The sequence below is a fragment of the Halomonas sp. TP35 genome, from assembly GCF_052375975.1.
In the GTDB taxonomy this organism is placed as follows: Bacteria; Pseudomonadota; Gammaproteobacteria; order Pseudomonadales; family Halomonadaceae; genus Vreelandella; species Vreelandella citrativorans.
Map to the genome: position 1 here is coordinate 1 of NZ_JBQSUZ010000009.1, position 57,553 is coordinate 57,553.

General features: G+C 53.9%; 49 protein-coding genes and 5 tRNA genes (1 of these 54 cut by a window edge). 26 read left to right on the plus strand and 28 right to left on the minus strand.

The window, feature by feature from the left end:
* Positions 1-5 precede the first annotated feature (5 nt).
* Together ACT3RU_RS11590 and ACT3RU_RS11595 are read right to left on the minus strand one after the other, a co-directional pair.
* The gene (locus ACT3RU_RS11590) at positions 6-1,454 is read right to left on the minus strand and encodes an SLC13 family permease (protein WP_225733806.1); all 1,449 of its coding nucleotides are present in this window, start codon (positions 1,452-1,454) and stop codon (positions 6-8) included.
* A 618-nt stretch (positions 1,455-2,072) separates the two neighbouring features.
* A complete protein-coding gene (locus ACT3RU_RS11595) occupies positions 2,073-3,326 on the minus strand; it encodes a M20/M25/M40 family metallo-hydrolase (protein WP_192527555.1) in 1,254 nt (417 codons plus the stop codon).
* Between the two features lie 152 nt (positions 3,327-3,478).
* Between ACT3RU_RS11595 and ACT3RU_RS11600 the strand changes: the two genes are divergently transcribed.
* Positions 3,479-4,705, plus strand: a complete 1,227-nt coding sequence (locus tag ACT3RU_RS11600) for a YbfB/YjiJ family MFS transporter (RefSeq protein WP_192527554.1) — start codon at positions 3,479-3,481, stop codon at positions 4,703-4,705.
* 147 nt (positions 4,706-4,852) lie between these two features.
* A complete protein-coding gene (locus ACT3RU_RS11605) occupies positions 4,853-6,316 on the plus strand; it encodes a sodium-dependent transporter (RefSeq protein WP_192527553.1) in 1,464 nt (487 codons plus the stop codon).
* A 179-nt stretch (positions 6,317-6,495) separates the two neighbouring features.
* Here the strand turns inward: ACT3RU_RS11605 and ACT3RU_RS11610 are convergent, their stop codons facing one another.
* Both ACT3RU_RS11610 and ACT3RU_RS11615 read right to left on the minus strand, forming a co-directional pair.
* A complete protein-coding gene (locus ACT3RU_RS11610; protein WP_192527552.1) occupies positions 6,496-7,797 on the minus strand; it encodes a Y-family DNA polymerase in 1,302 nt (433 codons plus the stop codon).
* Positions 7,794-8,237 (minus strand): LexA family protein, encoded by a 444-nt coding sequence (locus tag ACT3RU_RS11615; RefSeq protein ID WP_087106828.1) that lies wholly within the window; start codon positions 8,235-8,237, stop codon positions 7,794-7,796. The genes ACT3RU_RS11610 and ACT3RU_RS11615 overlap by 4 nt, the downstream gene beginning before the upstream one ends.
* A 356-nt stretch (positions 8,238-8,593) precedes the next feature.
* Between ACT3RU_RS11615 and ACT3RU_RS11620 the strand changes: the two genes are divergently transcribed.
* Both ACT3RU_RS11620 and ACT3RU_RS11625 read left to right on the plus strand, forming a co-directional pair.
* Positions 8,594-9,493, plus strand: a complete 900-nt coding sequence (locus ACT3RU_RS11620) for an alpha/beta fold hydrolase (protein WP_192527551.1) — start codon at positions 8,594-8,596, stop codon at positions 9,491-9,493.
* A 41-nt stretch (positions 9,494-9,534) separates the two neighbouring features.
* A complete protein-coding gene (locus ACT3RU_RS11625) occupies positions 9,535-10,557 on the plus strand; it encodes a patatin-like phospholipase family protein (RefSeq protein WP_192527550.1) in 1,023 nt (340 codons plus the stop codon).
* Between the two features lie 57 nt (positions 10,558-10,614).
* On the opposite strand, the gene ACT3RU_RS11630 is transcribed toward ACT3RU_RS11625, so the two are convergent.
* Entirely contained in the window at positions 10,615-11,181 is a 567-nt protein-coding gene (locus ACT3RU_RS11630; protein ID WP_087106822.1) for a Smr/MutS family protein, read from the minus strand.
* 194 nt (positions 11,182-11,375) lie between these two features.
* Here ACT3RU_RS11630 and prmB point away from each other — a divergent pair, with 194 nt between their 5' ends.
* The 8 genes from prmB to ACT3RU_RS11670 all read left to right on the plus strand — a co-directional run bounded on the left by prmB (position 11,376) and on the right by ACT3RU_RS11670 (position 19,561).
* Complete coding sequence (prmB, locus tag ACT3RU_RS11635; RefSeq protein WP_192527549.1) at positions 11,376-12,335, plus strand: 50S ribosomal protein L3 N(5)-glutamine methyltransferase; 960 nt, start codon at positions 11,376-11,378, stop codon at positions 12,333-12,335.
* Between the two features lie 13 nt (positions 12,336-12,348).
* Positions 12,349-13,440, plus strand: a complete 1,092-nt coding sequence (aroC, locus tag ACT3RU_RS11640; protein WP_192527548.1) for a chorismate synthase — start codon at positions 12,349-12,351, stop codon at positions 13,438-13,440.
* A gap of 60 nt (positions 13,441-13,500) precedes the next feature.
* Positions 13,501-13,881, plus strand: a complete 381-nt coding sequence (locus ACT3RU_RS11645; protein ID WP_192527547.1) for a hypothetical protein — start codon at positions 13,501-13,503, stop codon at positions 13,879-13,881.
* 201 nt (positions 13,882-14,082) lie between these two features.
* Complete coding sequence (locus tag ACT3RU_RS11650; protein ID WP_087106813.1) at positions 14,083-14,502, plus strand: phasin family protein; 420 nt, start codon at positions 14,083-14,085, stop codon at positions 14,500-14,502.
* A gap of 139 nt (positions 14,503-14,641) precedes the next feature.
* Positions 14,642-16,468, plus strand: a complete 1,827-nt coding sequence (phaC, locus tag ACT3RU_RS11655; RefSeq protein ID WP_192527546.1) for a class I poly(R)-hydroxyalkanoic acid synthase — start codon at positions 14,642-14,644, stop codon at positions 16,466-16,468.
* 69 nt (positions 16,469-16,537) lie between these two features.
* Entirely contained in the window at positions 16,538-18,025 is a 1,488-nt protein-coding gene (locus ACT3RU_RS11660) for a metal-dependent hydrolase family protein (RefSeq protein WP_192527545.1), read from the plus strand.
* A gap of 467 nt (positions 18,026-18,492) precedes the next feature.
* Positions 18,493-18,960 (plus strand): copper chaperone PCu(A)C, encoded by a 468-nt coding sequence (locus tag ACT3RU_RS11665; RefSeq protein ID WP_192527544.1) that lies wholly within the window; start codon positions 18,493-18,495, stop codon positions 18,958-18,960.
* Positions 18,961-18,982: 22 nt separating this feature from the next.
* Positions 18,983-19,561, plus strand: a complete 579-nt coding sequence (locus ACT3RU_RS11670) for an SCO family protein (RefSeq protein ID WP_087106807.1) — start codon at positions 18,983-18,985, stop codon at positions 19,559-19,561.
* Between the two features lie 142 nt (positions 19,562-19,703).
* Here the strand turns inward: ACT3RU_RS11670 and ACT3RU_RS11675 are convergent, their stop codons facing one another.
* From ACT3RU_RS11675 to miaB, 6 genes are all read right to left on the minus strand, one after another.
* Complete coding sequence (locus tag ACT3RU_RS11675) at positions 19,704-20,042, minus strand: hypothetical protein (RefSeq protein WP_087106805.1); 339 nt, start codon at positions 20,040-20,042, stop codon at positions 19,704-19,706.
* Between the two features lie 66 nt (positions 20,043-20,108).
* The gene (gene lnt / locus ACT3RU_RS11680) at positions 20,109-21,581 is read right to left on the minus strand and encodes an apolipoprotein N-acyltransferase (protein WP_192527543.1); all 1,473 of its coding nucleotides are present in this window, start codon (positions 21,579-21,581) and stop codon (positions 20,109-20,111) included.
* A gap of 37 nt (positions 21,582-21,618) precedes the next feature.
* Entirely contained in the window at positions 21,619-22,506 is an 888-nt protein-coding gene (locus tag ACT3RU_RS11685) for a CorC family transporter (protein WP_087106801.1), read from the minus strand.
* Between the two features lie 170 nt (positions 22,507-22,676).
* Positions 22,677-23,141: an rRNA maturation RNase YbeY gene (gene ybeY / locus ACT3RU_RS11690; RefSeq protein WP_192527542.1), complete on the minus strand. Its 465-nt coding sequence runs from the start codon at positions 23,139-23,141 to the stop codon at positions 22,677-22,679.
* The gene (locus ACT3RU_RS11695) at positions 23,138-24,229 is read right to left on the minus strand and encodes a PhoH family protein (protein ID WP_192527541.1); all 1,092 of its coding nucleotides are present in this window, start codon (positions 24,227-24,229) and stop codon (positions 23,138-23,140) included. The genes ybeY and ACT3RU_RS11695 overlap by 4 nt, the downstream gene beginning before the upstream one ends.
* Before the next feature lie 87 nt (positions 24,230-24,316).
* A complete protein-coding gene (miaB, locus tag ACT3RU_RS11700; RefSeq protein WP_192527540.1) occupies positions 24,317-25,660 on the minus strand; it encodes a tRNA (N6-isopentenyl adenosine(37)-C2)-methylthiotransferase MiaB in 1,344 nt (447 codons plus the stop codon).
* Positions 25,661-25,844: 184 nt separating this feature from the next.
* On the opposite strand from miaB, the gene ACT3RU_RS11705 reads away from it, so the two are divergent.
* The 3 genes from ACT3RU_RS11705 to ACT3RU_RS11715 all read left to right on the plus strand — a co-directional run bounded on the left by ACT3RU_RS11705 (position 25,845) and on the right by ACT3RU_RS11715 (position 26,172).
* A tRNA-Asn gene (locus ACT3RU_RS11705) sits at positions 25,845-25,920 on the plus strand.
* Positions 25,921-25,966: 46 nt separating this feature from the next.
* Positions 25,967-26,042: transfer RNA gene (locus tag ACT3RU_RS11710), tRNA-Asn, on the plus strand.
* Positions 26,043-26,096: 54 nt separating this feature from the next.
* Positions 26,097-26,172 (plus strand) — tRNA-Asn (locus ACT3RU_RS11715).
* Between the two features lie 271 nt (positions 26,173-26,443).
* Here ACT3RU_RS11715 and ACT3RU_RS11720 read toward each other — a convergent pair.
* The gene (locus tag ACT3RU_RS11720) at positions 26,444-28,531 is read right to left on the minus strand and encodes a carboxy terminal-processing peptidase (protein WP_192527539.1); all 2,088 of its coding nucleotides are present in this window, start codon (positions 28,529-28,531) and stop codon (positions 26,444-26,446) included.
* Between the two features lie 137 nt (positions 28,532-28,668).
* Between ACT3RU_RS11720 and ACT3RU_RS11725 the strand changes: the two genes are divergently transcribed.
* On the plus strand, positions 28,669-29,973 hold the full coding sequence (locus ACT3RU_RS11725; RefSeq protein WP_192527538.1) for a M18 family aminopeptidase: 1,305 nt from the start codon (positions 28,669-28,671) through the stop codon (positions 29,971-29,973).
* 72 nt (positions 29,974-30,045) lie between these two features.
* Here ACT3RU_RS11725 and ACT3RU_RS11730 read toward each other — a convergent pair.
* From ACT3RU_RS11730 to ACT3RU_RS11775, 10 genes are all read right to left on the minus strand, one after another.
* Positions 30,046-30,122, minus strand: a tRNA-Met gene (locus ACT3RU_RS11730).
* A 75-nt stretch (positions 30,123-30,197) separates the two neighbouring features.
* Positions 30,198-32,387 (minus strand): cation:proton antiporter, encoded by a 2,190-nt coding sequence (locus tag ACT3RU_RS11735; RefSeq protein ID WP_192527537.1) that lies wholly within the window; start codon positions 32,385-32,387, stop codon positions 30,198-30,200.
* Between the two features lie 185 nt (positions 32,388-32,572).
* The gene (gene ychF / locus ACT3RU_RS11740; RefSeq protein ID WP_192527536.1) at positions 32,573-33,664 is read right to left on the minus strand and encodes a redox-regulated ATPase YchF; all 1,092 of its coding nucleotides are present in this window, start codon (positions 33,662-33,664) and stop codon (positions 32,573-32,575) included.
* A gap of 82 nt (positions 33,665-33,746) precedes the next feature.
* Positions 33,747-34,328 carry an aminoacyl-tRNA hydrolase gene (gene pth, locus ACT3RU_RS11745; protein ID WP_087106784.1) on the minus strand — a complete coding sequence of 194 codons (582 nt, stop codon included), beginning with the start codon at positions 34,326-34,328 and terminating at the stop codon, positions 33,747-33,749.
* A gap of 196 nt (positions 34,329-34,524) precedes the next feature.
* On the minus strand, positions 34,525-35,163 hold the full coding sequence (locus ACT3RU_RS11750) for a 50S ribosomal protein L25/general stress protein Ctc (RefSeq protein WP_192527535.1): 639 nt from the start codon (positions 35,161-35,163) through the stop codon (positions 34,525-34,527).
* Between the two features lie 96 nt (positions 35,164-35,259).
* The gene (locus tag ACT3RU_RS11755; protein WP_018916716.1) at positions 35,260-36,201 is read right to left on the minus strand and encodes a ribose-phosphate pyrophosphokinase; all 942 of its coding nucleotides are present in this window, start codon (positions 36,199-36,201) and stop codon (positions 35,260-35,262) included.
* A gap of 57 nt (positions 36,202-36,258) precedes the next feature.
* Positions 36,259-36,333: transfer RNA gene (locus tag ACT3RU_RS11760), tRNA-Gln, on the minus strand.
* Between the two features lie 30 nt (positions 36,334-36,363).
* Positions 36,364-37,239 (minus strand): 4-(cytidine 5'-diphospho)-2-C-methyl-D-erythritol kinase, encoded by an 876-nt coding sequence (gene ispE / locus ACT3RU_RS11765; protein WP_192527534.1) that lies wholly within the window; start codon positions 37,237-37,239, stop codon positions 36,364-36,366.
* A gap of 55 nt (positions 37,240-37,294) precedes the next feature.
* Entirely contained in the window at positions 37,295-37,936 is a 642-nt protein-coding gene (gene lolB, locus ACT3RU_RS11770) for a lipoprotein insertase outer membrane protein LolB (RefSeq protein WP_087106778.1), read from the minus strand.
* Positions 37,937-38,018: 82 nt separating this feature from the next.
* A complete protein-coding gene (locus tag ACT3RU_RS11775) occupies positions 38,019-39,797 on the minus strand; it encodes a tetratricopeptide repeat protein (protein WP_192527533.1) in 1,779 nt (592 codons plus the stop codon).
* A gap of 246 nt (positions 39,798-40,043) precedes the next feature.
* On the opposite strand from ACT3RU_RS11775, the gene hemA reads away from it, so the two are divergent.
* From hemA to ACT3RU_RS11800, 5 genes are read left to right on the plus strand one after another with little or no spacing between them, the layout of a single operon-like run.
* A complete protein-coding gene (gene hemA / locus ACT3RU_RS11780) occupies positions 40,044-41,354 on the plus strand; it encodes a glutamyl-tRNA reductase (protein WP_192527532.1) in 1,311 nt (436 codons plus the stop codon).
* Positions 41,351-42,439, plus strand: coding sequence for a peptide chain release factor 1 (gene prfA / locus ACT3RU_RS11785; RefSeq protein ID WP_192527531.1), 1,089 nt, complete (start codon positions 41,351-41,353; stop codon positions 42,437-42,439). The genes hemA and prfA overlap by 4 nt, the downstream gene beginning before the upstream one ends.
* Positions 42,439-43,287 (plus strand): peptide chain release factor N(5)-glutamine methyltransferase, encoded by an 849-nt coding sequence (gene prmC, locus ACT3RU_RS11790; RefSeq protein ID WP_192527530.1) that lies wholly within the window; start codon positions 42,439-42,441, stop codon positions 43,285-43,287. The genes prfA and prmC overlap by 1 nt, the downstream gene beginning before the upstream one ends.
* 31 nt (positions 43,288-43,318) lie before the next feature.
* Positions 43,319-43,819, plus strand: a complete 501-nt coding sequence (locus ACT3RU_RS11795) for an Lrp/AsnC ligand binding domain-containing protein (RefSeq protein ID WP_087106768.1) — start codon at positions 43,319-43,321, stop codon at positions 43,817-43,819.
* Positions 43,820-43,823: 4 nt separating this feature from the next.
* Entirely contained in the window at positions 43,824-44,582 is a 759-nt protein-coding gene (locus tag ACT3RU_RS11800; protein WP_192527529.1) for a HesA/MoeB/ThiF family protein, read from the plus strand.
* Positions 44,583-44,631: 49 nt separating this feature from the next.
* Here ACT3RU_RS11800 and ACT3RU_RS11805 read toward each other — a convergent pair whose 3' ends face one another.
* The 3 genes from ACT3RU_RS11805 to ahpC all read right to left on the minus strand — a co-directional run bounded on the left by ACT3RU_RS11805 (position 44,632) and on the right by ahpC (position 48,393).
* Positions 44,632-45,726 carry an FUSC family protein gene (locus tag ACT3RU_RS11805; RefSeq protein WP_192527528.1) on the minus strand — a complete coding sequence of 365 codons (1,095 nt, stop codon included), beginning with the start codon at positions 45,724-45,726 and terminating at the stop codon, positions 44,632-44,634.
* A 314-nt stretch (positions 45,727-46,040) separates the two neighbouring features.
* Positions 46,041-47,597 (minus strand): alkyl hydroperoxide reductase subunit F, encoded by a 1,557-nt coding sequence (gene ahpF, locus ACT3RU_RS11810; protein WP_192527527.1) that lies wholly within the window; start codon positions 47,595-47,597, stop codon positions 46,041-46,043.
* Between the two features lie 232 nt (positions 47,598-47,829).
* Positions 47,830-48,393, minus strand: coding sequence for an alkyl hydroperoxide reductase subunit C (ahpC, locus tag ACT3RU_RS11815; protein WP_087106762.1), 564 nt, complete (start codon positions 48,391-48,393; stop codon positions 47,830-47,832).
* A 372-nt stretch (positions 48,394-48,765) separates the two neighbouring features.
* On the opposite strand from ahpC, the gene ACT3RU_RS11820 reads away from it, so the two are divergent.
* The 4 genes from ACT3RU_RS11820 (at position 48,766) to ACT3RU_RS11835 (ending at position 52,946) form a co-directional block, all read left to right on the plus strand.
* Positions 48,766-49,869, plus strand: coding sequence for a polyamine ABC transporter substrate-binding protein (locus tag ACT3RU_RS11820; RefSeq protein ID WP_192527526.1), 1,104 nt, complete (start codon positions 48,766-48,768; stop codon positions 49,867-49,869).
* A gap of 95 nt (positions 49,870-49,964) precedes the next feature.
* Complete coding sequence (gene potA / locus ACT3RU_RS11825) at positions 49,965-51,182, plus strand: polyamine ABC transporter ATP-binding protein (RefSeq protein WP_087106758.1); 1,218 nt, start codon at positions 49,965-49,967, stop codon at positions 51,180-51,182.
* A gap of 34 nt (positions 51,183-51,216) precedes the next feature.
* Positions 51,217-52,128: an ABC transporter permease subunit gene (locus ACT3RU_RS11830; protein ID WP_192527525.1), complete on the plus strand. Its 912-nt coding sequence runs from the start codon at positions 51,217-51,219 to the stop codon at positions 52,126-52,128.
* Complete coding sequence (locus ACT3RU_RS11835) at positions 52,125-52,946, plus strand: ABC transporter permease subunit (protein ID WP_192527524.1); 822 nt, start codon at positions 52,125-52,127, stop codon at positions 52,944-52,946. The genes ACT3RU_RS11830 and ACT3RU_RS11835 overlap by 4 nt, the downstream gene beginning before the upstream one ends.
* Positions 52,947-52,964: 18 nt before the next feature.
* On the opposite strand, the gene ACT3RU_RS11840 is transcribed toward ACT3RU_RS11835, so the two are convergent.
* Positions 52,965-53,174: a zinc ribbon domain-containing protein gene (locus ACT3RU_RS11840; RefSeq protein WP_087106752.1), complete on the minus strand. Its 210-nt coding sequence runs from the start codon at positions 53,172-53,174 to the stop codon at positions 52,965-52,967.
* 137 nt (positions 53,175-53,311) lie between these two features.
* Between ACT3RU_RS11840 and ACT3RU_RS11845 the strand changes: the two genes are divergently transcribed.
* Complete coding sequence (locus ACT3RU_RS11845; protein ID WP_087106750.1) at positions 53,312-53,740, plus strand: DUF3617 domain-containing protein; 429 nt, start codon at positions 53,312-53,314, stop codon at positions 53,738-53,740.
* Between the two features lie 102 nt (positions 53,741-53,842).
* On the opposite strand, the gene ACT3RU_RS11850 is transcribed toward ACT3RU_RS11845, so the two are convergent.
* On the minus strand, positions 53,843-56,950 hold the full coding sequence (locus tag ACT3RU_RS11850; RefSeq protein ID WP_192527523.1) for an efflux RND transporter permease subunit: 3,108 nt from the start codon (positions 56,948-56,950) through the stop codon (positions 53,843-53,845).
* Positions 56,950-57,553, minus strand: the 3' portion of a protein-coding gene (locus ACT3RU_RS11855) for an efflux RND transporter periplasmic adaptor subunit (protein ID WP_192527522.1). Its footprint extends 476 nt past the window's final position; 604 of the gene's 1,080 nt are visible here — the last part of the coding sequence; the start codon falls outside the window, past its right edge; it ends in the stop codon at positions 56,950-56,952. The genes ACT3RU_RS11850 and ACT3RU_RS11855 overlap by 1 nt, the downstream gene beginning before the upstream one ends.

The window sequence follows — 57,553 nt, forward strand, 5'->3', positions numbered from 1 at the left end:
GCTAATTAAGGTGTGGGTAACAGCAGCGGCATAATAAAATAAACAAACAGCGTAATCGCAATAGCGCTTACGAGGTTCATGGCAAATCCCGCTTTGGCCATTTGTTTAATAGAAATACGCCCTGTGGAAAATACAGCGGCGTTAGGCGGGGTGGATATCGGCAACATAAAGGCACACGTAGTGGCGAGAGCAACCGCCACCATTAATCCGAGCGGGTTGCCGGTCGTGATGGCTGCAGCCATGCCTGCGGTAATGGGCAGCGCCATATTTGCCGTTGCGGTATTGGAAATGATTTCCGTCAAGAACAACATTAACAGCACCATAATTAACAGTAGCCAGAAGTAATTGACGCCATCCAGTAACTGCAGTTGCTCGCTGATCCAACCGGTCAAATCGCTGGCGATGAACGCAGCAGCGAGCGTCATACCCCCGCCCCAAAGTATAAACAAGCCCCACGGCAAGCCCTTCATATCGTCCCAAACCAGCAGGGCGCGTTTTTCGTTGTGGGCAGGAATGACAAACAACGCAATGGCGGCGGTTACCGCAATAATCGTATCGTTAATGGGTAGATCAAAAAACGGTGCCAGCCAGCCGCGTAACGCCCAGGCCAGTGCCGTTGCCACAAATACGCCCAAAACACGCTTCTCTTCCTGGCTCATAGGGCCAAGAGCCGCAAGTTCCTGGGCCACAAAATCAATCTCAAGCGGCGTATTGGGTATTTTGGTGTATATCCGAGTGAGATAGACGTACAAAATCGCCAGTAAGATCAGCGTGAGTGGCAGCGCGAAAATCATCCACTGCAAGAAGCTGATTTCTACCCCTTCAAAAAACTGCGGGATCATGGCCACTACGATGGCATTGGGCACTGAGCCGATAATGGTTGCCAGCCCGCCAATCGAGGCTGAATAAGCAACGGTTAGCAGCAAAATACGTGCAAAGCTATCGCGATGATGGCGTTCAAACTGGTCGCGCTCGTCTAATTCATTGGTTAGCGCGACGGCAATAGGGAGCATCATAAGCGCTGTGGCCGCGTTGGATATCCACATGGACAGAAACGCCGAGGCAATCAATACGCCTAATACAATGCTGCGCAGGCTGTTGCCAATGCGGTTGACGATCGACAGGGCGATGCGTCGGTGCAGGTTCCAGCGCTCAATGGCAATGGCCAGAATAAACCCACCCATATACATGTAAATAACCGGGTTGGCGTAGCCCACAACGGCTTCGTCCAACACCATCACACCGCTTAGCGGCAGTACCAGCATGGGCAGAAAAGAAGTAACAGGGATAGGAACTGGCTCTGTCACCCACCAGGCGCCCATCCATACGGTTAATGCCAGCACCGTGCGGGGGGCTGGATCAATCAGCGTGTCTGGCATCAGTACCTGTATCAGTACAAAAAGAAGTGGTCCCGCTAACAGTGGTACCCAGTGGCGCCAATTTGACAATGACATTCCCATACTCGTCTCCTGACGCTATTGCATGAATTTATTGATAATTTTCTAACAATAAGAAACGGGCATGCTACCACTTTCGTTTATACGCCGTTGGTTGTAGGTTTTAGACTTTGGTATAAGGTTGTGGAGTGTCTGCCAGCGCTGCTTTCACTCAGCGTGGTAATCAATAGCAAATTGGGAGGATGCAAGGATTGGCGCGTTATTTGGCGGGAAGCATAAAAAGTAACATGTCGTATTGTCAGAGTTATTGGCGTTTAACTTTTATTTGGCTCTTATTGTGCATGAAGGTTAATTATTTTTAAGTATAAGCAGCGCATAATGCCGGTGCCTACGTTGGCTATTGGCAACCATCTTTTAGAGATTAAGGGCTTTTAAAGTTTTCCTATCTCAGGTTAATGTGTTTGACACATTTAAGGTTCAGGGTAGGCAGTACCACAAACGGAAACGTGGTTAGGAAGAACAAGCAAGGAGTGCTTGTGGTCGCCAGGGATGCACGAACAGGACGTTCGCGAGGAAAGATTACGGAGGAACCGATAAAGCCCCAGGCAGTGATGCCTGGGGCTTTCTTATTGCAACGTGCTAATAAAAACGTACTAATGAAAATGAACAGCGCGGTTATTTGTCCTCGTTGTTCTCAGGTTTTGCATGCCCTTGGTGGCTAAGTGCGCTTGCTTGGTCAAGGCGCGGATGGTTATCCAAAAATTCACGCTCAAGGTTGGGCAGTTTGTCCAGCGCTTGCAAGGTATGCGTGAGTGCATGGATAGCGGCCAGCACATCTTGGGTATTTCCGGTTTCCGAAATGGTGTGCATATTGCGGATTGGAAAACCGATGGAGGTCGCGGCGCTGTCGATAGAGGCCAGCACGCCTGCCATGCCGTCGGTGCCTGTATCGACGCCCACCATATCGCGCTGCATCGGAATATCCTGCTCTTTGGCGGCGCCGGCGATGATGCGGTTTAGCTGCTCACTGGCAATCGAACCTACCGACATCGTAAAGCCTTTGCCCATTTCCAGCGGCTGCATGCGCTTATCGCCAATACCCGGGGCGGCTACGTAGTCGTGGTTAACGTCAACGCCAATCAAGGCATCCGGTTTTAGCTCGCCAGCCATCACTCGGCTACCAAAGCGGCCAATCTCTTCGTAGCTTGCAATCGCAAACATAATGCGCACGTTGTCAGTGCCGCCTGCTTCGGCGATTAACCGCGCTACTTCAGCCGTTACAAAGCAGCCCAGACCGTTGTCCAGGTAGGCGCCGTAGAAGGTATCGGGGCTGAAACCGGGACGAATAGGGCGGTCAAAAATAATCGAGTCGCCTGGGCGAACGCCTAAATTAAGCACTTGCTGCTTTTTGTTCTCGCCGTGAATTTGCAGGTCCAGGTAGATCTGCTCTTTCTTAATGCCTTTGTCACCGGTGCGCGCTGCTGGGTCGGAGAAGTGAATGGCGCCGAGTGCTTCAACGGTGCCACCCTCAATCGAGCGATAGCTGCCCGGTTTTTCGGGGTCTTCGCTGAACAGCTTCACTTCATGGCCGATAAGCACGGAAGGTAAAAATGAGTCGGTGTTGATCCAGATTTTACCGTCTTCACCGATAGAGCGTACCTGCATACGGATCTTGTCCGCATGGCCGATAATCATGACCTTGAACATATCATCGCGGTTAGGGTGCGTATCCAGCACCACGCCAGCGTTGCCCTTGAACTGGTGAAGGTGCCAGTTTTTTGGGGCAAATGTCTCAAAGTAGGGCTTTAAGACGCCGTAGGTCATGGCCCCTTCAAGGCCAACCGGGCTAGGCGCGGCTAGAATGTCGCGCATTAGCTTGAACTGCGCTTCGGGCATCGGTTGTGTCCAGGGTTTGGCGTTATCGCTCATTCAAACTCTCCATGTGGTTATCTGTGTGACTAGTCTGCCAGATTCATCAGGCTCTTCCACCATTAGACGATGTGGGCCACGCCGTGTACACGTAATATGCAGGCTAATTAACTAGAAACAACGGTTAAGCCAAAACAGCGACAGGAGAGAGCATGAGTACGGCATCGCTACGCGTTCAGCGCTACAGGGTATTGTTGGCGGGCGTTTGCAGTCAGCTTTTGTGTGTTGGCATTGCCCGCTTTGCCTATACGCCATTGCTGCCGATCATGCAGCAGCACACCTGGATGGGCGACGCGGATGGTGGCTGGCTAGCGGCGCTTAATTACGCGGGCTATATGCTGGGCGCGGTGCTGGCCGCCTCGATTCGCAGTATTTACATCAAAGACACGCTTTACCGTATTGGCCTGGTGCTGGCGGTGCTGACAACCGTGGGCATGGCACTTACTGAGCACTTTTGGCTATGGGCGGCGCTGCGTTTTTTTGCGGGGCTTTCCAGCAGTGCGGCCATGCTTTTGGCGTCTGGGCTGATCCTGCACTGGTTGATGAACCATCACCAGCGGGGAGAGCTGGGGATTCATTTTGCGGGGCTGGGGTTAGGCATTGTACTGGCTGCTGTGGCGGTAGAGTTAATGCTGGCGTTCTCGCTTGACTGGCAAAGCCAGTGGTGGCTTTTTGGCGTATTGGGCGCGGTGCTGTTGGTGCCTGCTTGGCGATGTCTGCCACGCCCGGTAAAGCCGGTTGCAGGTGCGCATCAAAAAGAGTTGCCGGCTGCCAAGCCGCCTTCGCGTACCTTTATGTGCTTAATGTTGCCCGCCTATTTTTGTGCTGGGTACGGCTATGTGATTAATGCCACGTTTATTGTCGCCATCGTGGAGCGAGAACCGCTGCTTGCGGGCGCGGGTAACTGGACGTTTGCTGTGGTCGGTTTAGCGGCCGCACCTGCCGTTATGCTGTGGGATTTGGTGGCGCGGAGGATTGGCTATTTGGGGGCGCTGGTGGTGGCCATGTCGATCCAAGCGGTGGGAATTGTATTGCCTGCTATCTCCTCAAACCTGGTGGTTGTGTTGCTCAGCGCGGTGCTATACGGCGGCACTTTTCTAGGCTGCGTGAGTTTGGTGCTGACCATGGCTGGCAGGCTTTACCCGGCAAGCCCGGCGCGCTTAATGGGCCAAATGACGCTGGCGTATGGCGCCGCGCAGATCTTTGCACCCGCCTTAACCGGTGTGCTGGCTGAGGCTTCGGGCCGCTATACCGTGGGCCTTTGGCTGGCCGGTGGCTTTGTCATGTTGGGGGCGGTGCTATTGGTGTGGCTGCGATGCGTGGACCAAACTGCCCAGCGGCTGGATGCCGAGGCGAAAGCGCTGTCCGTAATGCGCTAGTTGAAGAGCTAAGTGATGAGCGAATGGGGCAGGCCGGGGAGAAGGCAGGGGCGCCGGGCGGTTGTTTTAAAAAAGAGTTAACGAGTTTTGTGCTTTTGAGCCGAAATCCTCTAGGATAAACGCTTTTTTTACACCAGAAGGATAGTCATGGCGTCTTCCGAGCAACCTCGCATCCAGTGGCTGGGCCGCTGGGGGTTCATGCTCGCCGCTACCGGTTCGGCGGTAGGGCTGGGCAACATATGGAAATTCCCGTATATCACCGGCGAGTATGGCGGTGGCGCGTTTGTTCTTGTCTATCTGGCGTGCATTTTTGCGGTGGGCGTGCCGGTAATGATGAGCGAAATCGCTTTCGGGCGCCGCGGGCGCGGCAGCCCCATTGATGCGATTCGTCGAGTGGTTAACGAGTCCGGTCGCTCATCGGCGTGGTCGCTGCTTGGCTGGATGGCCATGCTGTGCGGTTTTTTGATTCTGTCGTTCTACGTGGTCGTGGCAGGCTGGTCGTTTTCTTATCTGTGGAAGATGTTAACCGGTGGCCTGGTGGGCACCAGCGTTGACGACATGGCCGCCGTTTTTGGGGAAAACAACGCCAACCCGCTCAATCTTGGCTTCTGGAGCACGCTTGTTACGCTGGTTACCATGATTATTGTGGGCAAAGGCGTTCAGGAGGGGATCGAGAAAAACGTCAGTTGGATGATGCCTGGCCTGGTCATCATGCTGATACTGCTGATTGTGTACGGCGTGTTTTCCGGTGGCTTTGGTGATGCGGTACGTTTTTTGTTTTCCTTCAAGGCGGGGAGCCTCTCCAGTGAAGGGATGCTGGCCGCGCTTGGCCATGCGTTCTTTACCTTATCGCTTGCCTCGGGTGCCATTCTTACTTACGGAAGCTACCTGCCCAAAGGTGCCTCCATTGGGCGTACCACCATTAGCGTTGCCATTGCAGATACGGCCGTTGCCTTGATGGCGGGGCTGGCGATCTTCCCGGTAATTTTTGCCAATGGCATGGACCCAGGTGAAGGCCCGGGGCTTATCTTTATGAGCTTGCCGCTGGCGTTCCAGGCGATGCCGCTGGGCACGCTGTTTGGGATTCTATTTTTCGCCATGCTCTCCATGGCCGCGCTGACATCGTCCATTTCGATGATTGAGGCGACCGTTTCCTGGCTCTGCGACAACAAGGGGTTCTCACGCCGCAGTGCTGCGTGGAGCACGGGGATTGTTCTTTGGCTGATTAGTACTGCTGCCATGCTCTCCTTTAACCTAGGGGCTGATTGGACGTTGGCAGGCAAGACCTTCTTTGACTGGCTGGACTACATCACTTCACGCTGGATGATGCCGTTGGGTGGGTTAGGCACCGTCATACTGGCAGGCTTTGTCCTGAAGAGTGAAACGTTCCGCGACGAGCTGGGACTCTCGCCTCTGCCCTATACGCTATGGCTTGCCATGGTGCGTTATGTCAGCCCGCTGGGTATTTTGGTTATTTTCGCTGATGCATTAGGGCTGTTTACCGTTACCTTTTCAGTTCATTGGCCGTGGTTGTTGGCTATCCTGCTGATCATGATGGCGTTGGGCGAGTGGTTGAGCCCTCGCCTGCGTCAGGCGTTAACGACACGCTAACGGTTTCTCCCGACAACCAACGCTGCTGCTGAGCAATGAGTGACGGCTCATCCAGCGGCGTTTGGCAATGTGCATAGACTTCCCTTGAATCGTTCCCGCCTGTGGTAAGCCCCGCCAGTAAGGGTGGTTTGAGTTTCTTCCTGAGATCGTAGTTGAGACAGGAGTTGAGATAGCAGTGGTTACTTGCGTAAAGCAGATTGCTTGATAGCACCAGGATGAGTGCCTGCCTTCATCAACTCATCCCAGCGTGTGGTGTAGCGGCCTGAGCGGTGCCCGCAGCGTAGCTGCCAGGCGGCATCGGCATCCGTCATGCCAAAGCTGATGGTGCCTTGCCCCATGCGCTGATTGATATTATCCAGCGTGGCCATTAAGTAAGGGTATCGGTTCCGCGGCGGTTGATGTAGCAACGAGAGCTGGTGCTGCTCGGCATCAACCAGATCCAGCAGCATCACACCTGCCTTCATAAACCGGTAGCCTGGTCGGTAAACCTGTTCAACCCCTTGGTGAACGGCCTCAAGAATTGTGCGCGTATCGTCGCTGGGTGAGGGCAGGGGCACCATGGCATGGGGGAAATACTGGGGTTGGTCTCGGCGGTGACGGTTGGTGTTTAAAAAAATCATCACGGCTCGCGTTAGGTTGCGCTGCTGACGGAGTTTTTCGGCGCTGCGCTGGGCATGTTGGCGTAACGCGTTATGTACTTCTGTTTTACTGCCGGTTGATTGGCCGAATGAGCGCGACGTCATAATGCGGTGGCGCGGTTGATCCAGCGCATTCATCTGCAGGCAGGGCGTACCGCGCAGTTCCAGTGCTGTGCGGGCCAGCACTACCGAAAAATGTTTGCGCAGTAGCCGAAGGTCAGCCTCACGCAAGTCCCAGGCGGTATTAATATTGCTGATCGCTAACCGCTCAGCAATCCGGCGCCCAACGCCCCATACGCTGCTCACCGGTGTCTGTTTAAGCAGGGCGGTCGTTGCCGCATCTTTTCCCGTCAGCAGGCACACGCCTTGATAGTGAGTCGCCTGCTTGGCCAGGTGATTGGCAAGCTTAGCCAGCGTATGCGTAGGGGCCAGCCCAACGCATACCGGCAGGCCTAAATGGCGCCGGATCCGCCGACGCAGCCATTCGCCCAGGGTTTGGCACTGCTGGTTGCTGAACGTCTCCAGGTAAATAAACATTTCATCGATGGAGTACGGCGACACGGCTGGGCAGGTATCGCGCAGCAGTTGGCACAGCCTGGCCGACATATCGCCATACAGCTCATAGTTGGATGACTTGAGGTAGATGTCACCACGCTTACGCAGGCTTTCGAGCTTAAACGATGGCATGCCCATGGGGATATCCATGGTTTTCATCTCGGCAGAGCGGGCGATGATGCAGCCGTCGTTGTTCGACATAACGCCAACCGGTTTGCCTTCCAGTGCAGGATCAAACACACGCTCACAGCTGACGTAAAAGTTGTTGGCATCGACCAGGCCGATCATCGGACATACTCATGAATAACGGCACGCACTACTCCCCATAGCTGGCACTCGGTGCCTTCCAAAGGAAGCGGCGGGTAGTGAGGATGCGCGGAGCAGAGATGCGGCGTATTTTGATAGAGGGCGTAGCGCTTGATCAGCACTTCCTCTTCAAACATGGCAACCAGGATATGCCCTAGCCGAGGTTTAATGCTGCGGTCAACGACCAGCAGGTCGCCATCAAAAATCCCCCAGCCTTCCATGCTGTCACCAGCCGCTGAAAGGTAGAACGTCTGGGTAGGGTTTTTAATTAGCCGCGTATTGAGATCGAGCGTACGCGGTTCGTAATCCTGCGCTGGTGATGGAAAGCCGCTAAAGCCCGCACGGCCTTGTAACGATGAAAAAGGCAGCGGCTGAGACGTTAACGGCAAGGTGGGCACGAGCGTCGATGGAGGCAACGACATCGTCGGCATCCTCACTGAATGTAATGTGTATGTATATACAGTATTTATTCGTGAGGTTTAAATTGCAAGCGTTGAGCGGCGATTAGGCAAGCCTAGCGCGCTAGCCACAACCCCACGACTATGGCACTAACAACAGCAATAAAAAAAACAAGGTTACGGGCGCGTGTATCGCGGCGTGGTTTCATGGCAGCACCATTAGCAAGGGTTGGGGAAAAGCGGCGGAAGAATTGCGCCTGGCATGGTAACGTTTGTTACTGATACCGTCATCCAGACATTGCCTGAAAGCTGAATTCAGGAACATTAAAGGCGTCGCGTTATTTGCCAACGAGATGACCACTTCATCAGGAAAACAATGTATGCGTGAACCGACACTCCAGCACGCGTCTCGACACACTGCGCAACCGCTGGTGCTTGCGCAAGGGCGCTTGGCCGCACTGGGCTGGGGCCGCGCGGATGCACCTGTCTGGCTGGCGCTACACGGCTGGCTGGATAACGCGGCAAGCTTTAGCCGCTTGGCTCCGCTCTTGGCAGATGCACTGGATATCCGCGTGGTAGCCATTGATTTTCGCGGCCATGGGCACTCCCAGCATGCCGCTTTCGGAAGTGACTATGCGTTGTGGGATTACTGCCACGACGTGCTTGATGCGCTGGACGCGCTGGGTATTGAACAGGCTTCTTTACTGGCGCACTCCATGGGTGCGGCGGTTGCCTGCCTACTGGCCGCCGCCATGCCAGAGCGTATTGCCCGGTTAACCTTGATTGACGGGCTGGGGGCATTGAATACGCCTGCGGAAGAAACTGCCAGCCAGTTGTGCAAAGGGCTTATTGCCCATCGTCGCCCGCTTTCCCGCCCACCACGCTATGCTGATATCGAAAGTGCGGTTGCCGCGAGGGTAGCCGGTGGCGTCACCACGCTGGATAGCGTAACAGCGATGCCGTTGGTTGAGCGTAATACGCAAGCAACTGCCGATGGCTATCTACAAATGCGTACGGATAGTCGACTGCTAAAACCCTCTCTGGTGCGCTTTACCCCTGAGCAGGTGCTGGCGCTGTTAGCGTGTATTCAGGCGCCGGTACTACTGATTGAAGGCGAGCAGGGTATTTTAGGAAAGCGTGCCTGGGCCGAGCAGGCGCGCTTGGCGGTTAACGATCTGACCCGCCATGTGTTGCCTGGCGGGCATCATCTACATTTAGAATCTAAAGCGGTTGCCGCTGTGGCGGAACTCGCCACCGCCCACTGGGGAGCAGCCGTGTAAGGCCGTTAGTACGGTCGGCTCAGGCGCAATAAGGATAACCAATGAATCAGCTGACGCATGCGGGTAGCGGGAAAAAAGTGGCTTTGGTATTGGGTAGCGGCGGGGCGCGCGGTTATGCCCATATTGGTGTCATTGAAGCCCTGGAAGCGCGAGGTTTTGAGATTATTTCAGTATCGGGATGCTCCATGGGGGCGCTGATAGGCGGCATCTACGCTTCTGGCAAACTGCCCGAGTATCGCGAGTGGGTCTGTAATCTCGATTATCTGGACGTGCTAAAGCTGGTGGATGTGACCTGGAGCCCGATGGGCGCCATGCGTGCCAATAAGGTGATGAGCAAGTTGGAAGCGTTGGTAGGCGATGTGCTCATTGAGGATTTGCCTATTCCGGTAACAACGGTGGCGACTGACCTGGTTCGTCAGCGCGAAGTGTGGTTTCAAAATGGCCCGTTACTGCGCGCCATTCGTGCCTCTATCGCCATTCCTGGCGTCATTACGCCGGTCAATGTTGGCGACCAAGTGTTGGTCGATGGAGGATTGCTAAATCCGCTGCCTATCATGCCGGTTATTTCTGCCCACGAAGCAGACCTGGTCATTGCGATTAACGTAACGGCACATAGCCCGCAGCCGGTATCGCTGGAAGAACTCCTGCCCTGTGAGCACGAGGAAAATGACAGCCGAACGGCGCTAGAGCGTGACCGTGATGAAAAAATTGGCGGCTGGATGAGTGACGTGCGCCAAGCCACCCTGCGTTTATGGGAGGGGCTTGGCAGCAGTGAAGAGAGCAGTGGCGTGGAAGCTAGCGCTGAAGAGAGCGTTGAGACGCGAGGCAAGCGCGAGTGGAGCAAGCTCGATATGATTTTAGAGTCGTTTGATATTACTCAAGCGGCCCTGGCAAAATACAAAATTGCCGGTTACCCGCCGGATATATTGATCGAGATTCCCAAGACGGTATGCAGCACGTATGAGTTTCATCGCGCCAAAGACTTGATCCGCCTGGGGCGGCACTTGGCCGATGAGGCGCTTGAGCGGCGCATTCCCAGCATTGCCTCGGATGCGACAGAGTGAGGCAGCGAGCCACTGGAAAAGTGCCAGTAGAGCAGTGAAGAGAGTGGTTGAGCGGCGTTACGCCCCGCGCTTACGCAGCAGTATATAGACCGCCCCGGTGCCGCCATCAATATCAATGGCCGAGCAAAAGGCCAGCACCCCCGGCCATTCGCGTAACCAGGTATTGGTGTGGCTCTTAAGCACCGGAAAATCTGAAGTGGTGCCCCACGCCTTGCCGTGAACCACCAGCACGCAGCGCAGCCCTTGGCTTGACGCATCGCGCAAGAAGCTTTCAAGCTCCGCGCGGGCTTCTTCAAGCGTGTAGCCGTGCAGGTCAAGCCCCGCCTGCCACTCGGTTTGGCCACGCTTTAACTGGCTGAAGGTACGCCAGGGTAAATCGGGCACGCTAAACTCAAGGTACTCAGACGGACGCACGGCCTCGACCCGGCCATCCGATGTGCGGCCGCTGGCTTGTACTGTGCTGTTTTGAACTGCCGCATTACGCCGTGCCTGTTGGGCTTCATCATTGCGCTTGGGCTTGCCGGGGTCGGCTTGATTATGTGCAATACGGCGTACGCCCGCTGCTTGCAGCGCCTGGCGAAAAGCGCTGATATCGTCATCGTTGGGCAGGTGGCGTCGCGTCATATCAAGCTCAAAGTGTGAAAAGGAAGAAAGAGTAAAACAAGAAAGCATATAAAGTGCCGACAGTATAGCGAGCTGAGCGGCGCTGTGAACCGGGCGGCGTCAAAGGTACAATCTTTACAGGTACAATCTTTTCTTTATCAATGAGTGTAGCCGCATGTGGCTGCATGGATGGTTTTCGTTTATCAGGAGTCGCTGTGACCACGCACCTCAATGCTGAGACCTCTCACTCAACCCTTTCGTTGCCGGATACGGCGTTGGTGAGCGATCTTTTTACACTACGCGACTATCTGCGCTGGGTATCCAGCGAGTTCTATCTGGCTGGGCTGCACTATGGCCACGGCACCGAGTCTGCCTGGGATGAAGCCGTTGCGCTCTGCCTGGGGGCACTTCATCTGCCCTGGAACGTCGACCCCGCCGTTTTGGAAGCACGGCTTTTGCCTGTTGAGCGCCTGCGTATTATCGCCCTGACCCGGAAGCGGGTAACCAGCCGCCAGCCATTGCCGTACCTGCTGGGCGAGGCCTTTTTTGCAGGCCACCCCTTCAATGTTGATGAGCGAGTGCTGATTCCGCGCTCGCCGATTGCCGAGCTGATCGAAGACGGGTTTTCGGCCTGGTTCCCGGAAGAACCACCGGAAAGCGTGCTGGATTTGTGCACCGGCTCTGGCTGTATCGGCATTGCAACCGGCCTTTATTTGCCTACTTGCGAAGTTACGCTTGCCGATATTAGCCAGGATGCGCTGGCCGTCGCTCGGGAAAATATTACCCGCCATGACGTGGGTGACCGGGTACGGGCGGTAGCCTCGGATGTGTTTGACGGGCTGGAAGGCCAGCGCTTTGACCTGATTGTTTCCAACCCGCCCTACGTCGATGCGCGCGATTTGGCTACCATGCCTGCTGAGTTCCGCCATGAGCCCGCGCTGGCACTGGGTGCCGGTAAAGATGGTTTGGATATTGTACGGCGTATTTTGCGCGAGGCGCGCAGCCATTTAAGCGATACAGGTTGGCTGATTGTAGAAGTGGGCAATTCTGACCGCCATGTGGAGGCTGCGTTTCCCGACGTACCTTTCCTGTGGCTTGACTTCGAGCGCGGCGGCCAAGGCGTATTTGCTTTGAGCGCCGATGAACTCGACGCCCATGCGGCGTCTTTTGCGTAAGGAATGAACGCCCATGTCTGGCAATAGTTTTGGCAAGCTGTTTACCGTTACCACTTTTGGAGAGAGCCACGGCATTGCGCTGGGCGCCATTGTAGATGGCTGCCCACCAGGGCTTGCGCTGTGTGAAGAGGATTTACAGCGCGACCTGGACCGTCGTCGTCCAGGTAGCTCTCGGCACACCACGCAGCGCAAAGAGCCTGATCAGGTGAGGATTTTATCGGGCGTGTTTGAGGGCAAAACCACCGGCACCTCCATTGGCCTACTGATCGAGAATACCGACCAGCGCTCCAAAGACTACTCGAAAATCAAGGACCAGTTCCGCCCCGCCCACGCGGACTACACGTACCACCATAAATATGGCCACCGTGACTATCGGGGCGGCGGCCGCTCAAGCGCCCGCGAAACCGCCATGCGGGTAGCTGCTGGTGCTATCGCCAAGAAGTATCTGGCCGCCCAGGGCGTACAAATTCGTGGCTATATGAGTCAGCTGGGCCCCATCAAAATTGAGTTTAAGCAGTGGGAGGCCGTCGAGCAGAATGCGTTTTTCTGCCCCGATCCCACCAAAGTAGCCGAGCTTGAAGCGTATATGGATCAGTTGCGCCGTGACCAGGATTCCGTAGGGGCCGAGATTACCGTGGTCGCTGAGGGTGTTCCGGTCGGTCTGGGTGAGCCGGTGTTTGATCGCCTGGATGCTGAGCTGGCGCACGGTTTGATGAGTATTAATGCGGTAAAAGGTATTGAGATTGGCGCAGGTTTTGAATCCGTTGCCCAGCGCGGTAGCGAACACCGCGACGAGATGACACCGGAAGGCTTCTTGTCCAATCATGCTGGTGGCGTATTGGGCGGTATTTCCAGTGGGCAACCGATTGTGGCCAGGTTGGCGCTTAAGCCAACCTCCAGCATTACGACGCCTGGGCGTTCCATTGATGTTAACGGCCAGCCGGTCGAGGTGATTACCAAAGGCCGCCACGACCCTTGCGTGGGGATACGCGCCACACCGATTGCCGAAGCCATGATGGCGATTACGTTGCTTGACCACTGGCTGCGCCAGCGCGGGCAGAACGGTGAGGTTAGCGTTGACACACCACGTTTAGCGCAGCGTTAAAGCGGCGTACGGCTTGGCGTAACGCTGCTACACTCAAGGAAGATGGCTGAGGAGTAACCCATGAAGATTAACGTTGAGTTTGATCTGACCCCGGATGAATTTCGTCAAGCATTGGGGCTTCCTGATGTAGAGGCATTCCAGCAAAGCCTGCTGGAAAATATTCAGCGGCAAATGGAGTCGGGTGCTGAAGGGTATGACCCCATGAGTTTGATACGCCCCTTTTTGCAGCAGCCCATGATGCAGCAGGGGCTTTCTCAAGGGTTGGCCAACTTTGGGACTTACCAGCAGATGATGCTGGATATGCTGCGCCAGGCAGGCAATGCCAGCAGTACCGCCTCTGATGATCAAGCGGCGGACAATGATGCGTCGAGCAGCGAGAGAGCGCCTAATGCCAAGGCGACGGCGTCCTCGCGTTCGCGTGGCAAGGGAAAAACCGAGTAATGCGGCGAGGTGCATAGCGGCCAGTTAATGAGCGCCGTCATCCAGGGCTCTTGAAAACAGTGTTATTGAAAACAGGGTTCTTGAAAACAGTGTTATTGCAAAGCACCCGGTCAAGGATTACTCTTTTTGCAGTGCAGCAAATCACGTTCGTAGGGGGGCGCGAAAGCGCCCACACTCTGAAACGGAAGAGGATTAGACACTATGCAAGACGATATGATGGACGCTTTTAACGCCCAGACCCGCCAAATGTTTGAGCCCATGCGCAAAATTAACTCGCTGATGCTCAACAACATGGAAAAAATGACCCAGTATCAACTGGAAGCCATGAAGCGCTATAGCCAAATGGGCACCGAGCGCATCCGCAGTGCCACCAGCATTCAAGATGCAGAAAGCCTGCGTGATTTCGGCACCCAGCAGGCTGAAATCATGAACGAGCTTTCCCAGCAAATGCAGGAAGACGCCCGTGCCATGGGCGAGATGAGTCTGCAGTTCAAAACGGAAATGGAAAAACTATTCAGTGATGCCGGGCAGCAAATGACCGAGAAGGCGACTGCCGCCGCAAAAGGTCAGCAGCCGGGTGCTTCTGGCGCTGCCTCTAGCCAGTCTTCACGGAAAAAATAAGAAGTCGGCTGACTCACGGCGCCTCTAGGCGCCGTATTCTTATATTGTTGATGACGCTTGTTATTAATGATTGAGGCGTGACGGATGGCGCCTGTTAAGGGGATTCAGTATGCAGGGGTGGAAACGACCATTTCACGACATGTCTCAGCAGGGAGTGTCTCAAGAAGACATTGAGGTATGGAATACGCAGCTGAAAGAGGCCGCTGAGCAGTACCAGGGGCTTATGCAGGATCTGCTAGCACACATGGCCCCAAGCGAGGCGGCCGACTCGGTATATAGCGATATGCGCAAAAGCTTCGAGGCGGGTGCGCAGGCATTAATGAATAACCCAACCTTGCTGTGGCAAACCCAAGCGCGCCTGCTGCAAGATCAGTGGCTGCTATGGCAGCAAAGCATACGTGCTTTATCCGGTGAGCAGGTTACACCGCTGATTACCCCCTCCAAAAGCGACCGGCGCTTTAAAGACGATGCCTGGACGCAAGACCCTCACTATGCGGCGATCATGCAGCAGTACCTGCTGTTTTCGCAGGTAGTAGAAGAACTGATCGAAAGCCTGGAAGGCATGGATGACCTCCAGAAACGAAATCTGGGGTTTTATGCCCGTCAGCTCGTCAATGCCATGTCGCCCACCAATTTTGTTTCTACTAACCCTGAGGTGATGCGGCGAACGCTGCAAACCCGTGGGCAAAATCTGGTAGAAGGGCTATCACGGCTGCGTGAAGACCTTGCCAACTCAGCGGAAGGCATCAATGTGTGTATGACCGAGCGCAATGCGTTTGGCATCGGGGAAAACATCGCGGTTACCCCCGGGGCTGTCGTGTACGAAAACGAGTTAATTCAACTGATTCAGTACACGCCCACCACTGAGAAGACCTTTAAAACACCGCTGTTAATCGTGCCGCCCTGGATCAACAAGTATTACATCCTTGACCTGCGCCAGGATAATTCCATGGTCAAGTGGATGGTGGACCAGGGCCACACCGTATTTTTAATTTCATGGCGCAATCCTGGCCCTGAGCAGCGCGACATTACCTGGGCCGATTACATGCAAATGGGGCCGATCAGCGCGATTAGCGCCATTGAGGATGCCTGTGGTGAGAAGTCGGTCAACCTGGTGAGCTACTGCGTGGGCGGCACCCTGACGGCTTCGACCGTTGCTTATCTAACAAGTACCCGCAAGGGGCGAAAGGTGAAGTCGGTCACCTACATGGCCACGTTGCAGGATTTTCGTGACCCCGGCGATATCGGCGTTTTCCTGAACGAAGCCGTGGTGAAAGGGCTTGAGCAAACCATGCAGCTAAAGGGCTATCTGGATGGTCGCTCGATGGCTTACACCTTTAACCTGCTGCGTGAAAATGATCTTTTCTGGTCGTTTTATATCAATAACTACCTTAAAGGAGAGATGCCCGCCGCCTTTGACCTTCTCCATTGGAATACGGATGGCACGAATCTACCGGCGGGCACGCATGCCTGGTATTTACGCCACATGTACCTTGAAAACCGTTTGGTCGCGCCGGGTGGTATTGAGCTTGATGGCGTCAAAATTGATTTACGCAAAATCTCCACCCCCAGTTATTTCGTGTCGACCAAAGAGGATCATATTGCCAAGTGGAACAGCACCTATTATGGGGCGTTGCTACCTAAAGGCCCCGTCACGTTTGTATTAGGTGGCTCGGGGCATATCGCCGGTATCGTTAATCCACCGCAAAAGAACAAGTACGGTTATTGGAGCAACGACACACTGCCAGAAAGCCATGAAGCGTGGCTGGAGACAGCGGCGTTTAATGAAGGCTCCTGGTGGCCGCACTGGCAGGCATGGATGACGCAAAATGGTTATTCGGATACTCAGAAATTGGTGCCCTCGCGCACACCCGGCGACGGTAAGCTTGAGGTGATTGAGTCAGCACCAGGGCGCTATGTAAAAATGACCATTCCTGACGTGCTAAGCGAACAGGGCAGCCTATAAAGGCTGCTCCGATTATCCGGGTATTCTACAAAAAAACTATCCTTCTCATGTTTAAGCGAGGTGCTAACAATGCCGCCCACTACCCGTTACTCATTAGCCCCCGCGTTTAGCGCACAACACCGTCCTAATAACCATGGCTCTTGCTGCTGTGGTTCACCCGTTTTACAGCATTTTCATGAGCGCGTTATGGCAGAGATTGCTCGCCGCGAAATGCTGGGTGGGTCGGCAGCGGTCATGGCGCTTTTTGCAGGTGTGCATACGCCCCACGTGGTTGACCAGCCCTCAAAATCGCATGACGGCTCTGTGCTACTCACCAACTTAAAGCTTTTTGATGGAAGTGGTGGCCCGTTGCGGGATGGCGTATCCGTTAAGGTAGAGGATGGGCGGGTCAGCGCTATTCTTGAAGGTAATGCTGGCGCCGAGTCCGGGGACGTTATCGACTGTGATGGGCGCGTGTTGATGCCTGGCTTAATCGATGCGCATTGGCACTCCACGCTAGCCGCTATTACACAGATGGAAGCCATGAGCGCGGATATTGGTTACATCCATTTGGTCGCCGCAAAAGAGGCCGAGCGAACGCTGATGCGAGGGGTTACGTCTGTCAGGGATGTGGGAGGGCCGTCATTTGCACTGAAGAGAGCCATTGATGAAGGCATCGTAAACGGACCCCGGATATTTCCCGCAGGCGCCATGATTTCCCAGACATCCGGGCACGGTGATTTCAGAATGCGGCACGAATTGCCTCGCGGTAGTACAACCCCGCTAAGTTACACGGAGCAGCAAGGGGTCGCCATGATTGCTGACGGTGAAGATGAAGTGCTTAGGCGCACGCGTGAGCAGTTGATGCTGGGGGCTTCTCAAATAAAGCTGATTGCGGGTGGTGGCGTCGCGTCATTTTATGATCCGCTCGACAGTACTCAGTTTAGCGAACGCGAGCTTCGCGCAGCGGTTGAGGCAGCCGGTGACTGGGGCACTTATGTCATGGTTCATGTCTACACCTCCCGGGGTATTCAGCGTGCTCTGCGGGCAGGCGTACGCTCAATTGAACATGGTCAGTTGGCAGATGAAGAGACCGTTCGAATGATGGCCGGTGAAGATGTGTGGTGGAGCCTTCAGCCTTTTCTACAAGATGAAGATTCCAACGTTTACCCGGATGCTGCACGCCGAGAGTCTCAGCGACAAGTCGCCGAAGGAACGGTTCGCGCGTATGAAATGGCCCAGCGATTTAACGTTAAAACCGGCTGGGGAACGGATATTCTTTTTAATCCCCAGCAGACACCTAATCAACTGCATCACTTGGCTAAGCTAACGCGTTTCTACGACCCACTGACCGCATTGGCAATGGCGACGGGGCGTAATGGGGAACTGCTTTCTCTCTCGGGGCCACGTAACCCGTATCCGGGCGTGCTTGGGCGTATTGCGCCTGGTGCGCTAGCTGACCTACTGGTCGTCGATGGCGACCCAAGCAAAAATCTGGATTTCCTGAAAGATCCAGAGCGTAACTTGCGCATGATTATGAAAGCTGGGCGTGTTTATAAAGATTGTTTGCAGCAATAGCTTGGCAAGATCGTTTATAAATATCGATTTTAAGTGCTTGATCGGTTGTTTGTTTATGTTGAATCAATCATGCACTGACCGCTTTTCCGGCCACTAATAAAAGAGTTGGTTTTAGGACAACCTTGCTGGTTTAAATGTTTTTAACGCGGTAGTTGGGGTTTTAGCAGGCCCCACGTCTATTTCCGGCCTTAAGGAGATAGGCGTTGAAATCTTTTTTTTGGGGCTATTTGCAACCGCCGTTCCCATGCTTCTGGCGCCCTCTTTGTGGTAAACACAAACCGTGATTTAGCCGTGTTCTCGCATAATATCGGCAGGTCGAGGGTGCTGTCATAATGTCGCAGGTGGGTTGTAGAACACCTGGATGGCGCTATGGTAGCCAAAGATTAATAACGACATGCGATAGGCCGGTACGTGAGAGCTTGGCACGTGTACCGTTTAACCGCGTTTATAAATGGAGCATCGAAGTAATGGCGAATAAGGCACTGAATGTCACGGCCCAACGAGTGACTCAGCGGCTGGCGTTAAGCGCGTTAGCACTGCTATTAACGGCGGGCGTTGCGCAGGCGCAGACGCTTGAAGTAAGCAATGCTCAATTAAGCCTGCTGCCTGGTAACACGCCCGGTGCGGGTTACTTTGAGCTTTATAATACGGGCGATGAAGCCGTCACGCTGGTGGGCGCTAAAAGCCCTGCTTTTGATAGTGTTGAAATACATGTTAGCTCCGAGCACGACGGTATGGCCCATATGCACGAGCTTACATCGATTGAAATTGCCTCAGGCGAGCGTTTTGAGTTTGCGCCTAAAGGTCATCATCTGATGTTTATGCGCCGCGTTGAGCCCTTAAACATAGGTGATGACGTTGACGTGGTGCTTGAGTTTAGCGATGAACAGCAACTGCCCGTTACCTTTAATGTTGTCTCTCCAGCATCGATGTAAAGGCCCGGAATAGGAACCCTATATGTACAAGTTGTTGCTCGCCGCGTTGACGTCTCTTTTACTGGCTGGTTGTAGTGACCAGAGCTGGCGTACCACCGACGTTGCCGACATTATGCCGTCGCTTGATTTTTCACTGGTGGATGATAACGGCGACAACGTCCAAGCTGATGAATATCTGGGTAAGCCAACGCTTGTCTATTTTGGCTACACGTTTTGCCCCGATGTTTGCCCAATTACCCTGGCAAGATTAGGCGATGCGATCAGACAGCTGGATGATGAGACGCGCGACGAGATTCAGGTGCTGTTTATTTCGGTCGACCCAGCGCGTGACACGCCCGAGGTGCTAAAGCGTTATACCAATGCCTTTGGTCCTGAGTTTACTGGCTTGACCGGCGATAAAGCCGACATTGATGCGATCACCAACCGTTACCGCATTGCTTACGAATACGGTGAAGAGAATGAGAATGGTGACTACCTGGTAACACACTCAAGCGCTGTTTTTGCCTTTGATCGAGAGGGAAATGCACAGTTCCTGGTGCGGGATAGTCACCCGATAACGGACGTTCAGGCTGATATCAAACGGCTGACAGAAAAAAGCTAACGCCGCTTGGAGTAGCCCCAGGGAGTTAAAATAGGTAGTAGACGTAGGTAGAAAAAATCTGTAGCAAAAAAGGGGCGACTGATGATCAGTCGCCCCTTTTTATATTCCGTTTATTTGGCTAATGCTTGGCAACGAAAGCGATTTAGCAGACGGCAGAGAGGCCGCAGCGCGACTTGTACAGACGAGAGTTAATATCCAGTTCGATATTCTCACTGTCTTTATCGTAGAAAAAGGAGGCATAGCCATTGTCAGAAGAGGCTGTGCGATAGAGGCCGCAGATGCCATAACCATACTGCACTTCCTGCAGCTGCGAGAGCTCAATATCATGGGATGTACCCAGCTTTTTTGCCAGTGCATGTTGAATGTCATCGCCAACATGGCTGTCAGACATAACCTGGCCACCGAAAATAGCGCCCGCCAGCACGACAGTAAGCGCCAGCGGCATCACGACAAGTAGTAAAAAAGGGCGAGATTTGAACATAGCGGTATCCCTATGCCAGCCAGAATCAAAAAAGTGCCCTATTGTAGCGTGTCATGTTGAAGGTTCCTACCGACCGCGACAACGTGTCAAGCGAAGGCCAGGTAGCAGCATTAGCCCCGCGAGTAGCCATGCAGGCCAGCTCCCGGTGCGGGTAAAAGGTGTTAAACCCTCCATCGCATAGAACTCACCCACTAACGCCGTCGTTTCAAACTGGGGCGCTTGAGCAACGATGTTTCCGTGGGCATCAATAATCGCTGTAACGCCGTTACTGGTGGCGCGTATCACATAGCGACCATTTTCAAGTGCTCTAAGCCGTGCCATTTGCAAATGCTGGAAAGGGCCAATGGAGGCGCCAAACCAGGTGTCGTTGGAAACCGTCAGCAGCACATCGCTGTCCTGGGCACGACGTGCCACAAGCTGCGGATAGATGATTTCGTAACAGATCGCGTTGCCCAGGCTAACGCCGGAGGCCTGCATGGGCGCCTGATGCGGTGCGCCTTTGGTAAAGCTCGACATCGGCAGATCAAAAAAGTCGATAGCACCGCGCAGCACGCTTTCAAGCGGTAGGTATTCGCCAAAAGGCACCAGGTGCTCTTTTTGATAACTGCCTTCAACGTTGCCAATGCCCACCACGCTGTTGTAGTAGCGGTTAGCCTCATCCAATTGAACGATGCCTGTCACCAAGGCAACGCCTGGCGGAAGGTTGGCCTGAACGCGTTCCAAGACCGGACGTGCCTGAGTTTCCATCATGGGAAGAGCGGTTTCTGGCCAGATAATTATGTCAGCCTCATCGGCGACTTCAGCGGTCAGTCGGCTGTAAGTATTCGCTGCGATGCGTTGGCCGTCTGGCGTCCACTTTAGCAACTGCGGGAGGTTGCCCTGAAGTAAAGCAACCCGGGTAGGTGTGCTGGAAGGGGTGGTCCACTGTGCAGGCAAGGCCAGCGGTACCAGCCAGATCGCCAGTAACGGAGCCAGAGCCCACCACTGGCGGCGCAGAAGCACGTTAGCCGCCAGTGTGCCGCTAAGCACCACCAGCAGGGAAAGTAGGTAAACACCGCCAATCGGTGCCCAGCTTGCCAAGGGTGAATCGACATAGCCTGAGCCCATTAGTAGCCAAGGGAAGCCTGTGAACAGATAGGTGCGCAGCACTTCACCCAGCACCCAGGCACCGGCAAACGTAAGCCATGCCAATCGGGGGGTGGTAAAGCGCCGGTAAAGCCAGAAGGTGCCCGCATAAAAAAGGGCCAGTACGGCGACAAAAAGTGCGGTCAGCAACACTGCCAACGGCACGCCGGTATAGCCGTAATCATGAATGGAGATATAGACCCATGAGGCGCCGCTGCCAAAGAGTGCAATGCCATAGAGCCAGCCTTTAAGCGCCGCCTGGGCAGGCGTTAAGGTATGGATCCCTACGTAAAGCAGGGCAATCGCTACCGGGCCAAGCCACCATAGTTCAAATGGTGAAGCGGTTAGCGTGGTAAAGCCGCCCGCAACCAGGGCCAGTAACAGTTGAAGCATAAAGGCGGGTGTTGACCCCATGAAATATCCTGTCAATACGTGGTTAATCGGTAAGCAGCTAGTCGTTTTTTTGAGGTTCGAGGCTCTCGCCATCGCTTTCACGATAGGCCTCTAATAAGCGGATGCGCCGGTTATCAGCATTCAAGATGACAAAGTGCCAGCCACCGAAGCGAGTATGCTCGCTGCGCCCGGGCAAATGACCAAATTGCTGCATCACCAGGCCGCCCACGGTATCGAATTCATCATCAGAGAATTCGGTGCCAAAGCGTTCGTTAAAGTCTTCGATGGGGGTGAGGGCGCGAATAGCAAAGTGGCCGTTTTCCAGCGTGCGGATATCGTCCTCTTCGTCGGTATCGTGCTCGTCTTCAATATCACCCACGATTTGTTCAAGAATGTCTTCAATCGTAATAATACCTGCAGTACCGCCATACTCATCTACCACAATTGCCATGTGGTTGTGTGTATCACGAAACTCTTTGAGCAGGCTGTTAAGCCGTTTCGACTCTGGGATAAACATGGCCGGACGTAGAACATCTTCCAGTTTGAAGGCGTCCCGGCTTTCCTGGGTTTGCGACAGTAAAGGAAGCAGGTCTTTTACCAGCAATATCCCTTTAACATCATCCAAATTCTCGCCAATCACAGGATAACGGGAGTGACCGGTTTCCTGGATAAGCGGTAAATAGCCATCACGCGTTTGGTCCAGCGTTATGGCCGATACCTGAGAGCGGGGTATTAATACTTCTCGGACCTGTTGATCGCTAATTTCAAGCGCACCTTCAATAATCATGATGGCGTCCTGATCCAGCTTCAGTTTCCCAGCGGTATGGCGTAAAAACGTCATCAGTTCAGCGCGTGAACTGGGTTCGTCGGTATCTCCGGTAAGGGCGCCAAAGAGTTTCTCGAGCCAGGATTTTTGATTAGGATTGCTCGATCGGTCTTCGCTCATGCGTCAAATCTCTTGTTTACGGGGCAGACAGGTGTCGTAACGTGCCTAAATCTAGTATCAACAAAAAACAGGGTGCCAACAAGGCGGTGTCCCCTGGTCCAGGGCGCTATGTTGCACTATGCGTCTCGCTTTGCATCAATGAACGGTTTCTTCCCTGCGCGTTGTAAGTGTCATGGCACATGGTAAGGGTCAGAGATGCCCAGCTCAGCTAGCAGCGTACGCTCTAGTTGCTCCATCTCTTCTGCTTCCTCATCTTCAATATGGTCATAGCCCATTAAATGAAGCGTGCCGTGAACGACCATATGCGCATAGTGATGCGCTAAAAGCTTCTGTTGCTCGCCCGCCTCTTTTACCACAACGGCATGACAAATAATCAAATCGCCGAGCAGCGGTAGTGTGAGCCCTGGCGGGTTTTCAAATGGGAACGATAGCACATTGGTGGGCTTGTCTTTGCCGCGATAATCGCGGTTTAAGGCTTGGCTTTCTTGCTCGTCCACAAAGCGGATCGTAAGCTCTTGGCGCTCATCATCCGGGTGATGAGAAAACACACAGCCCACCCAGTGGGTGAGCTGTTCAAGCGTGGGCAGCAGTGGTTCATCAATAGCGGCCTGTCGATCAATCACGATATTGTTCAACGTGATGTATCTCCCCATCGTTCCTGAGGCTGTTCACGCCCCTGAAGGCGCGCCTCGCGTTCTTGCTGGCGCGCTTCACGGAGGGCACGTTCTTCCACTTCCTGCTGCGACTCGAAGTCGTCGTAGGCCTCGATAATGCGCTGGACCAAGGGATGACGTACGACATCCTTGGCGGCAAAGTGGGTAACGCCGATGCCAGGCGTATCTTTAAGTACGTCAAGCACTTGGGACAAGCCAGAGCGCTGCCCACGGGGAAGATCGACTTGGGTGATATCTCCGGTGATCACGGCCGTTGAGCCAAAACCGATCCGGGTCAGGAACATCTTCATTTGTTCAGGCGTGGTGTTTTGGCTCTCATCCAAAATGATGTACGAATTATTCAGCGTACGACCGCGCATATAGGCCAGCGGCGCTATTTCAATCACTTGGCGCTCGATGAGCTTGGCTACTTGTTCAAAGCCGATCATCTCGTAAAGCGCGTCGTACAGCGGGCGCAGGTACGGGTCGATCTTTTGGGCCAGATCACCAGGCAGGAAGCCGAGCTTTTCTCCCGCTTCAACCGCTGGGCGTACCAGTAAGATGCGGCGCACTTCCTGCTGGTTAAGCGCTTCAACCGCTGCCGCCACCGCCAGATACGTTTTACCGGTACCGGCCGGCCCGATACCGAAGTTAATATCGTGCTCGCGGATGCTGGTGACGTAGCGCTGCTGGTTCAAGCCGCGCGGCTTTATCATGGTGCGCGGCGTGCGCATTACCACGTCATCGGGGCTGCCTTCTCCGTCCTGCTCATCTTCTAGCGCTTCCAGACCAGACTCTTGCAGGAACAGGTGCACGGTATCTGCCGAAAGATCATCCACTGCCGTTTCGCGATAGAGGTGCTCAAGCACGTTAGCCGCCGCTTTGATGCGGTTGGCAGCACCGGCCAGCTGAAACATATTGCCTCGGTTGCGCAAGGTCACGTCCAGGCGACTCTCAATCAGCTTTAGGTGCTCGTCCTGCTGGCCACATAGGCTGGCAAGCCGCTGTGGGTCATTGGGTTCAAGGCTTAGGGTAATAATGCGATTGGCCTGAGGTGATGGCTGGCTCAAGAGTAGGAAATCCGTCAGTTAATGTGTGTAAACACCCAGCTTACTGCCCCAACCGGGTTGGGGCAATTACCTAAGATAATATAGCGGTCAGTAACGCTCGGGGGAGGCGAGTTCGCCACGCAGCGAATTGGGGAATGCCTCGGTAATTTCAACATCCACAAAGTAGCCGATCAGCTCGGTAGGGTTGGCGGCACGGAAGTTAACCACACGGTTGTTCTCCGTTCGCCCAGAGAGTTGGCCGGGGTCTTTTGGTGAAAAGCCGGTGACCAAAATGCGCTGGGTAGATCCCACCATGCGGCGGCTGATCTGCGCCACGTTTTGCAGAATACGCTCCTGCAAGATAGCCAAACGCTGCTTCTTGACGCTTTCTGGGGTGTCATCCGGCAGGCCTGAGGCGGGGGTGCCTGGGCGCGCCGAGTACACAAAACTAAACGAGTGATCGAAGCCAATCCGGTGGATCAGGTTCATCGTGGCTTCAAAGTCTTCCTCGGTTTCACCCGGGAAGCCGATAATAAAGTCCGATGAGAAGCTGATATCCGGACGGTTGGCGCGCACGCGCTCCATCTTCTCAATGTACTCTTCGGCCGTATGGCCACGCTTCATGGCGCTTAGAATCCGGTCGGAACCCGATTGCACCGGCAGGTGCAGGTGGCTGACCAGCTCCGGGATGTCTGCAAATGCATCCACCAGGCTATCGGTGAACTCAACCGGATGCGAGGTGGTAAAGCGTATGCGGTCAATGCCGTCTACTGCAGCGATGCAGGCAATCAGCTCGGCAAGATCAATTTCATCACCGTCGTCGTTGTCGCCTCGGTAGGCGTTAACGTTTTGGCCCAGCAGGTTGACTTCGCGCACCCCTTGATCGGCCAGATGAATAACTTCATCCATGACCTTTTCAAACGGACGAGAGACCTCTTCACCGCGGGTATAGGGCACCACGCAGAAGGTGCAGTATTTGGAGCAGCCTTCCATGATCGAGACAAAGGCCGTTGCGCCATCTGATTTGGGCTGGGGCAGGTGATCGAACTTCTCGATTTCCGGGAAGGTTACATCGACCGCGGCAATTTGATTGTTGCTGCGCGCATCCAGCATGGAGGGCACACGGTGCAGCGTCTGCGGGCCGAAAACCATATCCACGAAGGGTGCACGCTTGCGCAGCGCTTCGCCTTCCTGGCTCGCCACGCAGCCGCCTACGCCAATCACCAGGTCCGGGTTGGCGTCTTTTAGCTTTTTCCAGCGCCCCAGCTGATGAAACACTTTCTCCTGCGCCTTCTCACGAATTGAACAGGTGTTAAGAAGGATAACGTCAGCTTCCTTCTCGTTGTCGGTGAGTTCAAGCTGGTGAGATTCACCGAGCAGATCCGCCATACGGGAGGAGTCGTACTCGTTCATTTGGCAGCCGTGCGTTTTGATGAAGAGCTTCTTCGCCATCGGTACCTGTCGTCTATGGGTCGTCGGGGGGACGAGGAATGAATGGGGTATCGTTTTAGCAGCGTAGGCTACTGTTGAATAATCCTATTATACGGGCACAAGAAACCGGGGGCTAGCATTCCCCAATAATCGATACTTGACCTTGGCCTCTAAATCCGTATACTACGCACCGTGTTTGAGAAGTTCCTCGATAGCTCAGTTGGTAGAGCAAATGACTGTTAATCATTGGGTCACAGGTTCGAGTCCTGTTCGAGGAGCCAACACTTTACAGGTTGGTTCTGCTTAAAACACAATAGCTTAAGATGTTCCTCGATAGCTCAGTTGGTAGAGCAAATGACTGTTAATCATTGGGTCACAGGTTCGAGTCCTGTTCGAGGAGCCAAGCTTACTATTTTACTACCTGTTTCGGTATAGCCTCCTATAGGTAGCGCGTTATTCCTCGATAGCTCAGTTGGTAGAGCAAATGACTGTTAATCATTGGGTCACAGGTTCGAGTCCTGTTCGAGGAGCCATCTACTTGCCTTTTTAGATTCACAGTGTGCTTCCTTTGTGCCTAGTTCTGAAAAGCGTGCTTCGGTCTGTTTTCTAGCTCCCCTGATCTTTATTATCTATTCAAACCTTTATTACCTCTTTATCGTCTCTAAGTCGTTATTAACGCCTGTAAAATTATTAGCACCCGCTGCCTAACGGTATTGGGTTGATTTCGCGTATCTGGCGGGTCAAAAGTAATGCGTAAAAAGCGCCGACCTAAAAGGCCGGCGTCATACAGCGATCAATGGTTATTTAGCGTGCCGCCATTCGCTGGGCTTGTTGAAATTGCGCGTAATCCAGCAGGATTTCTGCGGCTTCTAGTACGGGAGCGCGATCAGCGGGCATGCCTTCATCATCTCCGTTTTCGTCAGCATCGTCACTTGGCTCGCTGCTTTCCAGGCGTGCATCCATCCACTCGTCTAGTTCTGGCAGTTTGAGTGCCCGGCGACGCTGGTTCTCTAGCGAAAGCTGCTCGGCCTCTTGGGCCTCAAGCTCACGCTGGCGCTGCTCGCGGTTCAGGCTCACGCTGGTGTGCTGCTCACGTAGCTGGCGGGCCAGCGTGGACTGACGCTCAACATAGCGGAAGTTGGGGTTCTCTTTGGCGCGCGCTGCGTGTTGGGTGCTCAGTGCGCCCATAAAGGTTTCCGGCGTTCCGTAGCGACGATACTGAACATCTTGAACAGTATCCCAGCCAAGGGCGTTATCCAGGCTGCTTTCTCCGATCCGTTCTGGGTCGATTAAGCTCGGGAAGCTAATGTCAGGCTCAACCCCACGGTTTTGCGTGCTTTTACCGGTGATGCGGTAAAACTTGGCGCGGGTCAGCTTGATCTGCCCATGGCTCAGGTCGTTCAGCGTTTGTACGGTACCTTTGCCAAAGGTTGATGAGCCTACTACCAGGCCGCGACCATAGTCCTGAATAGCGCCTGCAAAGATTTCCGAGGCAGAGGCGGAAAGACGGTTAACCAGCACGGTCAGCGGACCATCGTAAAGTGTGCCTGCGTCGGTATCGCCGTACAGCTGAATGCGCCCTTGAGCGTCACGCACCTGTACGGTGGGGCCTCGGTCAATAAACAAGCCAATCAGCGAGTTGGCCTCTTGAAGCGCGCCGCCGCCGTTATTACGCAGATCCAGCACAATGCCTTCTACGCCTTGCTCTTTTAAACGCTCAACTTCACGGGCGACATCGCGTGTGGTGCTGCGATACTCCTCTTCGCCCGCCTGCCAGGCGTCAAAATCAACATAGAAAGTAGGAATGTTAATGACCCCAATGGGATGGGGTTCGCCGTCTCGCTCAACGTTGATCACTTCGCCATGGGCCGCCTGGTCTTCAAGGCTTACGGTATCGCGAGTGATCTCGACAATATGCGAGCGGGTCATGTCCACCGCTTGGGCGGGCACGATATCCAGGCGGACGACGGAGCCTTTGGGGCCACGAATCAAGTCAACGACATTGTCCAGGCGCATGCCCACAACGTTGACCATTTCGCCCTCTTCCTGGCCAACTGCAATGATGCGGTCGGCAGGTTCCAGGACATCTGCACGGTCAGCGGGGCCGCCGGGCACCAGGCTTGCTACTTTTACGTATTCGCCATCGGCCTGCAGCAGCGCGCCAATGCCTTCCAGCGAGAGGCTCATCTGGATGTCAAAAGACTCGCTTTGGCGTGGTGAAAGGTAGCCGGTATGTGGGTCAATCGTGCTGGTGACCGCTGCCATTATCAAGCCGAAGACATCTTCTGATTCGGTTTGGCGTAGTCGGCTAAGCTGGCCTTCATAGCGCTGGCGCAAATTGTCGACTATCTGCTCGTCATCCTGGTCGGTAAGCGCGAGCGTTAGCGCGTCATTTTTTAACCGCTTGCGCCATAGCTCATCAAGTTCGCTCTCGCGGGTGGCCCAGGGAGCATTTTCGCGATCAATTTCCAGGCGCTCATCGCTATCAAAGTTAAACGATAGGCCTTCATCAAGACGTGCAAGCAGCCATTCAACCCGCGCAATATTACGTTCGCTTAGCTGGTTATAAAGCGCGTAAGCATCATCCAAATCGCCGTTAAAGAGTGCTTCCGCCATATCATTTTCATAATGGCGGTAGGGCTCTATATCGCGATTCAGTAAATAAGCGCGTTGACCATCGAGGATATCCAGGTAGCGTTGGAAGGCCTCCTGTGACCACTGCTCATCAAACGTTATGTTGGCGTAGTGGCCGTAGCGGAGCGCATCCGCAATTTCTACTGCCGCTTGGCGTTGTTCGTCGGTCGGCGCAATTTGTGCCATAACTGCCGGGCTGGTAACAACCAGCATCACGGCAAGGGCGACCGAGCGCGAAAGCGTTGCAAACAAGCTCATCAGTCAAGCTCTCCCGGATTTGTGTACACTCATTCTTCCCTAGACCTGCTTGTGACCTATGTGTTGCGTAGGCCAGGGGGCATTGTAGCAGGTCGTTTGCTCTATGAGACTCAATCATTACTGTTATGAGGATTTCCATGTCCGAAGCTTTCAACGCCGATCGGCTAACGCGGTTATGTGATTTTCTACGCCAGTCGCCCACACCTTGGCATGCAACGAAGGCAATGGCCGAACGCTTGGAGAAAGCAGGTTTTCAGCGTCTCCATGAGACGGCTAATTGGCAGCTGGCGCCTGGGCAGCGCTATTACGTTACGCGCAATGATTCTTCAATTATCGCCTTTCAGTTGCCAGGCGATACGCTGAAAAGCTTGCGTATGCTGGGCGCGCATACGGATAGCCCCGGATTGCGCTTAAAGCCTAATGCCACACAGCACTCTGCAGGTTGGTTACAGCTTGGCGTGCAGGTGTATGGGGGCGTACTGTTGGCACCCTGGTTTGACCGTGATTTAGGATTAGCCGGGCGCGTACATGTGCGCCATGCGGACGGGCGGCTGGAAAGCCTGCTGCTGAATGTTGACCGGCCTATTGCGATGGTGCCGAACCTGGCAATCCATCTGGATCGCGACGTGAATTCGGGCCGTGCTATTAATCCGCAAACGCAAATGGCGGCGGTACTGCTGCAAAGCGATAGCACCAAGCTTTCTGAATTGCTAGCCGCTTGGCTTGAGGAGCAGCACGGTGTGCGCTCCGCTGAGGTGGTGGATTTTGAACTGGGTTTTTACGATGTGCAGCCGCCTTCGCTCGTAGGTGTTAAGCAAGAGCTCATCGCCAGTGCGCGCCTGGACAATCTGCTCTCCTGTTTTATTGGCATGGAGGCCTTGCTCGAAAGTGATGGTAGCCAGGGGGCGTTGTTAGTGGCGAACGACCACGAGGAGGTGGGTAGTGCGAGCGCTTGTGGTGCGCAGGGGCCGTTTCTGGGCGATGTGCTTAAGCGCATCAATGCACAGGTAGGAGAGGGCAGCGAGGAGTCGCTGATCCAGTTGATTCAGTCATCGTTGATGATTTCCTGTGACAATGCGCATGCGTTGCATCCTAACTTTCGCGATAAGCATGATGAGCAGCATGGCCCAGCCATTAACGGCGGCCCGGTTATCAAGGTGAATGCCAGTCAACGCTACGCCACCAATAGCGTAACCGGTGCGCTATTTCGTGATGTGTGTCGCGAAGCCGACGTGCCGGTACAGTCGTTTGTGACGCGGGCGGATATGGGCTGCGGTAGCACCATTGGGCCGATTACGGCGACGGAGCTTGGCGTGCCTACGCTGGATATCGGCGTGCCACAGTGGGCCATGCACTCTATCCGTGAAACGGCGGGTACGCGTGATGTGGAATACCTAACCCGAGCATTGAAAGTGTTTCTGAATCGGCCGGCGCTTGGTTGATGCGCACTAGATAACGCCCAGCAACGAAAAAGGCCCGCTGACTAAGTCAGCGGGCCTTTCGCTATTCGGTGTTGGTGGCTACGCCCTGATTTGAACAGGGGACCCCATCATTATGAGTGATGTGCTCTAACCAGCTGAGCTACGTAGCCTTTCAACGGGGGCGTATATTAACAGCTTTTTTCCGCTCGTCAATATTTTAACGTAATAAGCGCTATGCCCAGTAGTTACTCGTTGTCTTTTTGAGGTTGTTTGTCTGGTGGCATTACGTTGGGTAGGGAATGGCTCTTCCCTGGTGGCTTGTCAGTGAGTTTGTGAGGGGGCTTAGGAGAGGGCCCGTAATCGTTCCCGGAAAGGCTGGGCCGCTCTGTTGCCTTGTGCCAAATGCGATGTAAACCACGCTGTATATCGTCGAAAACCTCTTGAGAGATTAAGCGGTCTTCTACCATTTCTTCCATGCTTTCAGCACTTCGGCGCAGCGCATAAAGGCGTAACATGCGTTGCTCAAGTTGATAGGCGTGACGACCAAACTTTGCTTCCGTCTCACGTATCGCTTGGTCGACGGCGCTGATCCTTATATTGAGCACCTCATCAAGTAATTCAGCCATGCGCTGACCGAATAGCGGGGTTAGCCGCTGCGTAGTGTAATGACGCAACTCTTCTAGTACCGCCCTGTGGCAAATTAATAGCTCAAAGCGGTTAGATAGCAGACGTGTCAGCGGCCAGCGAATCCCCATATGCTGGTGAAGAAAGGTACACAGCTTAACCCCGCGAGTGTGTGAGGTTATTTTTCGTGTTTCTCTGTTATAACCAATGCGGCCCTCTGAGCGAGCCGCATCAATGGTTCTGCCGCTGGCGCGCATCATCGTATCCAGGTTATGGATACTGGTGACGCCGTTTCCGTAGCGCGGAATCAGGTCGCGCTCTCGAACAGCCAGTGTCACCAGCGCAATTGCCATACGGTCTCGTTCTGGTAGCGCTTGATCAAGCTCGAAAGGGGCCGTTTCGATGGCCATATCACGACGAAATTTAGCAATGACATCATCGGTGATGGAGGGGTCAATGTTGAAGTTCTGTGCCGTGCGCTGTACCGCGCTTTCAACCTCAATGGTCGAAAGATGAATAGCCTGTTGCTGAAGCGCTTTATCATAAGGGTTTAGCTTATCAAGCTTTAGCTTGCGAATGACCGCCTGAAGGCTGGTTCCATTAACCAATAGGCTGAATAGTACAAAGCCGGTGGCCAGGATAGCGACAAAGTGGCGAACATCTGCTGAAAGCGCTGTTTGCTCTGCAACGCCAAGCGCTAGTACGAGTGTGACTGCGCCACGTAGCCCGCCCCAGGTGATAGCCAGCTTATAGCTGGCGCTGATCGGCGTTGAAAGCTTGAGTCGATTCAACAGCGGCAGAAAGCCAAATAGAACGATGAGGCGTGCCAGTAAGGTCGCCAGAATAATCGTTACGAGTAACGGTAGCCACGCAAGAGTCATCCCTTCCAGCATTTTTGGCACTTGCAGCATGGCGAGCAAAAACACCATGGCACCCGCGACGGAGGCAATTTGCACCCAGAGAAGTTGCAGGTATTCCCAATTGGCGGGCGACGTCCGCGTTCTGCCTAAACCGTTGAGCACCAGGCCTGCGGCTACGACGGCGACAACCCCCGAAACACCGAAGCTTTCGCCCAGCAGGTAGGTGGGGTATGGCAGAGAAAGCGTGATGGCTATCTGCGCTTTGCCATCGTTGCCGATAAGAGCGAGCGCCTCTGCACCGATACGCCCGATGATAGCGCCAAGGATCAAACCGCCACCCAAGGATAACGCTAGCATCCCGGCCACCTGTAGCGCAGTGGTAGCGACATGGTCGGTAAGTGAGGCGAGTAGCACGCTGACAATCGCGATTGCGGCCGCATCATTGAGCAGGCTCTCGCCTTCCACTAGACGGATTAGCCGTGGAGGTGCTCCAACGCTACGAAAAATGGCAATGACGGCGGATGGGTCAGTTGTCGCGATGACAGCGCCAAGTAACAGCCCAACAGGCAGCGCTGCTGCGCCTAGCAGCCATATAGACAGGCCCACCATACCTGTAGCAACGAAAACAGCCACTACCGCAAGGAGTAAAATAGGCGCTGCATCAGGCACCATTTCACGAACATCAACACTGAGCGCTGCCTGGAATAACAGCGGGGGGAGAAAGATCCACAGATATATTTCAGCAGGCAAGGATGCTGATAAGAGAGGATCAAAGAGATCTATGGCAGGCCACAATGTCGACAGGGTAGCGTAAGAGAGCCCCAGGGTGATGCCTGTTAACGCCAGCAGCGTCGCTTCAGGAAACGCCGTACGTGCAGAGAGCCGTTGCACCAGCGCAATGATTATAAGCATCAGGCTGCCAAGTAACAGCACTTTGTACAGTGTTTCCATAGGTATCAGCTTCCGGTTGAATAAGCTCTGATGCCTCAGTATTAGTCGGCTGGTCGTAGGATGCCACTGAAAAATTAAGAAAAAAGAGGTAGGGGCGTTGCCTGAAGGCGGCAGATGAAGAGACAAATTGCCATGGGCGCAGGAGTGCGCCCATGGCAGGAGCTAGCAGGTTACGGGGTGGTCAATTAAACATTAAACCGGAAGTGCACCACATCACCATCTTTCACAATGTACTCTTTGCCTTCCAAGCGCCATTTGCCCGCATCCTTGGCACCTTGCTCACCGCCCAGTGATACAAAATCGTCATAGGCGATCACTTCTGCGCGGATAAAGCCTTTTTGGAAGTCAGTATGGATAGCGCCAGCAGACTCTGGGGCCGTAGCACCCTGTTTTACTGTCCATGCGCGGACTTCTTTTACGCCTGCAGTGAAGTAGGTTTGCAGGCCCAGTAGGGCATAACCTGCGCGAATAACGCGGTCAAGGCCGGGCTCTTCCATGCCCATCTCACCCAAGAACATGGCGCGTTCTTCATCTTCCAGCTCAGCGATTTCAGCTTCCAACTGGTTGCAGACGGGCACCACGACCGCGCCTTCTTCGGTAGCGATCTCTTCAACGATATCCAGGTAAGGATTGTTCTCAAACCCGTCTTCATTGACGTTAGCGATGTACATGGTGGGCTTTAGGGTTAAAAAACCAAAGCTTTTCACCTGACGCTTTTCGTCTTCATCCAGACCGAAGCTGCGCAGTGGGTGGCCTTCGGCCAGGTGCGGCTCAATCTTGTCGAGGATGGCTTTGGTTGCGATGGCATCCTTATCGCCGCCTTTAACCGAACGCAAGAGCCGCTGGCTGGCCTTCTCAACGGTGTCCAGATCCGCCAAGGCAAGCTCAAGGTTAATCGTTTCGATGTCGGCGCGAGGATCAACCTGGTTGGCAACATGGATAACGTTGTCGTTATCAAAGCAGCGCACCACGTGGGCAATCGCTTGGGTTTCGCGAATGTTGGCAAGAAATTTATTGCCCAGACCTTCACCCTTGGAGGCACCTGCCACCAGGCCCGCGATATCGACAAACTCCATGGTCGTGGGCAGGACTCGTTCAGGTTTGACGATCGCAGCCAGCTTGTCCAAACGTGGGTCAGGCATGGGGACGATGCCTACGTTGGGTTCTATCGTACAAAACGGGAAGTTTTCCGCATCAATGCCTGATTTTGTCAACGCATTGAAGAGCGTGGATTTGCCTACGTTGGGTAGGCCGACGATACCGCAATTAAAGCCCATAAATTCATTCCTGGTCGCTAGGCGCGCGCTAACGAAAGGATGTGTTCAGCGCGGGTCTAAAGTGAAAAAAAATCGATAGTAACTATTTTACGCTATGCAGGCGATTCATGGCTTTAGCCCAATCGCCATCAAGTGCAAGCGGGAGTGTGGCTTCGCATTCGTTAAGCACATGATCAATGGCCGCCTGCTCGTCTTTGCCGGGCCGACCAAGCACGTAGTGAGTTACCTGACGTGCCTCACCTGGGTGACCGATGCCGATGCGTAGACGGTGGAACTGCTTTTGATTGCCAAGTGCGCTGATGATATCGCGCAGGCCGTTATGACCACCGTGGCCACCGCCTGTCTTATAGCGCGCCTGCCCCGGGGGGAGGTCTAACTCATCATGAGCGACCAGTAAATTCTCGGGGGCAAGTTTAAAAAACTGGGTAAGCGCTGCCACAGAGGCACCGCTTCGGTTCATGAAGGTGGTAGGGTTGAGCAGATGAAGCTCGTGGTCGCCCACGCGGGCCTTGGCATACAGGCCGAGGAATTTCTTCTCCGGGCGCAGTTCGGTATGGGCGCTGCGCGCAATGGCATCGACCAGCCAGAAGCCCGCATTGTGCCGGGTGGCATCATACTCGGCGCCGGGGTTGCCTAGTCCTATCAGGGCCGTTACCTGACTCATTGACCTACCTCCAAAAAAATCCGGGCGTATTCTTGACGTCGTGCGTCATTGACGGCTTGAGGTGCAGTTGCAAAAAGGCAAGTCGCAAAAAAGATCAAGCGCCGAAGCGCTTGATCTTATCATTCCCGGGTCATACGGGTATGGCCCGGGCCAGGTACGTATTCAGCCATGAAGGCGATGCGCACCCTTATCGGCCTTACTCAGCGCTGGTGCTTTCTTCGCCTTCGCCTTCGCCTGCTTCTTCGTCATTACGTACTTTAACTTTCGTAATGCTGAGAATGGCGTTGTTGTGTTCCTCACCGTGAGACAGGTCAACGGAGGAAACGCCCTTCGGCAGTGTCAGGTCAGACAGGTGCAAAATCGTGCCCAGCTCAACCGCGGAAATATCAACTTCCAGGTAGTCAGGCAGGTCTTTCGGCAGGCAGCTGATAGCAACTTCGTTAGCCAGTACGTGCAGTTCGCCGCCCTGGTCTTTGATGCCCACACACTGCTCTTCGCCGATTACGTGAAGCGGTACGTTCATGGTGATTTCATGAGTAGCGTCAACACGCAGGAAGTCAGCGTGAGTCAGAAGCGGCTTGTAGGGGTGACGCTGAAGATCACGTACCACTACTTGCTCTTCTGTACCATCGATAACCAGCTTGATTACTGAGGAGAAGAAGACTTCGTCTTCAATCGCTTTGTAGAAAGCAGTCTTTTCTACAGAGATTGATTGCGCGCCTTTTTCACCGCCGTAAACAACGGCCGGTACTTGTTGGTTCGCACGACGCAGGCGGCGGCTCGCACCTTTCCCCAGGTCGTTACGAACGCTGGCTTTCAGGATAAAATCAGACATGTAATTTGCCTCTTGGTTTAAGTAAGGAAACGCCGCCGCCCGCGACCAGACGACGACGCTCCCAAGGCCCCAGAAGGGGGCTATATCGTTAGGCGATCAGTGGAACATCGCGCTAACAGATTCTTCGTTGCTAACCCGGCGGATCGCTTCTGCAATCAAACCGGCAACGCTCAACTGACGAATTTTTCCACTGCGACGCGCATGGTCGGCAAGCGGAATAGTGTCGGTCACGACAACTTCGTCCAGTACAGAGTTGGTGATATTGTCAACGGCAGGGCCGGACAAGATCGGATGTGTAGCATAGGCCACTACGCGTGCAGCGCCATGATCTTTCAGTGCTTCACCGGCTTTGCAAAGCGTACCAGCGGTGTCGATCATGTCGTCAACGACTACGCAAGTACGGCCTTCAATTTCACCGATGATGTGCATCACCTGAGCCTGATTGGCTTGGGGGCGACGCTTGTCGATAATCGCAAGATCAGCATTCAGCTGTTTGGCGATAGCGCGAGCACGAACGACACCGCCTACGTCGGGTGAAACCACGACCAGGTCAGCGTAGTTTTGGCGCTCGATATCATCCAGAAGGATCGGCGAGCCGTAGACGTTGTCTACCGGTACGTCGAAGAAACCCTGAATTTGGTCGGCGTGCAGGTCCATCGTCATTACGCGATCAACACCCGCTTTTACCATCATGTCCGCAACCACTTTAGCGGAAATAGGTACACGAGCAGAGCGTACGCGGCGGTCCTGACGTGCATAGCCGAAATACGGCACGACCGCCGTAATCCGCGCCGCTGAGGCACGACGCAGAGCATCAACCATCAGGATCAGCTCCATCAGGTTGTCATTCGTCGGTGCACAGGTGGACTGGAGGATAAACACGTCCTTACCGCGCACGTTCTCATTGATCTCGACTGCGATTTCGCCGTCGCTAAATTGGCCAACCGTGGCATTACCCATGCGGCTGTCCAAGCTCTCGGCAATTTTTTGAGCGAGTTCGGGATTGGCGTTCCCGGTGAAAACCATCAATTTTGACACGCGCAGCCACCTTTGCAGTGTTTGGAATCAGGGGAGAAAACGCAGATCATGTCAGGTTGGCTGGGGTACCAGGATTCGAACCTGGGAATGCCGATACCAAAAACCGGTGCCTTACCACTTGGCGATACCCCAGCAATAACCTAATGCGATGACCGGGCGCTTTCAGCAGCCCAGAGCATCTTGTAGGGGAGAGGTGTTCAGTCCGCGTGCGACCCATGTCGGCCAGCGTTGACCTGCCAATTCAGCGACGGTACGTGCGGTTTGTTCAGACTCAAACGTCGCAAACAGACAAGCGCCAGTACCGGTCAGCCGAACAGGTGCATACTGCGCGAGCCAATCAAGCGCTTCCGCCACCAGCGGATAGCGTTTTTTAACGATGGCCTCGCAGTCGTTACGCCACTCAGACGCTCCCCCCTGCAGTGCGCGCGCCATAGTAATGGGGCGGCTGTCGCGTGTCAATTCCGGGTCCTGGAAGATCAGGGGGGTTGAGACACTCACTTTCGGGTGAATAATCACAAACCAGGGCGTATCCAGCGTCACGGAGGTCAGCTTTTCACCGATACCTTCAGCCCAGGCGCTGTGTCCATAAATAAATACCGGTACATCGGCGCCAAGCTGCAAGCCCAGCTTGGCCAGTGCCGTCGCTGAAAGCCCTAATTGCCACAGCTTATTTAACCCCAGTAACACGGTGGCAGCATTCGAGCTCCCTCCGCCAAGCCCGCCTCCCATCGGGAGCTTCTTCTCTATGGTCAGCGTAGCCCCTGGCATAGCCCTTGGAATAGCCCCTTGCGCAGTGCCTGCTGAGCGCTGAAGCAGGCGGGCTGCGCGAACCATCAGGTTGTCATCGTGAGCCACACCGTTTACCGGAGTGGCGAGCGTGATATCGCCGTCATCGCGCAGGGTGAGTGTGAGCTGATCACTGATATCAACGATTTGAAACAGGGTTTGTAATTCGTGGTAGCCGTCGTCACGACGGCCCACAATGTGCAGCATGCGATTGAGCTTCGCAGGTGCGGGCAGTGTAAAAGAAGCAGACATTAAAGCTCTCACGTGACTTGAATTAGGCGCGACAACTCAACGGGCGCATAAACCGTTATTGAGAGCGCCACTGGTTAACGACCAGGGTGATGCGTACATCGTCATAGTTCATCACCAGGCGGCGAGGTAGCCACATACCTTCAACCTCTTCCCAGTCGCGGTAATCAATTTCCCAGCCATCCTGCTGCATGTGCTGCGGAAAGCCCAGCTCGTCGGTTTCCAACTGATAACTTGCATGTTCACCGGGCAGGCCGCGCACCCAGTCAGGCATGGCGCTAACTGGAAGCGACCAGCCTAACTGCTCTTCCATCAGTGCTTCCGGTGTTTCTGCTTCAAATCGGCCATCACCCGTGGTTAGCGAGAAGCGACCTTCACGACCTTCAAGTACGCTGCGGCCCCCACCAAACGGCCCGCTGATCAGCATGCGAAAATAGTGGGGGTGTTGGCTCCAGTCCAGGTTGGCGCTCTGATTCTCTTGTGGTGTGCGAAGGCCTGCTTTGCCGATCAACGTCCAGGTATCAAAAGCGTCAATATCCGCTTGCTGGCGTTCCCATTGACCTGCTTGGCGGCCACCTTCTTCCATCGGGCCTTGCGTCGCGCACCCGGCAAGTAGCAGTAACGCTATGCTGGCAAGAAAGAGGCGAGGGGCGCGTGCAGTGCTGGTAAAGCGCATAAAAGTGGGCAGTGTGTTCAACATAACAGGCTCCATGTCAATGTGTTGAAAGGGTAATGGCAGCATCTTAATGGCGTATCGAGCATAAAGGGAGGCGCCAGCCCCGTTAGGGAGCACCTGACGGGGTTAGTTCAGGATGACGTTCAAGTAACGCGTCAACCTGCGGGTGACGCGTTGTGCTATCAAGCACCAGTTGGATTAACGTGCGAGCCTCATCGCTACGACCAAGGGCATGTAAGACTTCGGCCAAATGAGCGGCCACTTCCTGGTCGGGCATCTGGTTATAGGCACTTTCAAGCCAGGAAAGCGCTTCTTCATTTTGGCCCAGTCGGAAATATACCCAGCCCATGCTATCAAGTATCGCCGGGTTGCTGGGGTCTTCTTCGTAGGCGCGCTCAACCAGCTCGCGGGCTTCTTCCATGCGTCCTGGCAAGTTAAGATCTGCCAAGGTATAGCCCAGTGCATTTAAGGCATTTGCGTTGTTGGGTTCAATACGCAAAAGCTGACGTAAATCTTGCTCCATTCCTGGGAAGTTGCCTCTCTCCCAAGAGCGCATGGCACGTAAATAAAGCAGGTTAACGTCATCTGGCGTGCGAGCCAATTCGCGGTCAAGTAACGCTAGTGCTTCATCGGGCGCGTTCAGTTCGTCCAGCAGTTGAACTTCAAGGGCGACCAAGTCGCCAAAGTAATTTTCATAGCGCATTCGCTCAATGCGTAAAAAAGCCCGCGCATCCATCACACGGTCATCGTCAATCAACATTCGAGCGGCGGCCGCCCGGGCGGGTAAAAACTCGCCTCCCTCGCTTACCTGGCGGTAATAAATCAGTGCGTTATCGGTATCGCCTTGGGACTCCGTGATAGTGCCCAGCAGGTAGTAGGCAAGATCGGGAACGTTGTCCTGACTTGTGAGTGGCTGCAACAGGCGGTAAGCAGGCTCGCTGTAGCCTTCCTCAAGGTAAAGTTGCGTTAGGGCCAAGCGTAAACGCTGGTTACCGTCATGGCTTTCCAGTAGCGCATCCGTTTGTACTTCTGCGGCGGCAATATTATTCAAACGAATTTCGGCTTGAGCCAGCAGCAGCGTAAACCGTACGTCATCGGGGACAATGCTGGCGCCTTGTTGCGCGGCTCGCCTGGCGGTGTGTAGATCGCCAGTTTCGAGCGCCAGTTGCGCTTGGGCAAGCCAAAGCGTCGCCGATTCTGGCGCTTGCTTTGCAACGTCGTCCAGATGCGCTTGCGCTTGGCGGGTATTGCCAAGCGCTGATTCAAGTAGCGCAGTGGCAAGCAAGGCATCGCTATGATACTCAAGCTGCTCTGCACTGGGTTGAGCCAAGTGGGCGCGCATCGACTGGGCCAGTAAGTTGAGCGGTGCGCTCCCTTCCGTGATAGCGATGTCGACGAAGGCCGTAAGCTCGCCATTGCCGCCTGCTTGAGTGATCGCTAGCCGCTGTTCAAGGCTGTCCAGCCAGTCACCTCGCTGCAAAGAGATCGCAGCCAGTAGCTGGTTGGGCGCTTCTGCCGAGGGGGCCAGCTCACGCCAACGCAGTGCGGATGCCTCCATTAACGCTACATCGTCACCAAACCGAGCCGCAAAGGTGGCGCGTTCAGCCAGCGCCGGAGCGCTATAACGTTGCGATGCCTCCAGGTAGCCTTGGCTGGCAGAGCGGTAATCGCCACGTTGGCCCGCTAATTCCGCCGTAAGCAGCGTACGTAGCCCATCGGCGTCCAGACCGCGGGTAATAGGTGGGGCCGACTGCATGGGGTCAGAAGCTATCAGGTCTGGCAAGCCGCCTTTATAAGAGGGTGCTGACTGGCAGCCGCTCAGGAATACCACGGTGGCGGCCAAGGGCAGTAGGGATGAACCCAATTGTAGTGAGCGAAGGGGCATGCGTCTCTCATTTTAGTGGCCGAGCGTTCAGCATAGCGGCTTGGCTGGCTGCGGCAAAGTGATGTACGCCAGATGTTAGTGTGCTGTGATAGAATAGTCGCCCTTGAAAGGCTGGCAGATAAGCGCAATTGAGTAATGATCAGCCGTTGCCCAGACTTGCGCTAATTCAGCGTAAGACGTAAACCACTGAGACTTCAAGACCGATAGCAACGTGATGACCGAACCACTAGCGAAGACGCATACCGCATGACGCTTCTTGCCTTGGGAATCAATCACCGTACTGCCAGTGTGGCCGTACGCGAGCAGGTAGCCTTTACTCCGGCGCAGTTAGATCACGCGCTGGAGCAACTGCGTGGTCTGTCACATATTAGCGAAGCGGCGGTGCTCTCCACCTGCAACCGCACTGAGCTATATTGCGTAACGGACGCTGCTGGCGAGCAAGCCGTGCTTGAGTGGCTAGGGCGTTTTCATAACTTGAGTGTTGAAGAGCTGACCCGCTGCGCGTACCACTATTTAGACAACGACGCTGCGCGCCATTTAATGCGTGTGGCCGTTGGTCTGGACTCCATGGTATTGGGTGAGCCGCAAATACTTGGGCAATTGAAAGATGCCTATCAACAGGCGCGCCAAATGCAGGGGTTGGGCGGCGAGCTTGAGCGTCTTTTTCAACATACCTTTGCAGTCGCCAAGCAGGTACGTACCGAAACCGGGATTGGCAAAAATCCGGTTTCGGTGGCCTATGCTGCGGTGAGTATGGCTAGCCGAATTTTTGATGACTTTAGCCGCTCGCGGGCGTTGCTAATTGGTGCGGGTGAAACCATCGAGCTGGTCGCGCGACATCTACATGAAGCCGGTGTACGTCAATTAACCGTGGCTAACCGCACACGGGAGCGTGCTGAGCTTGTCTCCTCGCGACTGGGTGGTAAGGCAATTACGCTTTCTGAAATTCCGGCCGCGCTGGAAGAAGCCGATATCGTTATTTCTTCCACCGCATCGCCCCTGCCGATTCTGGGCAAGGGGATGGTTGAAAGCGCACTCAAAAAGCGTCGCCACCGCCCGGTCTTTATGGTGGATATCGCCGTGCCACGGGATATTGAGTCCGAGGTAGGCGAGCTTGCCGATGTGTTCCTTTATACGGTCGATGACCTGGAAGAGGTGATCGAAGAGAATCGTCGCTATCGCCAAGTGGCTGCTGACCAGGCCGAGTCTCTGATTGAACACGGTGTCAGTAGTTGGCAGCATGAAAAACGAATTCGTAACGGTGGTGAGTTGATTCGCGACTACCGTCAGCACGCCGAAACCCTGCGCGATCAATCGCGTGATCAGGCGTTGGAGCGCTTGGCGCGCGGTGAAGACCCAGCCAAAGTGATTGAGCGACTGGCTCATCAACTGGCTAATCGCTTAATGCACCAGCCCACGCAAGCAATACGCGATGCCGCCTCGCAAGAGCAGCATGACTTGCTGGAGGCCGCGCCACGCTTACTATTGCCTGTTAAACCCGCTTTTGAAAAGCCCGCGCCCACGGCTAACCGCCAGAAGGATAATACGCCCGCATGAAAGATACCTTGCGCCAACGCCTCGATAGCTTTACCGAACGTTTTGAAGAGCTGGCGATGTTGCTGTCTGATCCTGAGGTCATTAATAATCAGCAGCGTTTTCGCGACTATTCACGCGAGTACGCCGAGCTGGATGAGCTGGTAGCGGCTTGGCAGCGCTATCGCAGCGTTGAAAACGATATCGAGGCAGCCCAGCAGCTTAGTCGGGACGATGATCCTGATATGCGTGAGCTTGCCGAGATGGAAGTCAGTGAAGGGCGCGAGCAGCTAGACCTACTGGATACTGAGCTAAAGCGTTTGCTGGTGCCTAAAGACCCGGATGATGGCCGAGGCGTGTTTTTGGAAGTACGTGCCGGTACCGGAGGCGATGAAGCCGCGATTTTTGCAGGTGATCTGTTTCGTATGTACTCACGCTATGCAGAAAAACGTGGCTGGCGTGTCGAAGTAGTGAGTGCCAACCATGGTGAACAGGGCGGTTATAAAGAGATTATTTCCCGTGTTAAGGGCGATAGCGTCTACGCGCGTTTGAAATTTGAGTCGGGAGCCCATCGGGTACAACGCGTTCCCGCTACTGAATCTCAAGGTCGTATTCATACGTCTGCCTGTACGGTGGCGGTGATGCCTGAAGTTGATGATGTTGGCGATATCGATATTAATCCATCGGATTTACGCGTCGATACCTACCGTTCAAGTGGAGCAGGTGGCCAGCACGTTAACACCACCGACTCAGCGATTCGTATTACCCACATACCGACAGGCGTAGTGGTTGAGTGTCAGGAAGAGCGTAGTCAGCATAAAAACCGGGCCAAGGCGATGTCGCTGCTTGCCGCGAAGTTGAAGCGTAACGCGGTCGATAGCCAGCGCCAGGAGCAGGCGGATGCCCGCCGCTCACTGGTAGGCTCTGGTGATCGCAGCGAACGTATCCGCACTTACAACTTCCCTCAGGGTCGAATTACCGATCACCGTATCAACCTGACACTTTATAAGCTCAATGAAGTGGTGAGTGGTGAGCAGTTGGATGAGGTGATTGAGCCCTTGATCCACGAGTATCAAGCCGAACAGTTATCGGCGCTTCAGGACACGTAATGACGTTTGATGCGCTTTTACAGGCCGCGGCAGAACGCTTAAAAGCCGCGGGTTCAGCCTCACCGCGCCTGGATGCCGACGTCCTGCTTGCCCACGTAATCAAGCGGGACCGTACATGGCTTTATACTTGGGGCGACCGTGATTGTTCTGGGTGGGAGCATGCGCGCTTTGATGCACTGGTGGCGGCGCGTGCTCAGGGCCAGCCGGTAGCCTACCTGACTGGTGAGCGAGAGTTTTGGGGATTGCGGTTGGCCACTTCAAAAGAGACGCTAATACCGCGGCCGGATACCGAAACGCTGGTAGAAACAGCACTCAATCGCGTTGCCTCTCCTGCCGGGCGCCTGTTGGATTTAGGTACGGGCACCGGGGCCATTGCACTGGCCTTTGCCAGTGAGCAGCCTGGTTGGCAGGTGGTTGGTGCCGATCTGCGCTCAGAAGCGGTTTCTTTGGCACAGCAAAACGCAGCGGCATTAGGGATGAATAACGTAGCGTTCATGCAAAGCAATTGGTTTGCTGCCTTTGAGCAGGATGCGACACCCGTAGAGCGATTTGATCTTATTGTGAGTAATCCGCCGTATATTGCCGCTGACGATCCGCATTTGCACCAAGGGGATGTGCGCTTTGAGCCGCTGAGTGCTTTGGTGGCAGAGGGCGATGGGCTGGCCGATTTGATGCATTTAGTTGCCACGGCGCGGCGCTATTTAACAGCCTCAGGATGGCTGTTGCTAGAGCATGGCTATCGTCAGGCAGCCTCAGTGCGCGCAGCACTGGTAGATGCGGGTTATCAAAACGTTGAAAGTATTCGCGACCTCGGTGGGCATGAGCGTATTACCCTTGGGCGCTGTTAGCTCGTCTGGCTTATCTGTAATGGATCCTGCTATGAAACCTAAGAATAGAACGCTGGACCGTATCGACCTTAAAATCCTGCGCTGCCTGCAGGAAAATGCACGTATTTCCTACGTTGATTTGGCATCAGAGGTTGGTCTATCCACAACTCCTTGTTTGGAGCGCGTTAAGCGCCTAGAGCGCGCGGGTATTATTCGTGGCTACCAGGCGATTCTTGACCCCCAGGCGCTAAAAGCCAATTTGCTGGTCTTTGTTGAAATTAGCCTGGAAACTCAGTCGCCAGCCGTATTTGATGAATTTCGCCGAGCCGTTGAAAAGCTGCCGCAAATTCAGGAGTGCCATCTGGTCTCTGGTCAGTTTGACTACATCTTAAAATGCCGCATTCCAGAAATGGCCGCCTACCGCCAGCTATTAGGAGACGTGGTGCTTACTCTCCCCGGCGTCAAAGAGTCTAAAAGTTACGTGGTTATGGAAGAGGTGAAAGAAAGCTTTAGCCTGCATGTACCCGACGTTGAGCACTTTGAGGATAAGTAAGTCGATGATGGATGATCAGACACTGCTGCGCTACAGCCGTCACATTATGCTGCCTGAAGTGGATATTGAAGGGCAAGAGCGCTTGCGTAGTGCCCACGTGCTGATCATCGGTGCGGGAGGGTTGGGCTCGCCGGCGGCACTTTACCTGGCCGCTGCGGGTGTCGGGCGGATAACGATTGCAGATGCTGATCATGTCGAGTTGTCTAACCTTCAGCGTCAAATTGCTCATCAGCAGGCAAGCATTGGGCAGAATAAGGCGGCTTCTGCCAAGGCCAGTATGCAGGCACTGAACCCGGATTGCCGTATTACAGCACTTGAAACGCATGCTGAGGGTGAAGCCCTGGAGCAGCTCGTTGCTTCTGTCGATGTGGTGCTGGATTGTACGGATCGTTTTTCCAGTCGTTATTCCATCAATGCTGCCACGCAAAAGGTAGGTGTTCCGTTGGTGTCAGGCGCTGCCATTCGCTTTTCCGGTCAGCTTGCAGTGTTTAACCCCCGTGACCCAAACTGCCCCTGCTATGCCTGCCTTTACCCGCCGGACGATATGGGCGATGAGGCACTTGGCTGCGCAGAAAGTGGTGTGATGGCGCCACTGGTGGGGTTAATCGGGTGTTTTCAAGCAGTTGAGGCGTTCAAATTGCTAAGCGGCGCCGGGCAAACCCACCAAGGGCTCGCAACCTTTGATGGTCTACGAGGCCAGTGGCGACACTTCAATGTACCGCGTGATCCGGCTTGCACTGTGTGTAGTGTGATACCTAAATAGGGCGATGTTTCGCAGAAAGATCTATCCAGCCTGCCTGAAAAGTAACCGCTTATAGAGTGTCTGGCTGATTTTTAAAATATTTCGACTGATAGTATTTTAATGGCAGGTAGCCAAATACAATAACAATGAAACTTCCAATGACTGTGTCTAGTAATCGCTGTGTGGCGTAATTAATATCCGCACTACCAGGCAAAATGATGTTAATGAGCATCAGTATCAATGGTGTGAGAAAGACTGCCTGTAGCGCATAGGAGTATTTCATTGCCCAAGGTAGGATGCCCGCTAGAATAGCCATAAGCAGAACAAAGGCAACGTTTTTAGGAACAAAAAGCAAGATTAATACACCCAGTATAACGCCCAGCAGTGTGCCCGTTATACGTTGAAGAGCTCGCTTGTGGATTGAGCCCAAGTCAGGCTTCATGATTAATCCGACGGTTAACGGAATCCAAAACCAGTGCGGATTATCATCAACCAGGTGTGCGCTATAGGCAACGCCTAAGCATACGGCCAGAGCGCACGCTTGCGCGTAGTGGTGGCTCGCTACTATGGCTACTGGTTTGGTTGGGGTGCTTTGGCTGGCTGCGTTAAGCGTTGCATCTCTGTTTTTTGCCAGATAGCGGCAGAAAAGAATTTCGATGCCCAGTAAAAGCGCGTAAAGAACCATGCCTACAAGATATAAAAGAGCGGGCATCCAGAAGTTATTAATCGAAGGCACGCCCAGGGCGATAGATGCCAAGAGTAAAATCTGTAACATTGCAATTGATAACGTATGGCTAACGTTGCTAAGCAGTTGGGCCACAGCTCCTGCACACATCATTATGATAATAACCGCGCTCCAGGCCAATATATGCAAATACCCGGCTAAATATCCTACTGATCCGATACAAGCAGAAATAAACATTGCTCGATACACGTCACGATAGCTGCCTGATACCTCCCCGGTAACCATCATCAAGCATCCCATGGCTATCCACATTCCCGTCATGATATGGCCAAGCATGAGTCCTGCCATAAGAGGTAAAAAAATACTGACGGCAGCACGGATTGCTCGGCCCCACTGCCAGCGGGGTTTAGAAGAGGATGATGGGTCCGGTGAAGCAGATGCCTTTTTCATTGAGGTCATTGTGTGCAGTCCTTGATTCATTGAACAGCATTACCTTCTGCTAACAATGGTTAAGATATACAGAGAGGCTGAGTCTGGCAATCACCAGGATGACGCAGTATTGTTCACGTGCTTTGATGGCGGGCAGATTTCACCATACGGCGCTAGACACTGTACGGCTTATACGTTTATCAGACGGCTCAGTGTTGAGCAGTGACGAAGGGCAAATTACGCGTAAAGGGAAGACAAAAAAACCGCCAGCAGCGGTTATGACGTCACGGTCTTATACGTCAAAGGGATAGGGGAGGCGGGTAGTGGAAAACCACTACCCGCTTTTTGGTGTTGGTGCTTGGCGATTAGTTGCGGATCAGGTAATCAAACGCGCCAAGTGAGGCTTTAGCGCCTTCGCCCATGGCAATAATAATCTGCTTGTAAGGCACCGTGGTAACATCACCCGCGGCAAATACGCCGGGTACCGAGGTCATGCCGTGAGAGTCGACGATGATCTCCCCGCGCGGCGTCATTTCGATGGGCGAGCCTTTCAGCCACTCGGTATTTGGCACCAGGCCAATCTGGACAAAGATGCCTTCCAGCGCGATGTTTTTAGTCTCATCGGTGTTGCGGTCTTTGTAAGTCAGGCCATTAACGCGGCTGCCATCACCGGTTACTTCGGTGGTTTGAGCATTTAAAATAATGTCCACGTTGGGCAAGCTCTTAAGCTTTTTCTGCAGTACCGCATCGGCACGCATTTCACCCATAAATTCGAAAAGGGTGACGTGAGCAACGATGCCAGCCAGATCAATGGCAGCTTCAACGCCAGAGTTGCCGCCGCCAATAACCGCGACGCGCTTGCCTTTAAATAGCGGACCGTCGCAGTGCGGGCAGTAAGCAACGCCTTTGTTGCGGTATTGCTGCTCGCCGGGGACATTCATTTCGCGCCAACGGGCTCCGGTCGCCAGAACCAGTGTTTTGCTCTTGAGTTTTGCACCTGACTCAAAGGTCACTTCGTGCAAGCCACCTTCGGCCTCAGCGGCTTTAAAGGCAGCTGCCGTTTGCAAGTTCATTACATCAACGTCGTAATCCTTGACGTGCTCTTCAAGCGCGCTAACAAGCTTGGGGCCTTCTGTATGAGTAACCGAAATAAAGTTTTCGATACCCATGGTATCTGATACCTGGCCACCAAAACGCTCAGCCGCAACACCAGTATTAATGCCTTTGCGTGCAGAATAAATGGCAGCCGCAGCACCAGCGGGGCCACCGCCGATCACCAGCGTATCGAATGCGGCTTTGGTGCTTAGCTTTTTGGCTTCGCGGTCGGCGGCGCCCGTGTCCACTTTGGCCAGAATTTGCTCAAGGGTCATACGGCCCTGATCGAACGGCTTACCGTTTAGATAAATACTGGGCACTGACATAATTTCACGCTCTTCAACTTCGTCCTGGAAGAGCGCCCCATCAATCGCGACATGACGGACGTTGGGGTTAAAGATCGCCATCAGGTTTAACGCCTGAACCACATCAGGGCAGTTCTGGCAGGACAGCGAGTAGTAGGTCTCAAAGAGCATGTTGCCTTCGAGCGCTTTAATCTGGTTAAGCACCTCGTCAGAGGTTTTCGGTGGGTGTCCACCTACTTGCAGCAGTGCCAGAACCAGCGACGTAAACTCGTGGCCCATGGGAATACCGGCAAATACAACACCCGTCTCTTCACCTGTACGGTTGATCGCAAAAGAGGGCGTGCGGCTATCCTGACCATCCGTTTTCAGGGTGATCATGTCACTCAGCCCGTTGATATCTTCCAACAGGCCGTGAAGCTCACGTGACTTGTCACCGTCATCAAGGGACGCAACGATCTCGAACGGTTGAGTCACTTTTTCCAAATAAGCTTTCAACTGATTTTTTAAATTAGCGTCCAACATGACAGTGAATTCCTCGTAATCTGTAAAAGGTGTTCTCAACCCATAGCCACATTTAGCCCGCGCTTGTGAAAATCACAGCGAAGATCGGTATAAAAGGGAGAACAAATAGCGCGATGTAAAGAGAACACCCGGGTGAAAAAAGCCCGGGTGTCAGGCTGCCATCTGGTTAAGCCGTTATCGTAAGCGGCGCTTCAAGAGCGATTAAGATAACGAAGATGGCAGCACTCGCCGTTTAGATTTTGCCAACGAGGTCTAAAGAGGGCGCGAGTGTTTCTTCGCCTTCTTTCCATTTGGCCGGGCATACTTCGTTGGGGTTTTCACGAACATACTGGGCAGCTTTAACTTTGCGCAGTAGCTCTTCGGCATTACGGCCGATGTTGCCCGCATTGATTTCAACGATCTGAACTTTACCGTCGGGATCGATAACAAACGTGCCGCGCTCTGCAAGGCCTGCTTCTTCAATCAGGACTTCAAAGTTACGCGAGATTTGCAGCGTGGGGTCAGCCAGCATTGGGTACTGAAGCTTGCCGATCGTTTCGGAGCTATCGTGCCATGCTTTATGGGTGAAATGGGTATCGGTTGAAACGCTGTAAATTTCAACGCCCAGCTTTTTGAAGGCTTCGTAGTTGTCGGCCAGGTCGCCAAGCTCCGTTGGGCAAACAAACGTAAAGTCAGCCGGATAGAAGAAGAAGATGGACCATTTTCCCTTCAGGTCAGCTTCGGTGACATCGATAAATTCGCCATTTAGATAGGCGGTAGCTTTAAACGGTTTTACTTCAGTGTTGATCAAGGACATTCAGATTATCTCCGTGTCTTGTGAATGAAGGTGAAAATGTTATGGACTATAGTAGGGATATTTTTCTGATAGTTAAAATTGAAAAATGCCATTCAGCGTATAGTTTTTTACTATTTCGCAGCAGCCTATCTACGCTCCGCAGACCTTGAAGTGGGGGCGGGCCCACTATAATGCAAGAATCTTTCACATTGACTTGCGATAGAGACCGCTGCGACGCAAAATTCGCACGTTCAGTAGAAAAGCCTACGCTAACGGCGAGTGGCTGATGGCTGGCGTTAATCTAGATGGTGCTGTTTTGAATAGCTGTTTTGAATAGCTGTTTTTGAATAACCGTTGCTGAATAACTGTTTTTTGGATAATGAGGAGCACGAAATGGGGAACATTCACAAACTTTCAGGCGCCGTTGCGGCCGTTTCTTTAGCCGCAGCGGCGACAGTCGCCCATGCCGATGAGGTACGGGTATATAACTGGTCAGATTATATAGCACCGGAGACGCTTGAAAAATTTACCGAGCGTACCGGCATTGATGTTACCTACGATGTTTACGATAGTAATGAGACGCTTGACGCTGCCTTGCTGGCAGGCCGTTCGGGGTATGACGTAGTGGTGCCTTCTACGCACTTTTTTACGCGTCAACGCCAAGCGGGCGTTTATCAAGCGCTTGATAAAGAGCAGTTACCTAACCTGGAAAATCTCAATACCGAGTTGATGGAAAATTTAGACGCGATTGACCCTGATGGCGACTACTCAGTGCCTTACATGTGGGGCACTAACGGTATTGGCTACAATGTTGAGCGCGTGAAAGAAATCCTGGGCGATGATGCGCCGGTCGATAGTTGGGCAATGCTATTTGACCCTGAAATTACCTCTGCGTTAAAAGATGCTGGTTGCGGTATTTCGATGCTGGATACGGGTGAGGAAATGCTGCCCGCGGCCATGGCATACCTGGGCCTGAGCCCGCTAAGCGAAAACGCGGAAGACTTTGAAGCCGCCGGTGAAGTGATTAGCGCCGTGCGCGATGATGTTACCTATTTCCACTCTTCACGCTACGTATCTGACTTGGCCAATGGCGATATTTGTGTGGCAGGCGGATATTCAGGCGATGTATTCCAGGCCGCTGAGCGTGCCGAGGAAGCAGGGCGTGATTTTGACATTGGCTATAGCATTCCTAAAGAAGGCGCCGCCTTGTGGTTTGATGTTATGGCGGTCCCGGCGGACGCGCCCAATGTTGAAAACGCCCATGCTTTTATTAACTTTATCCTTGACCCGGAAATTGCCGCAGAAATTACCGATTACGTAAGCTATGCCAACCCCAATGCGGCGGCCGATGCTTACCTTCCGGAAGAAATTCTGAATGACCCGGCGATCTATCCCGAAGCCGAGGTTATGCAAAACCTGTATGTGGCGCTTGACATGCCACAGCCGGTACAACGTATCCGTACGCGTGTGTGGAACCGTGTAAAGTCTGGCCGTTAAGCTAAACCTCATCCGGCAGCGAGCCAGGCCCTTTGCCTGTCTCGCTGTTCATCTTTTAATGCCCGGGTTTCCGGGCCTTTTGATGGGAGTGGCGAATGGTCACTACGCCCCTGTCGGACGGAAATTCGGCGAACGAACCCTCGGCAAACGAACCTTCAGTGAACGAAACGGCAGCGTCTGCCTTGGCGATACAACGCCCGCAAGGCAAAACGCCGCGGTTTGCAGAAGACATCGTGCTAGAAGTTAAAGGCTTATGTAAGCGCTTTGACGAGGCCTTGGCGGTAGATAATGTAAATTTACAGGTGAAGCGTGGTGAGATTTTTGCGCTTTTAGGCGGGTCGGGTTCGGGGAAGTCGACGCTGTTGCGTATGCTTGCCGGGTTTGAAACTCCCACGGACGGGCATATTTTGCTTGGCGGTAAAGACATTACTGCGGTCCCGCCCTACAAGCGCCCGATTAACATGATGTTTCAATCCTATGCGTTATTTCCGCACATGACGGTGGCGCAAAATATTGCCTTTGGGCTAAAACAGGACAGGCTTGCCAAGGGTGAAGTAGATGCGCGCGTGGCGCAAATGCTGAAACTGGTGCATATGGAGCGCTTTGCCAAGCGTAAGCCGCATCAGCTTTCCGGTGGCCAGCGTCAACGGGTGGCGCTGGCGCGTTCCCTCGCCAAACGGCCAAAACTGTTGCTGCTTGATGAGCCCATGGGCGCGTTGGATAAAAAGCTGCGTACCGAAATGCAGTTGGAAGTGGTCGAGATTATTGAGCAGGTCGGCGTGACCTGCATCATGGTGACCCACGATCAGGAAGAGGCCATGACCATGGCGGATCGTGTTGCCATTATGGCCGATGGCTGGATTGAGCAGGTCGGCTCGCCGGTCGATGTGTACGAAAGTCCAGCCAGCCGTATGGTGGCGGAATTTGTCGGTACGGTGAACCTGTTTGAAGGCGAGATTGTGGAAGATGCCGCCGACCACTGCCAAATCGTATCGCCTGAGCTTGAACGCCCCATTTATATCGACCACGGCATTACAACTCAAGCGGTTGATCGGCGGGTGTGGGCAGCGCTGCGTCCGGAAAAAATCTGGCTAACACGTGAAAAACCCACGTCGGACTACAACTGGGCAGAGGGTAAAGTCCACGATATCGCCTACCTGGGTGGTTTTTCGCTTTACTACGTACGCACCGCCTCGGGTCAGTTGATTAAAGTCAGCATGGCGAATACCGAACGGCGAGGTGACCGGCCAACCTGGGAAGACAGTGTGTATGTCTACTGGGAAGACCACAGTGCCATCGTGTTGAACCGCTAATGGCCCTTTCTGGCTACTTGGGAGATTGCTTGCGATGATGCCATCTCAACTCACCGCCCTGTTCAAACGCTTACAGTTAGGGCGTCGGGCGGTGATTGCCTTGCCGCTTGTATGGCTACTGCTGTTTTTTTTGCTGCCCTTTGCCCTGGTACTGAAGATCAGTTTGTCGGAAGGTGTTGTGGCGATCCCTCCTTATGGGCCGCTTCTTGAGTATACCAACCAGACCCTGCATATCTTTTTAAACGTGGGTAACTATCTGTTTTTGCTGTCCGATTCGCTGTATGCAGCCGCCTATTGGGGATCCGTAAAAACGGCGTTTATCTCAACCGCGGCCTGCTTGTTGATCGGCTACCCGATGGCGTACGCCATGGCCCGCGCCCCAGCACGTTGGCAGCTTCTATTGTTGTTGCTGGTGATGTTGCCCTCCTGGACTTCATTTTTGATTCGGGTGTATGCCTGGATGGGGATTTTAAGTAACAGCGGCCTTATCAATAATCTACTAATAGGGCTTGGTCTGATCGATACGCCTTTACGAATGATGAACACGCAGTTTGCCGTGGTGATAGGTATTGTCTATGCCTATCTTCCCTTTATGGTGCTGCCTCTTTATGCCCATCTAACCCGGCTGGATAACTCACTACTGGAGGCCGCTTCGGACCTTGGGTCACGTAAGCTCAATACCTTTATCAAGGTAACACTGCCCCTTTCGATGGGAGGAATTATTGCGGGGTCAATGCTGGTATTTATCCCGGCCGTGGGCGAGTTTGTTATTCCCGAGCTATTGGGCGGCCCGGATACGCTGATGATTGGTAAGGTACTTTGGGAGGAGTTTTTCCTTAATCGCGATTGGCCCGTTGCCTCGGCGCTGGCAATGGTGATGTTACTGCTGCTGCTAATACCGATTGTTTGGTTTCACCGTTACCAGTCTCGGGGGCTTGAAGAATGAGCGGAGTACGACGGCGGCCGAATTTTTCAACCGTGATGCTGATACTCGGCCTGGTGTTCCTCTATCTGCCGATGGCGGTGTTGGTGGTGTACTCTTTCAACTCTTCCAGGCTCGTTACCGTGTGGGCAGGCTTTTCAACCCAGTGGTACGGGGCGTTGTTCCAGGATCAACAAATTCTCTCGGCAGTATGGACGAGTCTAAAAATCGCGTTTTTTGCCGCGAGCATGGCGGTATGTTTGGGAACGGTCGCGGCGTTTGTAATGACGCGCTTTGGCCGCTTTCGTGGAAAAACGGCGCTTTCCAGCATGGTAACGGCACCACTTGTCATGCCCGAGGTCATTACCGGACTGTCGCTGCTACTGCTATTTGTTCAAATGGCACAGCTGACAGGCTGGCCCGCCGACCGGGGTGTAGGCACTATTTGGATTGCGCATACCACCTTTTGTAGTGCTTACGTTGCCATCGTAGTGGCGGCGCGCCTGCGCGAGCTGGATAGCTCGATAGAAGAGGCGGCAATGGATTTAGGTTCACCACCGCTTAAAACGTTCTTTTTTATCACGCTACCCATTATTGCCCCTGCGCTGGCGGCGGGCTGGCTGCTCGCCTTCACGCTGTCGTTGGATGACTTGGTCATCGCAAGCTTCGTGTCAGGTCCTGGCGCCAATACGTTGCCCATGGTGGTGTTTTCATCTGTACGCATGGGCGTATCGCCTAAGATTAACGCGCTGGCGACGCTGATTATTTTGACGGTATCGCTGGTGACGTTTTTGGCGTGGTGCCTGATGCGTCGTGGCGAAGCCAAGCGGCAAATAAATTAGCAACAAGGAGGCGTTTGGCTAGAAAACGTCATCGTCTCGGCCGGTTAACACGGCTTCAAGTTCGCCGGTCATGGGCGAGATGATGATTTCAAGCTGAATAGGCGCACAGCATTGATGGCAGTCTTCCCACGTGGCGTGGCTGCCTTGAGATGTATCGATGACAAACGTCAGGGGCGCATCGCAATAGGGGCAGTTAAAATCGTGGTTTACCAAGGCATCATCGTGCATAAGCAGCTACCTTTAAAAGTTTTGGAGCTTAGCGCCAGTGTAGCAGTCAGCGCGAAGCCGGGCATGGCGGTGATGAATCAGGTAGGATATAAGCGGTTTTCCACGGACTGTTTTTCAACGTGCTAAAGAGAGAAACGATGATGTTACGAAACATGGTAGTAGCGGCCACTTTGGCCTTCCCGATGGTCGCCTTGGCGGAAGCGCCGAATGTTACCCCAGGCGAGTGGGAGTTCGTCAGCGTGACCAGCATTAGTGGCGACATGGATATTCCAGATCAAACGGAAACCGAGCGTCAATGTATTACTCAGGATGACCTTGAAGGTGCCGAGTTTGGGTTTATCGAAGAAGAAGATGGTTGTGAGCTTCTCAATCAGGAAATGAGTGCTGACGGTCTCTCTTACAGCATGGTATGTCGCGCAGAGGGTGGTGAAGCCAATATTGATGGCGATATGAGCTTTATGGGCGAGCAAATCAGCGGTAGCGTTGATATTCTCACTCAGTCGCCAATGGGCGAGCTGACCATGAATACCGCTATTGAAGGTCAGCGTGTAGGTGAGTGTGAATAATCACTTGCGTTGATGCCTGAGAAGGGCGCCTCTTTTTAAAGAGGCGCCCTTTTTTTGACCTATAGCCTTTTTTACCTCTAGAAAGAAAGTAGCAACACGTCGCTAACCGGCTGAGTCGGAAATTTCCTCTTCCAGACGCCGTTTAACCGCACCGGGGGAGCCGGTATGACGTGCCAGAAGGTCGTACGCAACGGGTACTACAAATAGCGTGAACAGTGTCGCCGCACCAACGCCTGCCATTATCACCGTGCCAATCACCAGGCGGGACTCAGCGCCTGGTCCGCTTGAAATAATCAGTGGTATGGCACCTGCCATGGTGGTAATTGCGGTCATCAAAATAGGCCGTAGCCGGGTGACGGAGGCTTCAATGAGCGCTGTACGAAAGGCTTTACCCTCATCACGTAGCTGGTTGGCAAACTCGACGATCAAAATACCGTTTTTGGCAGCCAGACCAATCAATAGTACCAGGCCAACCTGACTATAAATGTTAAGCGACTGCCCGCTTAGCAAAAGGGCTAGTAGAGCGCCGCTCATCGCAAGCGGTACCGTCAGCATAATAACAAGGGGGTGGATAAGGCTTTCAAACTGAGCGGCCAGCACTAGAAATACCACGATGGCACCTAACACCAGCAGAAAGGTGGTCGCACCACTTGCCTGCTGAAAATCACGTGAAGGGCCTGCCAAATTGGTTTGTGCTTCTTCGGGCAGCAGCGTGTCGGCGGTAGCTTGTAGGTATGCAAGCGCCTCGCCAAGCGGATAGCCGTCAGCCAGGTTGGCCTCGATGGTAATGGCTCGAATACGGTCAAAGCGGTTTAACGTGCTGGCGCCAGCAACGTCGGTAAGCGTCACGAGGCTTGCGAGAGGGATTAGTTCACCAGAGCGTGCCGAGCGTACCTGTATATTATCCAGGGCGCGGGGGCTGTTCTGCCGATCGCGATCACCTTCGATAATCACGTCGTACTCTTCGCCGTTATCCACGTAGCGGGTAACGTTGCGACCGCCTAACAGTACTTCAAGCGTACGGCCTATTTCGGTAATCGTTACGCCCAACGCTGCTGCCCGTTCATAGTTAATCTCGACACTTAGCTGTGGCTGGGTCTCGTTATAGTTGCTTTCAAGCGCAGTAATGCGTGGGTTATCTTCCCGCACATAGTCCATCAGCAGGGTGCGCCAGCGAGCGAGTTCTGCGTAATTACCGCCGCCAATCACAAACTGCACAGGCTTTTGTGTGCGTTGTCCGAAGCCTTGACGCATAACGGGGAATGCCTGAACGCCGGGCAGCGGCCTTAGCAGCGCTCGCACGTCATCCATTACCTCCCATGCGCTGCGGCGGCTGCCCCAATCGGCCATATTGATGATGACAAAACCGCCGTTAAAATTCTCGATATTGCCAAAGCCGCGTGGCGCACGTACGACCACACGCTCAAGCTCACCCGTTTCTATAAGGGGAGCAAGTCGTGCTTCGATTTCATCCATGTAGTCCATCATGTAATAGAAGGTGGCGCCTTCAGGACCATTCACCAATACGATAAAGTTGCCACGATCCTCTTGTGGGGTGTACTCATTGGGTAGCTCGGTGGCAAGCCATGCCGTCATGGCGATCAACAGTGCAAATACCCCGACAACTATCCAACTGCGTGCAAGCAGCCACTCAAGGATACGCTGGTAACGTCGCTGAGTAATACCCAGTAGCCACTGGACACCTTTACCCACGGCGCTGTCGTGCATGCCGGGTTTAAGAATCTTGGACGCCATCATGGGAGTTAGGGTAAGCGCCAAGAGTGTCGAGAAAACAACGGCTGCCGCCATCGTGAGGGCAAACTCGGAAAAGAGCCGACCGATGTCGCCCTGCAGCATGCTTAACGGAACAAATACCGCGACCAACACCAGCGTGGTGGCAATAACCGCAAACGCGATCTGGCGTGTTCCTCTAAAAGCGGCTACCAGCGGCGTTTCACCATAGTCGTGCATGCGGCGATTGATATTTTCCAGTACCACAATAGCATCATCAACAATCAAACCAATCGCCAATACCAGCGCCAGCAGAGTGAGTAAGTTGATTGAAAAGTTCATTACGGCAAGCGCGGTAAAAGCCCCAATGACCGCAATAGGAACGGTAATGGCAGGCACCAGCGTGGTCCGCAGATTACCCAGGAATAAAAAGATCACCACGACGACCAGGCCCATGGCAATAAACAGCGTCATCACGACTTGTTCAATGGCACCGGAAACAAAGACCGAGGCATCATGGGTTAGGCCAAGCGTCATGCCCTCGGGTAGCGTCTCTTGAAGGCGCTCCAATTCATGCCGAACTGCACTTGAAAGCTCAATGACATTAGCGGTCGACTGCATAACGATGCCAAGCCCGACCATGGGAATGCCATTGGCGCGAAATACGGAGCGATCTTCTACAGAGCCGACCTCTACCCGTGCAACATCAGCCAATCGGACCAGGTAGCCATTATCACTTTGATTAAGGGCCAGGCGTTTAAAGTCATCGGCAGTTGCAAAGCTGCGCGGGAGGCGAACGATAAACTGGCGGTCTTGTGATTCGATGGAGCCTGCCGGTAGCTCAACGTTTTCGGCGCGCAGGGCATCTTCAATATCGCCGACGGTCAGGCCGCGAGCGGCAAGCGCATTGCGGTCCAGCCATACGCGCATGGCATAGTCCCGGCCACCGCCGATACGAACGCGGGCAACGCCTGGTTGCACAGACAGGCTGTCAACCAGAAAGCGGTTGGCGTAATCCGTAAGCTCGGTAATTGAGTAGTCGGCGCCCGAGAGGCTTAGCCATACCACAATCTCTTCGCTGCTATCGGCCTTGGTGACTTCCGGAGCGTCGGCATCGTCGGGCAGGTTACGCAAGGCGCCCGAAATTCGGTCACGGATATCGTTCGCCGCCGCGTTGATATCCATTTCAATGCCAAACTCAATTTCAATGCGCGATCGGCCATCTTCGCTCCGTGAGGTGATTAACTCAATGCCCTCGACGCCTGCAATTCGGTCTTCCAATACTTGGGTAATGCGCGTTTCGACGACATTGGCAGAAGCGCCCGGATAGCGGGTATCAATACTAACGATGGGAGGATCCACGGTGGGATACTCTTGCAGAGGAAGCCGGTTAAGCGCCAGTAAGCCAAAGGCAATGATCAGTGCGGCGATGACCATGGCAAGCACGGGTCGCTGTACGGAAATGTCCGATAGACGCATTAGCGATCGGCCTCCAATAAGGCGCGAATACTCGTTTCATCGTCCAGGGTGCCCAGTAAACGTACTTCCAACCCATCTCTTGCCAGTTGCAATCCGTGAACAACCACCAGGTCGCCTGCTTCAACGCCTTCAAGAATTTCTACCTGCCCATAGCGCCGTTCACCTATCACTACGCTGTGCCTTTCAAGGCGTGGGGTAGGGCCACTTTGGTCAATCACCATGACATGGTGTTGGTCGCCACTGGGTTCGAGTGCCGCTTCGGGCAGCACGATGGCATCGCGTACGCGCTGTTGAACGACCACTTCCATCAACATACCCGGCCGAAGGCGCATATCGGGGTTTTCAAGCACAGCACGCACGTTAACGCTTCGCGAGATAGGATCAATGCGTGTACCGATACTGGCAATATCGCCACTAAATATGTCGTCGGGGTAGGCGGCTGTCGTAGCGCTGAGCGGCAGCCCGATTGAAAGGCGGCTTAGAAAGCGTTCGGGAACGCTAAAATCAAGTTTCATCACATCCAGCTTGTCGAGCGTTACCAATTCCATGCCGGGCGTTACCAGTGTGCCGGTACTAATGGTACGCAACCCCACGCGGCCGCTG

Excerpts from the sequence above, each read along its gene's own strand:
- lolB (WP_087106778.1), bottom strand. The coding sequence starts at position 37,936 with ATGTTGAACACACTGCCCACTTTTATGCGCTTTACCAGCACTGCACGC.
- phaC (WP_192527546.1), top strand. The coding sequence starts at position 14,642 with ATGTCTCAGCAGGGAGTGTCTCAAGAAGACATTGAGGTATGGAATACG.
- ACT3RU_RS11735 (WP_192527537.1), bottom strand. The coding sequence starts at position 32,387 with ATGGAAACACTGTACAAAGTGCTGTTACTTGGCAGCCTGATGCTTATA.
- ACT3RU_RS11670 (WP_087106807.1), top strand. The coding sequence starts at position 18,983 with ATGTACAAGTTGTTGCTCGCCGCGTTGACGTCTCTTTTACTGGCTGGT.
- ACT3RU_RS11630 (WP_087106822.1), bottom strand. The coding sequence starts at position 11,181 with ATGACGCGACGCCACCTGCCCAACGATGACGATATCAGCGCTTTTCGC.
- ACT3RU_RS11590 (WP_225733806.1), bottom strand. The coding sequence starts at position 1,454 with ATGTCATTGTCAAATTGGCGCCACTGGGTACCACTGTTAGCGGGACCA.
- ahpF (WP_192527527.1), bottom strand. The coding sequence starts at position 47,597 with ATGTTGGACGCTAATTTAAAAAATCAGTTGAAAGCTTATTTGGAAAAA.
- pth (WP_087106784.1), bottom strand. The coding sequence starts at position 34,328 with ATGAGTCAGGTAACGGCCCTGATAGGACTAGGCAACCCCGGCGCCGAG.
- ACT3RU_RS11820 (WP_192527526.1), top strand. The coding sequence starts at position 48,766 with ATGGGGAACATTCACAAACTTTCAGGCGCCGTTGCGGCCGTTTCTTTA.
- ACT3RU_RS11850 (WP_192527523.1), bottom strand. The coding sequence starts at position 56,950 with ATGCGTCTATCGGACATTTCCGTACAGCGACCCGTGCTTGCCATGGTC.
- prfA (WP_192527531.1), top strand. The coding sequence starts at position 41,351 with ATGAAAGATACCTTGCGCCAACGCCTCGATAGCTTTACCGAACGTTTT.
- ACT3RU_RS11595 (WP_192527555.1), bottom strand. The coding sequence starts at position 3,326 with ATGAGCGATAACGCCAAACCCTGGACACAACCGATGCCCGAAGCGCAG.
- ACT3RU_RS11835 (WP_192527524.1), top strand. The coding sequence starts at position 52,125 with ATGAGCGGAGTACGACGGCGGCCGAATTTTTCAACCGTGATGCTGATA.
- ACT3RU_RS11615 (WP_087106828.1), bottom strand. The coding sequence starts at position 8,237 with ATGTCGTTGCCTCCATCGACGCTCGTGCCCACCTTGCCGTTAACGTCT.
- ACT3RU_RS11800 (WP_192527529.1), top strand. The coding sequence starts at position 43,824 with ATGATGGATGATCAGACACTGCTGCGCTACAGCCGTCACATTATGCTG.
- ACT3RU_RS11720 (WP_192527539.1), bottom strand. The coding sequence starts at position 28,531 with ATGAGCTTGTTTGCAACGCTTTCGCGCTCGGTCGCCCTTGCCGTGATG.
- ACT3RU_RS11605 (WP_192527553.1), top strand. The coding sequence starts at position 4,853 with ATGGCGTCTTCCGAGCAACCTCGCATCCAGTGGCTGGGCCGCTGGGGG.
- ACT3RU_RS11675 (WP_087106805.1), bottom strand. The coding sequence starts at position 20,042 with ATGTTCAAATCTCGCCCTTTTTTACTACTTGTCGTGATGCCGCTGGCG.
- ychF (WP_192527536.1), bottom strand. The coding sequence starts at position 33,664 with ATGGGCTTTAATTGCGGTATCGTCGGCCTACCCAACGTAGGCAAATCC.
- prmC (WP_192527530.1), top strand. The coding sequence starts at position 42,439 with ATGACGTTTGATGCGCTTTTACAGGCCGCGGCAGAACGCTTAAAAGCC.
- ACT3RU_RS11830 (WP_192527525.1), top strand. The coding sequence starts at position 51,217 with ATGATGCCATCTCAACTCACCGCCCTGTTCAAACGCTTACAGTTAGGG.
- hemA (WP_192527532.1), top strand. The coding sequence starts at position 40,044 with ATGACGCTTCTTGCCTTGGGAATCAATCACCGTACTGCCAGTGTGGCC.
- ACT3RU_RS11620 (WP_192527551.1), top strand. The coding sequence starts at position 8,594 with ATGCGTGAACCGACACTCCAGCACGCGTCTCGACACACTGCGCAACCG.
- ACT3RU_RS11610 (WP_192527552.1), bottom strand. The coding sequence starts at position 7,797 with ATGATCGGCCTGGTCGATGCCAACAACTTTTACGTCAGCTGTGAGCGT.
- potA (WP_087106758.1), top strand. The coding sequence starts at position 49,965 with ATGGTCACTACGCCCCTGTCGGACGGAAATTCGGCGAACGAACCCTCG.
- ACT3RU_RS11665 (WP_192527544.1), top strand. The coding sequence starts at position 18,493 with ATGGCGAATAAGGCACTGAATGTCACGGCCCAACGAGTGACTCAGCGG.
- ACT3RU_RS11795 (WP_087106768.1), top strand. The coding sequence starts at position 43,319 with ATGAAACCTAAGAATAGAACGCTGGACCGTATCGACCTTAAAATCCTG.
- ACT3RU_RS11840 (WP_087106752.1), bottom strand. The coding sequence starts at position 53,174 with ATGCACGATGATGCCTTGGTAAACCACGATTTTAACTGCCCCTATTGC.
- lnt (WP_192527543.1), bottom strand. The coding sequence starts at position 21,581 with ATGGGGTCAACACCCGCCTTTATGCTTCAACTGTTACTGGCCCTGGTT.
- aroC (WP_192527548.1), top strand. The coding sequence starts at position 12,349 with ATGTCTGGCAATAGTTTTGGCAAGCTGTTTACCGTTACCACTTTTGGA.
- ACT3RU_RS11660 (WP_192527545.1), top strand. The coding sequence starts at position 16,538 with ATGCCGCCCACTACCCGTTACTCATTAGCCCCCGCGTTTAGCGCACAA.
- ACT3RU_RS11775 (WP_192527533.1), bottom strand. The coding sequence starts at position 39,797 with ATGCCCCTTCGCTCACTACAATTGGGTTCATCCCTACTGCCCTTGGCC.
- ACT3RU_RS11625 (WP_192527550.1), top strand. The coding sequence starts at position 9,535 with ATGAATCAGCTGACGCATGCGGGTAGCGGGAAAAAAGTGGCTTTGGTA.
- ACT3RU_RS11845 (WP_087106750.1), top strand. The coding sequence starts at position 53,312 with ATGATGTTACGAAACATGGTAGTAGCGGCCACTTTGGCCTTCCCGATG.
- miaB (WP_192527540.1), bottom strand. The coding sequence starts at position 25,660 with ATGGCGAAGAAGCTCTTCATCAAAACGCACGGCTGCCAAATGAACGAG.
- ACT3RU_RS11750 (WP_192527535.1), bottom strand. The coding sequence starts at position 35,163 with ATGTCTGATTTTATCCTGAAAGCCAGCGTTCGTAACGACCTGGGGAAA.
- ispE (WP_192527534.1), bottom strand. The coding sequence starts at position 37,239 with ATGTCTGCTTCTTTTACACTGCCCGCACCTGCGAAGCTCAATCGCATG.
- ACT3RU_RS11805 (WP_192527528.1), bottom strand. The coding sequence starts at position 45,726 with ATGAATCAAGGACTGCACACAATGACCTCAATGAAAAAGGCATCTGCT.
- ACT3RU_RS11725 (WP_192527538.1), top strand. The coding sequence starts at position 28,669 with ATGTCCGAAGCTTTCAACGCCGATCGGCTAACGCGGTTATGTGATTTT.
- ahpC (WP_087106762.1), bottom strand. The coding sequence starts at position 48,393 with ATGTCCTTGATCAACACTGAAGTAAAACCGTTTAAAGCTACCGCCTAT.
- ACT3RU_RS11685 (WP_087106801.1), bottom strand. The coding sequence starts at position 22,506 with ATGAGCGAAGACCGATCGAGCAATCCTAATCAAAAATCCTGGCTCGAG.
- ACT3RU_RS11650 (WP_087106813.1), top strand. The coding sequence starts at position 14,083 with ATGCAAGACGATATGATGGACGCTTTTAACGCCCAGACCCGCCAAATG.
- ACT3RU_RS11645 (WP_192527547.1), top strand. The coding sequence starts at position 13,501 with ATGAAGATTAACGTTGAGTTTGATCTGACCCCGGATGAATTTCGTCAA.
- ACT3RU_RS11600 (WP_192527554.1), top strand. The coding sequence starts at position 3,479 with ATGAGTACGGCATCGCTACGCGTTCAGCGCTACAGGGTATTGTTGGCG.